At 71.4% G+C, this 56,176-nt stretch carries 57 protein-coding genes; 16 read left to right on the top strand and 41 right to left on the bottom strand.

Features of this window, described 5'->3' with window-relative positions; all coding sequences use genetic code 11:
• Positions 1 to 19: 19 nt before the first annotated feature.
• From ABC138_RS02770 to ABC138_RS02740, 7 genes are all read right to left on the bottom strand, one after another.
• A complete protein-coding gene (locus tag ABC138_RS02770; protein ID WP_345912697.1) occupies positions 20 to 964 on the bottom strand; it encodes a hypothetical protein in 945 nt (314 codons plus the stop codon).
• Entirely contained in the window at positions 961 to 1,884 is a 924-nt protein-coding gene (locus tag ABC138_RS02765; protein WP_218005542.1) for a diacylglycerol kinase family protein, read from the bottom strand. Before ABC138_RS02765 ends, ABC138_RS02770 begins: the two co-directional genes overlap by 4 nt.
• A 27-nt stretch (positions 1,885 to 1,911) precedes the next feature.
• A complete protein-coding gene (locus ABC138_RS02760; RefSeq protein ID WP_345912696.1) occupies positions 1,912 to 2,646 on the bottom strand; it encodes an ABC transporter permease in 735 nt (244 codons plus the stop codon).
• Complete coding sequence (locus tag ABC138_RS02755; protein WP_345912695.1) at positions 2,643 to 3,365, bottom strand: ABC transporter ATP-binding protein; 723 nt, start codon at positions 3,363 to 3,365, stop codon at positions 2,643 to 2,645. The genes ABC138_RS02760 and ABC138_RS02755 overlap by 4 nt, the downstream gene beginning before the upstream one ends.
• 144 nt (positions 3,366 to 3,509) lie before the next feature.
• Complete coding sequence (locus ABC138_RS02750) at positions 3,510 to 4,097, bottom strand: TetR family transcriptional regulator (RefSeq protein WP_345912694.1); 588 nt, start codon at positions 4,095 to 4,097, stop codon at positions 3,510 to 3,512.
• Positions 4,097 to 4,927 (bottom strand): sugar phosphate isomerase/epimerase, encoded by an 831-nt coding sequence (locus ABC138_RS02745; protein WP_345912693.1) that lies wholly within the window; start codon positions 4,925 to 4,927, stop codon positions 4,097 to 4,099. Before ABC138_RS02745 ends, ABC138_RS02750 begins: the two co-directional genes overlap by 1 nt.
• Before the next feature lie 27 nt (positions 4,928 to 4,954).
• Positions 4,955 to 5,881: a Ppx/GppA phosphatase family protein gene (locus tag ABC138_RS02740; RefSeq protein ID WP_345912692.1), complete on the bottom strand. Its 927-nt coding sequence runs from the start codon at positions 5,879 to 5,881 to the stop codon at positions 4,955 to 4,957.
• 61 nt (positions 5,882 to 5,942) lie between these two features.
• Between ABC138_RS02740 and ABC138_RS02735 the strand changes: the two genes are divergently transcribed.
• The 5 genes from ABC138_RS02735 to ABC138_RS02715 are packed head-to-tail and all read left to right on the top strand — an operon-like array spanning position 5,943 to position 11,629.
• Positions 5,943 to 6,779: a hypothetical protein gene (locus tag ABC138_RS02735; RefSeq protein ID WP_345912691.1), complete on the top strand. Its 837-nt coding sequence runs from the start codon at positions 5,943 to 5,945 to the stop codon at positions 6,777 to 6,779.
• Positions 6,780 to 6,781: 2 nt separating this feature from the next.
• Positions 6,782 to 8,200 carry an FAD-linked oxidase C-terminal domain-containing protein gene (locus ABC138_RS02730; RefSeq protein WP_345912690.1) on the top strand — a complete coding sequence of 473 codons (1,419 nt, stop codon included), beginning with the start codon at positions 6,782 to 6,784 and terminating at the stop codon, positions 8,198 to 8,200.
• Positions 8,201 to 8,238: 38 nt separating this feature from the next.
• Entirely contained in the window at positions 8,239 to 9,636 is a 1,398-nt protein-coding gene (gene radA, locus ABC138_RS02725) for a DNA repair protein RadA (protein ID WP_345912689.1), read from the top strand.
• A 10-nt stretch (positions 9,637 to 9,646) separates the two neighbouring features.
• Complete coding sequence (disA, locus tag ABC138_RS02720) at positions 9,647 to 10,723, top strand: DNA integrity scanning diadenylate cyclase DisA (RefSeq protein WP_345912688.1); 1,077 nt, start codon at positions 9,647 to 9,649, stop codon at positions 10,721 to 10,723.
• Between the two features lie 9 nt (positions 10,724 to 10,732).
• Positions 10,733 to 11,629, top strand: coding sequence for an A/G-specific adenine glycosylase (locus tag ABC138_RS02715; protein WP_345912687.1), 897 nt, complete (start codon positions 10,733 to 10,735; stop codon positions 11,627 to 11,629).
• 1 nt (position 11,630) lies between these two features.
• Here the strand turns inward: ABC138_RS02715 and ABC138_RS02710 are convergent, their stop codons facing one another.
• Complete coding sequence (locus ABC138_RS02710; protein WP_345912686.1) at positions 11,631 to 12,128, bottom strand: amino-acid N-acetyltransferase; 498 nt, start codon at positions 12,126 to 12,128, stop codon at positions 11,631 to 11,633.
• 88 nt (positions 12,129 to 12,216) lie between these two features.
• Positions 12,217 to 13,641: a hypothetical protein gene (locus ABC138_RS02705; protein WP_068321420.1), complete on the bottom strand. Its 1,425-nt coding sequence runs from the start codon at positions 13,639 to 13,641 to the stop codon at positions 12,217 to 12,219.
• A 183-nt stretch (positions 13,642 to 13,824) separates the two neighbouring features.
• Between ABC138_RS02705 and ABC138_RS02700 the strand changes: the two genes are divergently transcribed.
• From ABC138_RS02700 to ABC138_RS02685, 4 genes are all read left to right on the top strand, one after another.
• Positions 13,825 to 14,487 carry a DUF305 domain-containing protein gene (locus ABC138_RS02700; RefSeq protein WP_068321417.1) on the top strand — a complete coding sequence of 221 codons (663 nt, stop codon included), beginning with the start codon at positions 13,825 to 13,827 and terminating at the stop codon, positions 14,485 to 14,487.
• Positions 14,488 to 14,562: 75 nt separating this feature from the next.
• Entirely contained in the window at positions 14,563 to 14,925 is a 363-nt protein-coding gene (locus ABC138_RS02695; protein ID WP_345912685.1) for a metalloregulator ArsR/SmtB family transcription factor, read from the top strand.
• A gap of 11 nt (positions 14,926 to 14,936) precedes the next feature.
• Positions 14,937 to 15,449, top strand: coding sequence for an SRPBCC family protein (locus ABC138_RS02690; RefSeq protein WP_345912684.1), 513 nt, complete (start codon positions 14,937 to 14,939; stop codon positions 15,447 to 15,449).
• Positions 15,446 to 16,027: a TIGR03086 family metal-binding protein gene (locus ABC138_RS02685; RefSeq protein WP_082817285.1), complete on the top strand. Its 582-nt coding sequence runs from the start codon at positions 15,446 to 15,448 to the stop codon at positions 16,025 to 16,027. The genes ABC138_RS02690 and ABC138_RS02685 overlap by 4 nt, the downstream gene beginning before the upstream one ends.
• 68 nt (positions 16,028 to 16,095) lie before the next feature.
• Here ABC138_RS02685 and ABC138_RS02680 read toward each other — a convergent pair whose 3' ends face one another.
• Complete coding sequence (locus ABC138_RS02680) at positions 16,096 to 18,615, bottom strand: ATP-dependent Clp protease ATP-binding subunit (RefSeq protein ID WP_345912683.1); 2,520 nt, start codon at positions 18,613 to 18,615, stop codon at positions 16,096 to 16,098.
• 598 nt (positions 18,616 to 19,213) lie between these two features.
• On the opposite strand from ABC138_RS02680, the gene ABC138_RS02675 reads away from it, so the two are divergent.
• Entirely contained in the window at positions 19,214 to 20,281 is a 1,068-nt protein-coding gene (locus tag ABC138_RS02675) for an IS110 family transposase (protein WP_345912682.1), read from the top strand.
• Positions 20,282 to 20,295: 14 nt separating this feature from the next.
• Positions 20,296 to 20,883 carry a flavin reductase family protein gene (locus tag ABC138_RS02670; RefSeq protein ID WP_345912681.1) on the top strand — a complete coding sequence of 196 codons (588 nt, stop codon included), beginning with the start codon at positions 20,296 to 20,298 and terminating at the stop codon, positions 20,881 to 20,883.
• A 33-nt stretch (positions 20,884 to 20,916) separates the two neighbouring features.
• On the opposite strand, the gene ABC138_RS02665 is transcribed toward ABC138_RS02670, so the two are convergent.
• From ABC138_RS02665 to ABC138_RS02570, 20 genes are all read right to left on the bottom strand, one after another.
• Positions 20,917 to 21,612, bottom strand: coding sequence for an SRPBCC family protein (locus ABC138_RS02665; protein ID WP_345912680.1), 696 nt, complete (start codon positions 21,610 to 21,612; stop codon positions 20,917 to 20,919).
• A gap of 28 nt (positions 21,613 to 21,640) precedes the next feature.
• Positions 21,641 to 24,025: a xanthine dehydrogenase family protein molybdopterin-binding subunit gene (locus ABC138_RS02660; RefSeq protein ID WP_345912679.1), complete on the bottom strand. Its 2,385-nt coding sequence runs from the start codon at positions 24,023 to 24,025 to the stop codon at positions 21,641 to 21,643.
• Complete coding sequence (locus ABC138_RS02655; RefSeq protein ID WP_345912678.1) at positions 24,022 to 24,498, bottom strand: (2Fe-2S)-binding protein; 477 nt, start codon at positions 24,496 to 24,498, stop codon at positions 24,022 to 24,024. Before ABC138_RS02655 ends, ABC138_RS02660 begins: the two co-directional genes overlap by 4 nt.
• Positions 24,495 to 25,355 (bottom strand): xanthine dehydrogenase family protein subunit M, encoded by an 861-nt coding sequence (locus ABC138_RS02650; RefSeq protein WP_345912677.1) that lies wholly within the window; start codon positions 25,353 to 25,355, stop codon positions 24,495 to 24,497. Before ABC138_RS02650 ends, ABC138_RS02655 begins: the two co-directional genes overlap by 4 nt.
• 120 nt (positions 25,356 to 25,475) lie before the next feature.
• The gene (locus tag ABC138_RS02645) at positions 25,476 to 26,285 is read right to left on the bottom strand and encodes an SDR family oxidoreductase (RefSeq protein WP_345912676.1); all 810 of its coding nucleotides are present in this window, start codon (positions 26,283 to 26,285) and stop codon (positions 25,476 to 25,478) included.
• A gap of 44 nt (positions 26,286 to 26,329) precedes the next feature.
• Entirely contained in the window at positions 26,330 to 27,052 is a 723-nt protein-coding gene (locus tag ABC138_RS02640) for an Asp/Glu racemase (protein ID WP_345912675.1), read from the bottom strand.
• Between the two features lie 82 nt (positions 27,053 to 27,134).
• On the bottom strand, positions 27,135 to 27,956 hold the full coding sequence (locus ABC138_RS02635; protein ID WP_345912674.1) for a GntR family transcriptional regulator: 822 nt from the start codon (positions 27,954 to 27,956) through the stop codon (positions 27,135 to 27,137).
• Positions 27,949 to 28,263: a hypothetical protein gene (locus ABC138_RS02630; RefSeq protein ID WP_068321366.1), complete on the bottom strand. Its 315-nt coding sequence runs from the start codon at positions 28,261 to 28,263 to the stop codon at positions 27,949 to 27,951. The genes ABC138_RS02635 and ABC138_RS02630 overlap by 8 nt, the downstream gene beginning before the upstream one ends.
• On the bottom strand, positions 28,260 to 29,129 hold the full coding sequence (locus tag ABC138_RS02625) for a nitrilase-related carbon-nitrogen hydrolase (RefSeq protein ID WP_345912673.1): 870 nt from the start codon (positions 29,127 to 29,129) through the stop codon (positions 28,260 to 28,262). Before ABC138_RS02625 ends, ABC138_RS02630 begins: the two co-directional genes overlap by 4 nt.
• Complete coding sequence (locus ABC138_RS02620) at positions 29,126 to 30,226, bottom strand: protocatechuate 3,4-dioxygenase (protein ID WP_068321360.1); 1,101 nt, start codon at positions 30,224 to 30,226, stop codon at positions 29,126 to 29,128. The genes ABC138_RS02625 and ABC138_RS02620 overlap by 4 nt, the downstream gene beginning before the upstream one ends.
• A 1-nt stretch (position 30,227) precedes the next feature.
• Positions 30,228 to 31,232, bottom strand: a complete 1,005-nt coding sequence (locus ABC138_RS02615; RefSeq protein ID WP_068321357.1) for a hypothetical protein — start codon at positions 31,230 to 31,232, stop codon at positions 30,228 to 30,230.
• Positions 31,233 to 31,257: 25 nt separating this feature from the next.
• Positions 31,258 to 32,031, bottom strand: coding sequence for an SDR family oxidoreductase (locus ABC138_RS02610; protein ID WP_068321354.1), 774 nt, complete (start codon positions 32,029 to 32,031; stop codon positions 31,258 to 31,260).
• Positions 32,032 to 32,107: 76 nt separating this feature from the next.
• The gene (locus tag ABC138_RS02605; RefSeq protein ID WP_068321351.1) at positions 32,108 to 32,302 is read right to left on the bottom strand and encodes a ferredoxin; all 195 of its coding nucleotides are present in this window, start codon (positions 32,300 to 32,302) and stop codon (positions 32,108 to 32,110) included.
• Positions 32,299 to 33,603 (bottom strand): NADH-ubiquinone oxidoreductase-F iron-sulfur binding region domain-containing protein, encoded by a 1,305-nt coding sequence (locus ABC138_RS02600; RefSeq protein WP_068321348.1) that lies wholly within the window; start codon positions 33,601 to 33,603, stop codon positions 32,299 to 32,301. Before ABC138_RS02600 ends, ABC138_RS02605 begins: the two co-directional genes overlap by 4 nt.
• On the bottom strand, positions 33,600 to 34,244 hold the full coding sequence (locus ABC138_RS02595; protein WP_068322422.1) for an isochorismatase family protein: 645 nt from the start codon (positions 34,242 to 34,244) through the stop codon (positions 33,600 to 33,602). Before ABC138_RS02595 ends, ABC138_RS02600 begins: the two co-directional genes overlap by 4 nt.
• Before the next feature lie 5 nt (positions 34,245 to 34,249).
• Positions 34,250 to 35,653, bottom strand: a complete 1,404-nt coding sequence (locus ABC138_RS02590; RefSeq protein WP_068321345.1) for a Rieske 2Fe-2S domain-containing protein — start codon at positions 35,651 to 35,653, stop codon at positions 34,250 to 34,252.
• Between the two features lie 31 nt (positions 35,654 to 35,684).
• Positions 35,685 to 36,209 carry an aromatic-ring-hydroxylating dioxygenase subunit beta gene (locus ABC138_RS02585; RefSeq protein ID WP_068321342.1) on the bottom strand — a complete coding sequence of 175 codons (525 nt, stop codon included), beginning with the start codon at positions 36,207 to 36,209 and terminating at the stop codon, positions 35,685 to 35,687.
• A gap of 41 nt (positions 36,210 to 36,250) precedes the next feature.
• The gene (locus ABC138_RS02580; RefSeq protein WP_068321339.1) at positions 36,251 to 37,378 is read right to left on the bottom strand and encodes an FAD-dependent oxidoreductase; all 1,128 of its coding nucleotides are present in this window, start codon (positions 37,376 to 37,378) and stop codon (positions 36,251 to 36,253) included.
• A 150-nt stretch (positions 37,379 to 37,528) separates the two neighbouring features.
• Complete coding sequence (locus ABC138_RS02575) at positions 37,529 to 38,353, bottom strand: DNA-formamidopyrimidine glycosylase family protein (RefSeq protein WP_068321336.1); 825 nt, start codon at positions 38,351 to 38,353, stop codon at positions 37,529 to 37,531.
• A gap of 12 nt (positions 38,354 to 38,365) precedes the next feature.
• Positions 38,366 to 39,307, bottom strand: a complete 942-nt coding sequence (locus ABC138_RS02570; RefSeq protein ID WP_068321333.1) for a Ku protein — start codon at positions 39,305 to 39,307, stop codon at positions 38,366 to 38,368.
• A gap of 130 nt (positions 39,308 to 39,437) precedes the next feature.
• Between ABC138_RS02570 and ABC138_RS02565 the strand changes: the two genes are divergently transcribed.
• Entirely contained in the window at positions 39,438 to 40,286 is an 849-nt protein-coding gene (locus ABC138_RS02565; RefSeq protein ID WP_068321330.1) for a hypothetical protein, read from the top strand.
• Positions 40,287 to 40,292: 6 nt separating this feature from the next.
• On the opposite strand, the gene lhgO is transcribed toward ABC138_RS02565, so the two are convergent.
• The 5 genes from lhgO to ABC138_RS02540 all read right to left on the bottom strand — a co-directional run bounded on the left by lhgO (position 40,293) and on the right by ABC138_RS02540 (position 47,024).
• Positions 40,293 to 41,507, bottom strand: coding sequence for an L-2-hydroxyglutarate oxidase (lhgO, locus tag ABC138_RS02560; protein ID WP_068321327.1), 1,215 nt, complete (start codon positions 41,505 to 41,507; stop codon positions 40,293 to 40,295).
• A 12-nt stretch (positions 41,508 to 41,519) separates the two neighbouring features.
• On the bottom strand, positions 41,520 to 42,641 hold the full coding sequence (locus tag ABC138_RS02555; protein ID WP_255218215.1) for a CoA transferase: 1,122 nt from the start codon (positions 42,639 to 42,641) through the stop codon (positions 41,520 to 41,522).
• On the bottom strand, positions 42,638 to 43,798 hold the full coding sequence (locus ABC138_RS02550; RefSeq protein WP_068321323.1) for an acyl-CoA dehydrogenase family protein: 1,161 nt from the start codon (positions 43,796 to 43,798) through the stop codon (positions 42,638 to 42,640). The genes ABC138_RS02555 and ABC138_RS02550 overlap by 4 nt, the downstream gene beginning before the upstream one ends.
• Positions 43,795 to 44,787: a TAXI family TRAP transporter solute-binding subunit gene (locus ABC138_RS02545; RefSeq protein WP_068321320.1), complete on the bottom strand. Its 993-nt coding sequence runs from the start codon at positions 44,785 to 44,787 to the stop codon at positions 43,795 to 43,797. Before ABC138_RS02545 ends, ABC138_RS02550 begins: the two co-directional genes overlap by 4 nt.
• Positions 44,788 to 44,858: 71 nt before the next feature.
• A complete protein-coding gene (locus tag ABC138_RS02540; protein ID WP_068321316.1) occupies positions 44,859 to 47,024 on the bottom strand; it encodes a TRAP transporter fused permease subunit in 2,166 nt (721 codons plus the stop codon).
• 101 nt (positions 47,025 to 47,125) lie between these two features.
• On the opposite strand from ABC138_RS02540, the gene ABC138_RS02535 reads away from it, so the two are divergent.
• Together ABC138_RS02535 and ABC138_RS02530 are read left to right on the top strand one after the other, a co-directional pair.
• Complete coding sequence (locus ABC138_RS02535) at positions 47,126 to 47,785, top strand: response regulator transcription factor (protein ID WP_345912671.1); 660 nt, start codon at positions 47,126 to 47,128, stop codon at positions 47,783 to 47,785.
• A 3-nt stretch (positions 47,786 to 47,788) separates the two neighbouring features.
• Positions 47,789 to 49,147: a HAMP domain-containing sensor histidine kinase gene (locus ABC138_RS02530; protein WP_345912670.1), complete on the top strand. Its 1,359-nt coding sequence runs from the start codon at positions 47,789 to 47,791 to the stop codon at positions 49,145 to 49,147.
• On the opposite strand, the gene ABC138_RS02525 is transcribed toward ABC138_RS02530, so the two are convergent.
• Positions 49,144 to 50,109, bottom strand: coding sequence for a TAXI family TRAP transporter solute-binding subunit (locus ABC138_RS02525; RefSeq protein ID WP_345912669.1), 966 nt, complete (start codon positions 50,107 to 50,109; stop codon positions 49,144 to 49,146). The two genes, ABC138_RS02530 and ABC138_RS02525, sit on opposite strands and share 4 nt — an antisense overlap.
• Positions 50,110 to 50,163: 54 nt before the next feature.
• Here ABC138_RS02525 and ligD (ABC138_RS02520) point away from each other — a divergent pair, with 54 nt between their 5' ends.
• Positions 50,164 to 51,099: a non-homologous end-joining DNA ligase gene (ligD, locus tag ABC138_RS02520; protein WP_068426240.1), complete on the top strand. Its 936-nt coding sequence runs from the start codon at positions 50,164 to 50,166 to the stop codon at positions 51,097 to 51,099.
• The gene (ligD, locus tag ABC138_RS02515) at positions 51,092 to 51,970 is read left to right on the top strand and encodes a non-homologous end-joining DNA ligase (RefSeq protein WP_345912667.1); all 879 of its coding nucleotides are present in this window, start codon (positions 51,092 to 51,094) and stop codon (positions 51,968 to 51,970) included. The genes ligD (ABC138_RS02520) and ligD (ABC138_RS02515) overlap by 8 nt, the downstream gene beginning before the upstream one ends.
• A gap of 43 nt (positions 51,971 to 52,013) precedes the next feature.
• Here ligD (ABC138_RS02515) and ABC138_RS02510 read toward each other — a convergent pair whose 3' ends face one another.
• The 5 genes from ABC138_RS02510 to ABC138_RS02490 all read right to left on the bottom strand — a co-directional run.
• Positions 52,014 to 52,661, bottom strand: a complete 648-nt coding sequence (locus tag ABC138_RS02510) for a GntR family transcriptional regulator (RefSeq protein WP_345912666.1) — start codon at positions 52,659 to 52,661, stop codon at positions 52,014 to 52,016.
• A gap of 4 nt (positions 52,662 to 52,665) precedes the next feature.
• A complete protein-coding gene (locus ABC138_RS02505) occupies positions 52,666 to 53,592 on the bottom strand; it encodes a dihydrodipicolinate synthase family protein (RefSeq protein ID WP_345912665.1) in 927 nt (308 codons plus the stop codon).
• A gap of 25 nt (positions 53,593 to 53,617) precedes the next feature.
• A complete protein-coding gene (locus tag ABC138_RS02500; RefSeq protein WP_345912664.1) occupies positions 53,618 to 54,403 on the bottom strand; it encodes an SDR family oxidoreductase in 786 nt (261 codons plus the stop codon).
• A 1-nt stretch (position 54,404) separates the two neighbouring features.
• Positions 54,405 to 55,268, bottom strand: coding sequence for an NAD(P)-binding domain-containing protein (locus tag ABC138_RS02495; RefSeq protein ID WP_345912662.1), 864 nt, complete (start codon positions 55,266 to 55,268; stop codon positions 54,405 to 54,407).
• A gap of 200 nt (positions 55,269 to 55,468) precedes the next feature.
• Positions 55,469 to 56,176, bottom strand: a 708-nt coding sequence (locus ABC138_RS02490) for a hypothetical protein (RefSeq protein WP_345912661.1), incomplete at its 5' end; no start/stop codon positions are given.

The raw sequence follows: 56,176 nt of genomic DNA, 5'->3' as shown, positions 1-56,176 counted from the left end.
CGTGTACTCCTAGCGGTGGTCAGGTCCGGTTGGTGAGCGTCTCGACGAGCCGGCGCAGGCCGTAGGGCCGGCGCGCGAGGTCGTGCAGGTACTCCATCCACATCGGACCGTAGGGCACGAGCACGCGCACGCGGTGCCCGGCGTCGGCGGTGCGCAGCTGCAGGTCGGGGTCGGCGCCGAGGAAGAACTGGTACTCCAGCCCCTCAGGGCCCCGGCCGGACTGGTCGGCGAGCCCGTCGGCCAGGTCGAGCAGCACCGGCTCGTGGGTGGCCACGACGGTCGGCACACCGCTGCCGAGCAGCGTGGCGAGGCACCGGGCGAACGCGAGGTTGACCTCGTGCTGGTCCTGCCACGCGACGGCGCGGGGCTCGCCGGCGCCACCGCGCACGAGGCGGACCCGGGCCCCGGCGGTCGCGAGCGTCGCCGCGTCGCGCTCGGAGCGGTGCCGGCGCGCGACGAGCGAGGTGGTGAGGCGCGGGTGGGCCGGGCGGATGGCGGCGACGAGCTCGAGCAGGTCGTCGACGACGTCGTGCGGGCCGGACCGCAGCGTGATGTCGACCTTGCGGTCGTCGCCGACGGCGCAGATGCGGGCGAGGGCGGCGGCGGCACGGCCGGCGTCGAGCGCGAGGCCCAGCTGCTCGGGTGCGAGGTACAGCTCGGAGCGGTAGTCGCCGCCGGAGGTCGCCGGCGCCATCTGCTCGATCGCCGTGACCGCCTCGGCGACGGTCGCCTCGACCCCCGCCGGGTCGGTGGCCGCCGGCAGGAGCGGGTGGAGCGCAGCCATGCGGTTGGTGCGGCGCAACCACGACGCGACCCCCACGGCGTCGTCGACGCCCTCCCCCGCGACGAACCGGTCACGGGCGGAGTCGACGAGCCGCGAGCCGGCGACCCGGTCCCGGTGCCCCTCGGACAGCAGGGTGTCGAGGACCCGGGTACGCACCCGGTCGGGGTGCCAGGAGATCACTCGGTCTCCTCCGGGGTGTGCAGGCGGTAGGCGTCGGGGACGATGCGCCACGTGCGCGACCGGGCGGGGCCGAGGTGCTCGCCGTCGGAGTTGGCGGCGACCTGGTGGTTGACGCCGGTCACGGTCACCGTCTCGCGCGCCCGCACGTTGACGACGTCGTCGAGGCGGGTGTGCGTCCCGCTGCTGAGGTGCAAGGCGTAGCGCAGCCGCTTGAGGGGGGCGACGGCGTAGGAGATGACGACCTCGGCCGCCCCGTCCCCCGGGCGTGCGTCGGGGGCGATGCGGGTCCCACCGCCGACGCTCTGGCCGATGGTCACCGCGACCTGCAGCACCCGCCGGGACGGGTCACCGACGGTCTCCCCGTCGACGACGACCTCGAGGTGGCGTCCCTGCTGGCCGAACCCGGCGGCGATCCCCCCGACCACGTAGCCGAGGACACCGAGGTGCACCTTGCCGAGACGCTCCTTCCACGGGGCAGCGATGCGTCCGGCCTCCTCCCCCACGCCGATGTGCACGGCGTTGGCGACGAGCATCCCTTCGTCGTCGACGAGGACGTCGACGGGGCGGGCGGGCTGGTCCAGCACGACCCGGGCGGCGAGCGCCGGGTCGTTGGGCAGCTCGACCGTGCGGGCGAAGTCGTTGCCCGTCCCCATCGGCAGCAGGCCGACGGTCGGCGGGTCCTCCCCGAGGTCGCCGAGGCGGCAGAGGGCGGTGTTGAAGGCGTTGAGCGAGCCGTCGCCGCCGGCGATGACCACCTCGCGGCCGTCGCGCTCGGCGAGGGCGTCGACGAGGTCCTCGACGGACTCGGTCTCGACCACCCGCACGTCCGCCTCCTCGCGCAGCACCTCGAGCGCGGCGTCGCGGCGCTCGCGGTCCGAGGTCCCCGCTGCGGCATTGGCGATGAAGAGCAGGCGTCTCACGATCGCCAGCCTACGGTCAGGGGCGGCTCATGGTGTCCGTCGGCGCAGGGTGAGACTGCCGAGCACCAGCGCGACGACGATCCACACCCCGATGACGAGCAGCGGGACGACGAGGTCGTCGAACGGGGCGGCCTGACGGGCGACCGACGACGCGGCGTCGACGACATGGGACAGGGGCAGCACGTCGGAGAGCAGCTCGAGGGGCCGGGGCAGGCGGTCGCGCGGCACGAGCAGGCCGCACAGGAGGAACTGCGGCAGCACCGTGGCCGGCATGAGCTGCACCGCCTGGAACTCGGTCCGCGCGAAGGCCGAGGCCAGCAGCCCGAGGGAGGTGCCGAGCACCCCGCTGCCGACGACGACGAGGACGAGCCAGGCCGACGAGGCCGTGGTGTCGAGCCCGTACAGCCACACCGAGACGGACGTGACGACGACACCCTGCACGACGGCGAGCAGCCCGAAGGCCAGCGCGTAGCCCACGACGAGGTCGCCCTTGCCGAGCGGCGTGGTGAGGAGCCGCTCGAGGGTCCCGCTCGTGCGCTCCCGCAGGGTCGCGACGCTGGTGACGACGAACATGATGACGAAGGGGAAGACCGTCAGGAGCGCGGGTCCGACCCGCTGGAAGAGCGGTCCGTCGACGTAGACCCAGGCGAGCAGGCCCATGAGCACGACGGGCATGGCGAGGAGCAGGGCGAGCGTGCGGTGGTCGCGGGCCACCCGCCGCAGCACCCGGGCGGCGGTGAGGAGGGTGCGCCGGGGGTTCATGCCGCGTCAGCCTCCACGAGGGCGAGGAAGGCGCCCTCGATGTCGGCCGCACCGGTCAGCTCGAGGAGGTGGGTCGGGGTGTCGTCGGCGAGGACCTCCCCTTCGCGCAGCAGGACGAGGCGGTCGCAGCGGGAGGCCTCGTCCATGACGTGGCTCGACACGAGCAGGGTGACGCCGTCGGCGGCGAGGCGGCGGAAGAGGTCCCACAGGTCACGGCGCAGGACCGGGTCGAGGCCGACGGTCGGCTCGTCGAGGACGAGCACGTCGGGGCTCCCGACGAGCGCCGCGGCCAGGCTGGCACGGCTGAGCTGCCCACCGGAGAGCGTGTCGGCGCGCGAGTCCGCCTGGGGGGCGAGATCGACCCGCTCGATCACCGCGGCGCTCGCCGGACCGAGGTCCGGGACGCCGAGGAGGGCGCCGAGGTGCGCGACGTTCTCCCGCACGGTCAGGTCGCCGTAGATGCTCGGCGCCTGGGTGACGTAACCGACCCGGTGGCGCAGGTCGCGGTGCCCTGCCGGCAGCCCGAGGACCTCGATGCGGCCGGAGTCGACCTGCTGGACGCCGACGACAGCTCGCATGACCGTGGACTTGCCCCCACCACTCGGTCCGAGGAGCCCGACGACCTGCCCCTCCGGGACGTGCAGGTCGAGGCCGGGGATGACGAGGCGGCCGCCCCGCGTGACCCGGAGGTCGGTGATCTCGATCGCTGAATTCACCATGTGATGAATTGTGGACCTCGCCGCGAGCGGGCGGCAACCCCCTTCGCCCCGCTCTGCGCCGAACGGCCCCCGGACCCCGCATTCCCCTAGGGCAATGCAGACGAGCGGTCGCCCGAGCGCGCATTGCCCTAGGGGAATGCGGATTCAGGTCGGGGGTTCGAGGAGGCGCTGGACGGCGGGGCCGACGACGGCGACGAGGTCCTCCGGGTCGGCCTCGACCATCGCCGGCAGGCGGACGACGTAGCGCAGCATCCCGAGGCCGACCACCTGCGCACCGACGGCGGCGACCGCGAGCTCGTCGACCTCCTCCCCGTCGGCGAAGTGGGTGGCGATCCGGACGAAGACGGTGCGCACGACGAAGTCCTGCAGCAGCCGGGCCGCTCCCTCGTGCGTCGCGACCGCGCCGATCATCGCCTGGAAGTGGGCGCGCCCCTGGGGGCTGTCCCAGACCCCGAGGAAGGTGCGCACGATGCGTTCCCCCGCCCCCTCGCGCGGACCCTCGACGGCGGCGACGATCTCGTCCTCGAAGCCGGGCGGCACCCCGACGACCTCCGCGAAGAGGCTGGCCTTGCCGGCGAAGTAGTGGTGGACGAGTGCGGGGTCGACCTCCGCCTCGCGGGCCACGGCGCGCACGGAGGTGCCGTCGAACCCCTTCGTCGCGAAGAGACCGCGTGCGGCGGCGAGGATGTCGGCCCGGGTGTCGCGGTCGCCCGGGCGCCGGCCGCGAGCCATCAGGACGCCGGGTCGTCGGCGTCCGCGGCCGGTTCGTCGCCCGCCTGGCCGAGGTGACGACGCGCGAAGTCCAACGACTCCCGCAGGTCGGCCTCGCGCTCGCGCGGCCGCTTGCGGGTGCCGACCTCCAGCACGACCGACCCGGCGAAGCCGCTGGCTGCGACATGCGCGAGGACCTCCGCGCACGGCTGGGTCCCCCGGCCCGGGACGAGGTGGTCGTCCTTGTGCGTCGTGGGCAGCCCGTCGGCGAGGTGGACGTGCGAGAGCCGGTCGCCGAGGTCGGTGACCATCTGCATCGCGTCGCTGCCGGCCGTCGCGGTGTGCGACAGGTCGATCGTCACGTGGTCGTAGGGCTGGGCCACCGGGTCCCAGTGCGGCAGGTAGGCCTGCACCTGCCGGCCGCGGGCCGCCCAGGGGAACATGTTCTCCACCGCCAGGACGATGCCGCTGTCGTGCTCGCGCTCCGCGACGCCGTCGGCGAAGGTGCGGGCGTACTCCTTCTGCCAGCGGAAGGGCGGGTGGAGCACGACCGTCGGCGCGCCCACCTCGTGCGCGAGCTCGATCGACCCGTCGACCTTGCCCCACGGGTCCGGTCCGAGGACGCGCTGGGTGAGCAGCAGCGTCGGTGCGTGGATCGAGACGATGTCGAGGCCGTGGTGGTCGGCGAGGGCGCGCAGGGCACGGGAGTTCTGGGAGATCGGGTCGGTCCACACCATGATCTCGACGCCGTCGTAGCCGAGGGTCGCCGCGATCTCGAAGGCCGCCGCCGCCCCCTCGGGGTACACCGAGGCCGAGGACAGGGCCACGGGGACGTGGCGCAGAGCAGGCATGGATACGAGCGTAGACCCCGGCCGGGATCAGCTCATGAGGTCGAGGTAGCGCAGGAGCACGCCCTCGCGCAGCGCCCACGGGCAGATCTTCAGCTCCTGCACCCCGAGGAGGTCCATCGCGGCCTCGGCGACGATGCCACCGGCGAGCAGCTGGTGGGCGCGCGAGGAGGACACCCCGGGCAGCTCGACCCGCTCGTGGGCGGTCATCGGGGTGATCCGCGCGATGGTCGAGGTGACGTCGGCCAGCCGCAGCCGCCGGGGGACGTAGGGACCGTCGGCGCTCGGCGCGGCGCCGGCCACGCGCGCGAGCGAGCGCATCGTCTTGCTCGTGCCGAGCACCGTGTCGGGGGCACTCGCCTTGGCGTAGGGCCGGATCTCCTTGGCGAGCGTGGCCCGCACGTGGCGCCGCGCCTCCTTGATCTCCCTCGCCGTCGGGGGGTCGCCGGCGAGCAGCTCGCGGGTCACCCGGCCGGCGCCGAGCATCAGGGACTTGGCGATGTCGGGGTCCTCGTCGTCGCCGAGGGTCAGCTCGAGCGAGCCGCCGCCGATGTCGATGACGAGCAGCTTGCCCGCGGACCAGCCGGCCCAGCGGCGGGCGGCGAGGAAGGTCAGCCGCGCCTCGTCCTCACCGCTCAGGACGCGCAGGTCGACCCCGGTCTCCGCGCGGACCCGGGCGAGCACCTGCTCGCCGTTGGGGGCCTCGCGGACCGCGCTCGTGGCGAAGGCGAGGATCTCCTCGGCGCCCTGGTTCTCCGCGACCTCGAGGCACTCGGCGACGAAGCGCGCGAGGTCACGGGCGCCCGTCTCGTCGATGCAGCCCTCGTCGTCGACGTGCTCGGACAGCCGCAGCAGGATCTTGTGGGAGGTCGCCGGGATGGGCGCCGCACCGTGGTGGGCGTCCACGATCAGCAGGTGGACGGTGTTGGAACCGACGTCGACGACACCAAGGCGCACGGGGCAACAGTAGACGCACGCCGCCTCCCGGCCGCACGGGCGGCGACATAGGCTGGCGTGCGTGAGTGAGGAGACCCCGCGGCACGAGGGCGAGACCGGCCTGCAGGTGGCCCGCACGTGGGTCGAGTTCGAGGACCCGGCCGACGACGGCCAGCGCTTCCGGTGCGACCTGACCTGGCTCACGTCGAGCTGGACGTGCGTCTTCGGCTCCGGCTGCCACGGCATCGACGCGGACAAGCCGGACTTCGGCTGCTGCGTCCTCGGCGCGCACTTCACCGACAAGGACGACATCGCGCGCGTCAAGGCGGTCGTCGACGAGCTCGGCGAGGACGAGTGGGAGCTGCACCCGGGCTCCACCCGCAGGTCCGCGTGGACCGAGAAGGAGGACGGCGACCTCAAGACCAAGGTCGTCGACGGCGCCTGCATCTTCTTGAACCGCCCGGGCTTCCCCGCCGGCGCCGGCTGCGCCCTCCACCAGCACGCGGTGCTCACCGGCGTCGAGCCGCACACGGTCAAGCCCGACGTGTGCTGGCAGCTGCCGATCCGTCGCACCTACCGCACGGTCGAGCTGCCGGACCAGAGCAGCTACCTCGAGGTCAGCATCGGCGAGTACGACCGCCGCGGGTGGGGGCCGGGCGGGCACGAGCTGGACTGGTACTGCTCGGGCAGCCCCGACGCCCACGTCGCCGCCGACCCCGTCTACGTCACCGAGGGCCCCGGGCTCGTCGAGCTCATGGGCCAGGAGGGCTACGACGAGCTCGCCGCGCGCTGCGAGGCCCACCTCGCCCTCGTCGAGGCGGCCACGACGACGAAGGGGAGGTCCCGCCCTTCGCCCTCCGGCCGGGCGCTGCTGCCGCTCCTCGTCCACCCCGCCACGCTCGCCGCTCGAGAGGCCTGACCATGTCCCCCTTCGTCACGGCCGACACGGTGCGGGCCGAGCTGGGCCCGCTGCTCGGCGAGGGGGTCCTCGCCACCGACCCGGACGTCGTCGCCGGGCACTCGCGGGACCAGGCCCTGTGGTGCCCCGACGAGGGCGCCGTCGCGCTCGTGCGGGCCCGGACGGTGGCGGACGTGCAGGAGACGATGCGGTTCGCCACCCGCCACCGCGTGCCGGTCGTGCCGCAGGGCGCACGGACGGGGCTGTCCGGCGGCGCCAACGCCGTGCCCGGCTGCCTGCTGCTCTCGCTCGAGCGGATGACGCGGGTGCTCGACGTCGACACCTCCGAGCGCACGGTCACCGTGGAGCCGGGGATCATCAACCAGGACCTCAAGGACGCGCTCGCCCCCCACGGACTGTCCTACCCGCCGGACCCGGGGTCGGTCGCGATCTCGTCGATCGGCGGCAACGTCGCGACCAACGCCGGTGGCCTGTGCTGCGTCAAGTACGGGGTGACCCGTGACTACGTGCGGCAGCTGAGGGTCGTGCTCGCGGACGGCACCCTGACGACGATCGGCACGACGACGACGAAGGGGGTTGCCGGGCTCGACCTGCGCGGTCTCTTCGTCGGGTCGGAGGGGACGCTCGGCGTGGTCGTGGAGGTCACCCTGCGCCTCGTGCCGGCGCTGCCGGAACCGCTCACTGCGGTGGCGACCTTCGCGGACGTGCGGCACGCCGCGGCGACCGTCGCGGACCTCATGGCCTCGGGCGCCCAGCCCTCGCTCGTGGAGTCGATGGACCGCACGACGCTGCAGATGATCAACGCCTACCGCGACGTCGGGCTCGACGACCGGGCCGGGGCGATGCTGCTCGTGCAGTCCGACGGGAGCGGCAGCCCGGACGCGGCCCGGGCGGAGGTGGAGGCCCTCGCCCGCTTCGCCGAGGCGCACGAGGCGATCGACGTCGTCTTCTCCGAGGACCCCACGGACAGCGCGGCGCTCGTCGCCGCCCGCCGCATGGCGCAGCCCGCGTACGAGCACCACGCCCAGACCCACGGCGGCGGGCAGCTGCTCGACGACGTCTGCCTGCCGCGGCACCGGCTGCCCGAGTTCTACGACCGGCTGGACGAGATCGCCGCCGGGTCGGGCCTGACGATCGCCGTCGTCGCGCACGCGGGTGACGGCAACACCCACCCGTCGATCTTCTTCGACGCCTCCGACCCCGCGGACGTGGCGCGCGCCGACGCCGCCTTCGACCGGATCATGGAGGTCGGGCTCGCGCTCGGCGGCACGATCACCGGCGAGCACGGCGTCGGCTACCTCAAGCGGCAGTGGCTGGCGCGCGAGCTCGACGAGGGCAGCCGGCGGGTGCACCGCGCGGTCAAGGCGGCGCTCGACCCGCTGGGGATCCTCAACCCGGGCAAGATGCTCGACGCGCTGTGAGCTCGGGGCTGTCGGACCCGCCACGTAGGTTCTGACCCATGGCGACGAAGAAGGGCGGACCGAGCTACCGCTGCAGCGAGTGCGGCTGGACGAGCGTCAAGTGGGTCGGCCGCTGCGGCGAGTGCCAGGCCTGGGGCACCATCGAGGAGATCGGCGGGGTCACCGCCCGGACCACGGCGGCTCCCTTCGTCGAGCGACCGGCCGTCCCGATCCGTGAGGTCGACGGCGCGCAGGCGACCCACCGCAGCACGGGGGTCCCGGAGTTCGACCGGGTCCTCGGAGGCGGGCTCGTGCCCGGGTCGGTCGTCCTCGTCGCCGGCGAGCCCGGGATCGGCAAGTCGACGCTGCTCCTGGACGTGGCCGCCCGCGTCGGCGAGGCCTCGCGGGTGCTCTACGTCTCCGGCGAGGAGTCGGCCGCCCAGGTGCGCGGTCGGGCCGAGCGCATCGACGCCGTGACCGACGGCCTCTACCTCGCGGCCGAGACCGACCTCGCGAGCGTCCTCGCCCAGATCGCCCAGGTGAAGCCCGACCTCGTCGTCGTGGACTCCGTGCAGACCGTCGCCTCGAGCGAGATCGACGGCGCCCCGGGCAATGTCGGCCAGGTCCGCGAGGTCGCCGGTGCGCTCATCAAGGCCGCCAAGACCGGTGGGTTCGCGATGCTCCTCGTCGGCCACGTGACCAAGGACGGGTCGATCGCCGGCCCGCGCGTCCTCGAGCACCTCGTCGACGTCGTCGTCGCCTTCGACGGTGACCGCCACACGCGCCTGCGGATGGTGCGCGCGGTCAAGAACCGCTTCGGCCCGACCGACGAGGTCGGCTGCTTCGACCTCTCCGACGTGGGCATCGTCGGGCTGAGCGACCCGAGCGGCCTCTTCCTCTCCAGCCGCCACATCAACGTCCCGGGCACGTGCGCCACGGTGACGCTCGAAGGGAGGCGACCGCTCGTCGTCGAGGTCCAGGCGCTCGTCGCGCCGTCGGCGATCCCCACGCCGCGACGAGCCAACGTCGGCCTCGACAGCGGGCGCCTGGCGATGGTCATCGCCGTCCTGGACAAGCGTGCCGGCGCCCCGATCGGCAACCAGGACACCTACGTCTCGACGGTGGGCGGCGTGAAGATCACCGAGCCGTCGAGCGACCTCGCGGTCGCCGTCGCGATCGCGAGCGCCGTCCTGGACGAGCCGGTCCCCCACGACCTCCTCGCCCTCGGCGAGGTGGGCCTGAGCGGCGAGGTGCGTCCGGCCGTCGGGGTCTCCCGGCGGCTCACCGAGGCCGCGAGGTTGGGCTTCCGCACGGCGCTCGTGCCGAAGGGGGTGCTCGCGGACGCGGCCGCCCCGAGCGGCATGGACGTCGTCGAGGTGCCCGACGTGGCCTCGGCGATCGCGCAGATGCGACGTCGCCGCCCGGCACCGGGCCGTCACCTGCGCTCCACCACCTAGACTCACCCTCGTGTCAGAGCCCGACGACGAACTCTTCCGGACGACCCTCGCCGCGGTCGCGCCGGGCACGGTGCTGCGCGACGGGCTCGAGCGCATCCTGCGGGGCAACACCGGTGCCCTCGTGGTCCTCGGCCACGACAAGCTCGTCGAGTCGCTGAGCACCGGCGGGTTCGACATCAACATCGAGTTCTCCGCCACCCGCCTGCGCGAGCTGGCCAAGATGGACGGCGCCGTCGTCGTCGACGGCTCGGTCTCGCGGATCATCAAGGCCGCCGTGCAGCTCGTGCCCGACCCGAGCATCGAGACCCTCGAGAGCGGCACCCGGCACCGCACGGCCGAGCGGGTCGCGCGTCAGACCGGCTACCCCGTCGTCTCGGTCAGCCAGTCGATGCACATCATCGCGCTGTACGTCGACGGCCGCCGCCACGTGCTGCGGACCACGCCCGAGCTCGTCTCCCAGGCCAACCAGGCCATGCAGACCCTCGAGCGCTACACCAACCGGCTCAACGAGGTGACCGGGTCGCTCTCCGCCCTGGAGATCGAGGACCTCGTCACCGTGCGCGACGTGGCCGTCGTCCTGCAGCGGCTCGAGATGGTCCGCCGCATCCACGCCGAGATCGCCGAGTACGTGCTCGAGCTCGGCGTCGACGGGCGCCTGCTCACGCTCCAGCTCGAGGAGCTGACCGCCGGTCTCGACGACGACCTGCACGCGGTGATCCTCGACTACCTCGACCCCGAGGGGCCGGTCGCCTCGAGCCAGGGCGTCCTCGACAACCTCTCGGCCCTGGACGCCACCGAGCTGCTCGACCTCGGGCACGTCGCCAAGTCCCTCGGGTTCCCCATCGTCGGCGAGTCCCTCGACGCCTCGGTGAGCCCGCGCGGCCTGCGCATCCTCGGCAAGATCCCGCGCCTGCCGGGCGCGATCGTCGAGCGTCTCGTCGGGCAGTTCGGCTCGCTGCAGCGCCTGCTCGCCGCCGGCATCGACGACCTGATGACCGTCGACGGCGTCGGCGAGCTGCGCGCCCGCACCGTGCGGGAGGGGCTGTCGCGCCTGGCCGAGTCCTCGATCCTCGAGCGCTACGTCTGAGGTGCAGGGGTGAGTGCTGCCTCGTCCCCGGCCGCGAGCGCTCAGCTCCACGCGACGGTCCTCGCGTGGTTCGAGCGCGTGGGGCGCGACCTGCCGTGGCGTGACCCCGGCTGCTCGGCGTGGGGGGTCTACCTCTCCGAGGTGATGTCGCAGCAGACGCCCGTCGCCCGGGTGCAGCCGGTGTGGGAGCGGTGGCTCGAGCGCTGGCCCACCCCCGCCGACCTCGCCGCGGACTCCCCCGGCGAGGCGGTGCGCATGTGGGACCGGCTCGGCTACCCGCGCCGCGCGCTGCGGCTGTGGGAGTCGGCGCGCGTCATGGTCGAGCAGCACGAAGGGGAGGTCCCCCGCGACCACGAGGACCTCCTGGCGCTGCCGGGCGTCGGGCCGTACACCGCCGCGGCCGTGGCGTCCTTCGCCTTCGGTGACCCGCGCACGGTCGTCGACACCAACGTCCGGCGGGTGCTCGCCCGCACGGTGAGCGGCACCCAGTACCCGGCCCCGGCGCTCACCGCCGCCGAGATGCGCCTCGCCGAGGCGTCGATGCCCGCGGACCGTGACGACGCCAACGCCTGGAATGCCGCGTCGATGGAGCTCGGCGCGCTCGTGTGCACCGCGCGGGCGCCGCGCTGCGAGGAGTGCCCCGTCGCGCACCTGTGCGCGTGGCAGCTCGACGGCCGCCCCGACTACGCGGGACCGCCGCGACGCGGGCAGGCCTGGCACGGGACGGACCGCCAGGTGCGCGGACGGGTCGTGCAGCTGCTGCGGGAGTCGGCCGACCCCCTTCGCCGCTCCGATCTCGACGCGGCCTGGCCGCAGGACCCGGCCAAGGTCGAGCGCTGCCTCGCCGGGCTCGTCGACGACGGTCTCGTCGAGCCGGTCGAGGGCGGCTTCGCCCTGCCCCGCTAGCTCAGAGCTGGCGGAGCATCCGGGTGTTGCCGAGGGTGTTGGGCTTGACCCGCTCGAGGTCGAGGAACTCGGCGACGCCTTCGTCGTAGGAGCGCAGCAGCTCGACGTAGACGTCCGGGTCGACGGCCTGGCCCTCGATCTCGGTGAAGCCGTGGCGGGTGAAGAAGTCGACCTCGAAGGTCAGGCAGAACAGGCGCCGGACGCCGAGCTCGACGGCCTCCTCGGTGAGCGCCTCGAGCAGGCGACCGCCCACGCCACGGCCTAGCACGTCGTCCGCGACGGCGAGGGTGCGGATCTCCGCGAGGTCCTCCCACATGACGTGCAGGGCGCCGCACCCGACGACGCGGCCGTCGACCTCCGCGACGCGGAACTCCTGCAGTGCCTCGAAGTAGGCCACGGTGTCCTTGCTGACGAGGACCCGGCGCTCGGCGAGCGGCGTGACGAGGGCACGGATCTCCCGCACGTCGCTCGTGCGCGCGCGGCGGATGGTGAGGGTCACCGGACAAACCTACGCCCCCGCCGGGGAGGCGAGGGCGCAGGTCGGGGGTGCTGCTGGGGTGGTGCTGGGTCGTGCGGTGCGAAGGGGGTCAGCGCACCTGGTACTCCGGCTGCGACTGGACGTTGAGCTCGCCCATGCGGATCGTGTCCGCTCGCTTGACCGCCGGGTCGTGGAACTTCAGCGTGTCGAAGCCCCGCGCGATGTCCGACGAGTAGATGTGGCCGTTGTAGTAGTACGACGACCACGTGCCACCGATGCCCTCGTCCGCGGGCAGCGGACCGCGCTCGAAGTAGCCCAGCTCGCGCGGGCTGTCCGAGTCGGTGAAGTCCCACACGCTGACGCCGCCCTGGTACCAGGACTGGACCATGAGGTCGCGGCCCGCGACCGGGATGACCGAGCCGTTGTGCGCGACGCAGTTCTCCGTCGACGTCTGGTGCCGCGGGATCTTGTAGTACGAGCGGAAGGTGAGCTCGTGGTCGGAGGACAGGTCGTAGATCGCGTTGGCCCCGCGGTTTGGCCCGGTCTCGGCGTCGCAGGTCGCGGCGCCACCGCCACCGAGCTCGTCGGTGAAGACGACCTTGGTCGCGTCGGCGTTGAAGGTCGCCGAGTGCCAGAAGGCGAAGTTCTCGTCGTCCCGCACCCGCTCGATGACCTCCGGCGCTGCCGGGTCGGAGATGTCCATGATGATGCCGTCACCCATGCAGGCGCCGGCCGCGAGGTCCTGGTGCGGCAGGGCCGTGATGTCGTGGCAGCCGGTCGTCGCCGAGCGACCCGCGATCGGGGTCGGGCCGGGACCGCCGGGGTTGCCGCCGTCCGGGAAGAGGTTGGGCGTGGCGATGACCTCGGACGCGGTCGGGTCGGCCGTGTCGACCTTGACGATCGAGATCAGGTCGTGGGGGGTCTGGCAGTCCGGGTACTGCGCCCGGGGCGAGTAGCTCGAGACGTAGAGGTAGTCGGTGCCCTTGTCGGCGCCCCTGCCCGGGACGAGCGTGTGGGTGTGCGAACCGCAGGCGGTCTCGACGGACTGGATGTACTTCGGGTTCTCCAGGTCGGAGATGTCGAAGATCTTGATGCCTTCCCAGCTCTCCTTGACGGTCGCCGACTGCGGGGTGGAGGCGCACGAGTCGTCGCTGCGCGAGGAGTCGGTCGAGAGGTAGAGCAGGTCGCCGGAGACGGAGATGTCGTTCTGGCTGCCGGGGCACCTGACCTGGACGATGGTGCGCGGCGTGCGCGGGTTCTTCACGTCGATGATCGAGAACCCGTCGTAGTTGCCGACGAAGGCCTTGTCGTCCTGGAAGGCCATGTCGGTGCCGATGCCCTCGGCCAGCGCGCCCGAAGGAGCCAGGTTGGCGAGGTGCTTGAGGTTGGCGCTGCGGCCGATCTCGTCCGTCTGCAGGTCGGTGCCCGAGACGCCGATCCGGTCGCCCGGTCCGGAGGCGCTCGCCGTGCCGATACCGGCGCCGGAGATGGCCATCGCCGCGATCGCGGCCAGGGCCAGTGTGGGTCTACGCATGTGTCCTCCCAGGTGGCTTCCGGCGGGGACGGGTGTGCCCCGCGCGGGATCCGCCCAGCCTCCCGCGCCACGGGGACCTGGTGACCCCGGTCACTGCCCGGAGTTGGTCAGGTCTTGGTCAGCTCGCCGCGTCGTCACCCGTTCGCCCGTCGAGCACGGACGAAGAGGGATACCGTCGGGCAGATGATCCGCCGCCTCGCCCCCTTCGTCCTCGTGGCCACCCTGGGACTGGGAGCGTGCGCGTCGGACGGGTCACCGCAGGGCACGGCCACCTCCCCGGACGCGCCGGTGCTCCAGCCGGGCACCCCCGGTGAGCCCAATGCCTCGCTCTCCGGCACGTCGGCGGTGGCGACGCCCACGTCGGGCCACAACGCGGCGGACGTGGAGTTCCTGCAGGACATGGTCGTCCACCACGCGCAGGCGGTCGTCATGAGCGAGCTGGTGGGCGGCGACCTGCAGGACGCACGGGTGAAGAAGATGGCCGAGCGCATCAAGGCGGAGCAGAAGCCGGAGATGAAGGGCATGGCGACCACGCTGCGGGCCTGGGGCGAGAAGGTGCCGATCCAGGCGACCAACCCGGGCGCCCACACCGGTCACGGCCAGCACGCGGACATGCCGGGGATGGCGACGCAGGCACAGCTCGACGAGCTCGGCGAGGCGAAGGGGGCCGCCGCCGACCGCCTGTACCTCGACCTGATGATCAAGCACCACCAGGGCGCCCTGTCGATGTGCACGACCTTGGGGGAGAAGGGGGCCGACGAGCGGACCAGCGAGCTCGGCGATGACATCTCGGTCACCCAGAGCAAGCAGATCGACCAGATGAAGGCCATGCGCACCCGCCTCTGAGAGGCACCCTTGACGTCCGTCGGCCGACAGGCCTAACCTTCTATTCAACCAATTGGTTGATTAGAGGTGACCGTCGTGCCGGACCCGACGCAGGACCAGCTGTCCAAGGCCTTCGCGGCGCTCGCCGACCCGACCCGACGCGACATCGTCGCCCGGCTCACCGTCGGGGACGCCACCGTCTCCGACCTCGCCGCTCCCTACGACGTCAGCCTCCAGGCCGTGAGCAAGCACCTGAAGGTGCTGGAGGACGCCGGGCTCGTCACCCGGCGCAGGGAGGCCCAACGACGCCCGGTCCACCTCGAGCGAGGGGCCCTCGGCCTGATGACCGACTGGATCGAGCGCCACCGACGACGGGCCGAGGCACGCATGGCCCGCCTCGAGGAGGTCCTGGCGGACCTCCCTTCGTCCGGCACACAGGCCGGCACGCACGACACCTGAGGAGCAGGACCATGGACCAGACCACCGATCACACCACGACCGACCACATCACCACCGCCACCATCGAGGCCGACCCCGAGGTCCCCGTCATCCGCATCACGCGGGACTTCCGGGCCACCCCGGCGCAGCTCGTCACGGCCCACACCGACCCCGCGGTCTTCGCGAGGTGGGTCGGCCCCGACTCCGTGGGCACCGTCATCGACCACTGGGACGCCCGCACCGGCGGCAGCTACCGCTTCCTCAACACCCGCGGGGACGAGGAGTACGGCTTCCACGGCAGCTTCCACGAGGTCTCCCCCGAGCGGATCGTCCAGACCTTCACCTTCGAGGGGTTCCCGGAAGGGGTCTCGCTCGAGACGATGACCTTCGAGGACCTCGGCGACGGCTGGACGCGTCTGCACGGCCACTCGCTCGTCGCCACCTTCGAGGCCCGCGAGATGATGCTCGCCTCCGGCATGGAGGTCGGCGTCCACGAGGGCTACGCCGCGCTCGACCGCCTGCTCGAGGCCGGCGAGGTCGCGTGACCTCGCTGACCAGCATGTCCGTCGCGGACCGCTACCGGTCCGCGGCGGGCACCTTCTCCGAGCGGGTGGCCGGCACCCGTGACTGGGACGCCCCCACCCCGGTCGTCGAGTGGCAGGCCCGCGACATCGTCGGGCACCTCACGACGTGGCTGCCGGCGCTCGTGTCGTCGGGGAGCCCGGTCGTCCTCGACCCGGTGCCCTCGGCGGACGAGGACCCGGTCGGCGCGTGGTCGCGGACCGACGCCCAGGTCCGCGAGCTCCTGGTGGACCCGCGGAGCGCGTCGATCACCTTCTCCCACGAGCGCATCGGCGAGCTGGCGCTGCCGGTGATGCTCGACCAGCTCTTCACCAGTGACGTCGTCTTCCACACCTGGGACCTCGCCCGGGCCACGGGGCAGGACGACCGGCTCGACGAGGACTTCATCGCCGGCGCGCTCGCGGGGATGTCCGCGCAGGCCGAGATGATCCGGGGGTCCGGGCAGTTCGGGCAGGCTCAGCCGCTCCCGCCGGACGCCACGGTGCAGGAGCGCTTCTTCGCCTTCATCGGCCGCGACCCCAGGTGGTCGCCTCCGGCCTGACGACGCGACCGGGCACGACGAAGGGAGGGCCCCACCAGCTGGTGGGGCCCTCCCCTCGTCATCGTGGCTCAGTCGCCGGAGCCGTCGCCCGCCTGCACGAGGGGGACGTCGAGCTCGCCCGGCTTGTGGGCACCGGTGAAGGTGAAGACGGCTTCCTTGCCCTCGCCCTCGACGCCGACCGCGACGATGTCGCCGGAGACCAGCTCGCCGAAGAGGATCTTCTCCGAGAGCACGTCCTCGATCTCGCGCTGGATCGTGCGCTTGAGCGGACGGGCGCCGAGCACCGGGTCGTAGCCGCGCTTGGCGAGCAGCTCCTTGGCCTCGGTCGTGAGCTCCAGGCCCATGTCCTTGTCCTTGAGCCGCTTGTCGAGCTTGGCCAGCTCCAGGTCGACGATCTGGACGATCTCCTCCGGGCTCAGCTGCGGGAAGACGATGGTGTCGTCCACGCGGTTGAGGAACTCCGGGCGGAAGTGGTTCTTCAGCTCGTCGGTGACCTTGGCCTTCATCCGCTCGTAGCTGGACCGCTGGTCGTTGCCCGAGGTGAAGCCCAGCGAGCCCTTGGAGATGTCCCGGGTGCCGAGGTTGGTCGTCATGATGATGACCGTGTTCTTGAAGTCGACCATCCGACCCTGGGAGTCGGTGAGGCGGCCGTCCTCGAGCACCTGCAGCAGCGAGTTGAAGATCTCCGGGTGGGCCTTCTCGACCTCGTCGAAGAGGACCACCGAGAAGGGCTTGCGGCGCACCTTCTCCGTCAGCTGGCCACCCTCGTCGTAGCCGACGTAGCCGGGGGGCGAGCCGAAGAGACGGCTGACCGTGTGCTTCTCGGAGTACTCGGACATGTCGAGCGTGATGAGGCTGTCCTCGTCACCGAAGAGGAACTCCGCGAGGGCCTTGGCCAGCTCGGTCTTACCGACACCGGTCGGACCGGCGAAGATGAACGAGCCGCCCGGACGACGCGGGTCCTTCAGGCCGGCGCGGGTGCGACGGATGGCCTGCGAGAGCGCCTTGATCGCGTCGTCGTTGCCCACGACGCGCTTGTGCAGCTCGGCTTCCATGTTGAGCAGTCGGGTCGACTCCTCCTCGGAGAGCTTGAAGACGGGGATGCCGGTCGAGGCGGCGAGCACCTCGGCGATCAGCTCCTCGTCGACCTCGGCGACGACATCCATGTCGCCGGCCTTCCACTCCGCCTCGCGCTTGGCCTTCTCGTTGAGCAGGTTCTTCTCGTCGTCGCGCAGCCCGGCCGCCTTCTCGAAGTCCTGGCCGTCGATGGCCGACTCCTTCTCGAGGCGGACCTTGGCGATCTTCTCGTCGAACTCCTTCAGCTCCGGCGGCGCGGTCATCCGACGGATGCGCAGGCGTGCGCCGGCCTCGTCGATGAGGTCGATCGCCTTGTCCGGGAGGAAGCGGTCGTTGATGTAGCGGTCGGCCATCGTGACTGCGGCGACGATCGCCGGGTCGGTGATGGTGACCTTGTGGTGGGCCTCGTAGCGGTCGCGCAGGCCCTTGAGCATCTCGATGGCGTGGGCCAGCGACGGCTCGGCGACCTGGATCGGCTGGAAGCGACGCTCCAGGGCCGAGTCCTTCTCGATGTGCTTGCGGTACTCGTCGAGCGTCGTCGCACCGATGGTCTGCAGCTCACCACGGGCGAGCATCGGCTTGAGGATGCTCGCGGCGTCGATCGCGCCCTCGGCAGCACCCGCACCGACGAGGGTGTGGATCTCGTCGATGAAGAGGATGATGTCGCCGCGCGTCTTGATCTCCTTGAGCACCTTCTTCAGGCGCTCCTCGAAGTCACCGCGGTAACGGCTGCCGGCGACGAGGGAGCCGAGGTCGAGCGTGTAGAGCTGCTTGTCCTTCAGCGTCTCGGGCACGTTGTCGTCGACGATGTCCTGGGCCAGCCCCTCGACGACGGCCGACTTGCCGACGCCGGGCTCACCGATGAGGACCGGGTTGTTCTTGGTGCGTCGCGAAAGCACCTGCATGACGCGCTCGATCTCCTGCGAGCGCCCGATGACCGGGTCGAGCTGCCCCTCGCGGGCGGCCTGGGTCAGGTTGCGGCCGAACTGGTCGAGCACCAGGGAGCCCGCGGGCTGGCCCTCGGCGGGGCCTGCGCCGGCGCCGACGCCAGCCGCCTGCCCCTCCTTGCCACCCTGGTAGCCCGAGATGAGCTGGATGACGGTCTGGCGCACGCGGCCGAGGTCCGCACCGAGCTTGACGAGGACCTGGGTGGCGACACCCTCGCCCTCGCGGATCAGGCCGAGCAGGATGTGCTCGGTCCCGATGTAGTTGTGGCCGAGCTGCAGCGCCTCACGGAGGGAGAGCTCGAGGACCTTCTTGGCACGGGGGGTGAAGGGGATGTGCCCCGACGGTGCCTGCTGGCCGGGGCCGATGATGTCCTGGACCTGCTCACGGACGGCATCCAAGGAGATGCCGAGCGACTCGAGTGCCTTGCTGGCCACCCCTTCGCCCTCGTGGATCAGGCCGAGCAGGATGTGCTCGGTCCCGATGTAGTTGTGGTTGAGGAGGCGCGCCTCCTCCTGGGCGAGGACGACGACCCGGCGGGCCCGGTCGGTGAACCGTTCGAACATGGGATCTCCCCTTCACGTGGTGCTCTGACCTCGATGCTAACCGTGCCCGCTGCCTGAGCCGGGCGGCGAGCCTCTCATGGGGTCACAACGCAGGTACCCCCAACCCTGTTCCATGACACGGAGAGGGTCACCCCTTGTTCGCTCTCAGCGGATCGCGGCCGTCGTCGTGAACCCTCCGCCCCTGCCGCTGTAGCCCAGCGCACGGCCATGAGCCGGCCGAGCAGCGCGAGCGCCCTGACGAAGCCGGTCACGTGGTGACCGGTGGCCCAGTGCTCGACATCTTGGGCCGACATCAGGTCACCGCGCAGCGCCCGTCCCGGTGGCCGTCTCACCCGCGCTGCTCATGGTGCTCGATGCAGGCCCATGGAGACGTCATAGGCTCGCCCTCAGTGTCAGGGTGATGGCGCCGCTGTTGCGGTGGTTGGATCTTGAGCACTGGGTGTCTGGCTCTTAGCCTCTGTGTCGCCTTCGGGTTGATGAGCATGCGTTAGGCCGGCGCCTGGTGTGAAGGACCGGCCGCCGTGACGTGATAGGAGCGTGGCATCGCCCCCACTGAGATGTTTCCGCCGACCGGCCCAACCGTCCCATCACCTCGTCAGTGAAGGAGGCAACCACCATGGTTGTTGTTGGAGCCGATGTCCACAAGCGCACGCACACCTTCGTCGCGGTCGATGCGGTCGGCAAGCAGGTCGGACAGATCACCGTCGAAGCCGTCACCGCGGGTCACCACAAGGCATTGGCGTGGGCCCGCGAACGGTTCGGCGAGGAGATCGTCTGGGCCATCGAGGACTGCCGGCACCTGTCCGCTCGCCTGGAGCGGGACCTCCTCACCAGTGGCCAGAACGTGGTGCGAGTTCCACCGAAGATGATGGCCGAACAGCGTCGCGTGGCGCGCACCCGCGGCAAGTCCGACCCGATCGACGCGCTGGCCGTGGCCCGCGCATACCTGCGTGAGCCGAGCCTGCCGGTGGCCTCGCACGACGACGCCTCCCGTGAGCTGAAACTGTTGGTCGACCGCCGCGAAACGCTTGTCGCGCAACGCACCGCGACGATCAACTCGCTGCTGTGGCGGGTGCACGAGCTTGACCCGGCCCGCGCGCCGAAGGCGCGCTCGTTGGACCTGGCCAAGCACCAGCAGGCCCTGCGCGCATGGCTGACCACCCTCGAGGGCGTCGTGGCGGACCTCGCGCTGGACGAGCTCGACGAAATCATCGTCCTGACCGCCCGCGCCAAGACGTACGAGAAGCGCATCACCGCGCTGACCGAGCAGACCGCGCCCACACTGCTGGCAATGCCCGCCGTCGGGGCGTTGACCGCCGCCAAGCTCGTCGGCGAGTCCGCCGGAGCGGACCGGTTCCACTCCGAGGCCGCTTTCGCTCGCCACGCCGGCGTCGCTCCGATCCCGGTCTGGTCGGGCAACACCGCCGGGCGGGTGCGCATGACTCGCTCAGGCAAACGACAGCTCAACGCCGCGCTGCACCACATCGCGATCACCCAGGTCCGCCTCGAGGGCTCCTCGGGGCAGACGTACTACAAGAAGAAGGCCGAAGGCATGTCCAACCGCGAAGCCCTGCGCTGCCTCAAACGACGACTGGCCCGCGTCGTCTTCCACCACCTGACCACCGACCAAACCCCCGTAAGCACCGGCCTCCTCGCCGCGGCTTGACCTAGGAGAAACCCATGCGCACGGTCTTCGACCCCACCGACCCGGACACGAATGCCTACGACTTGCTGACGAGCATCGTCGTTCCCCGACCGATCGCATGGGTCACGAGCCTGGGCGCCGACGGGATCGGCAACCTCGCGCCGCACTCCTTCTTCAACGTCGCCTGCCAGCGCCCCGCAATGATCAGCTTCACCTCCGTCGGCCGCAAGGACACCCTGCGCAACGTCCTCGCCACGGAATTCTTCGTCGTCAACCTCGTGAGCGAGGAGCTCGCCGAGCTCGCCAACGCCAGCAGCGCCCCGTTCGGTCCGGAGGTCGACGAGGCGAGCAGCGTCGGCGTCCGGCTCGAGCCGAGCGAGGTCGTGCCCGTCCCCCGCGTCGCCGGCTCGCCCACCTCGATCGAGTGCCGGCTGCACTCGAGCATCAAGCTCGGCAACAGCCACCTCGTCATCGGCGAGGTCAAGGCGATCACAGTGCGCAGTGACGCCCTGACCGACGGCCGCCCGACGATGGAGGCGCTGCGGCCGGTGAGCCGTCTCGGTAGGGACGAGTGGGGACACTCGCCCGAGGTCTTCCGGCTGGAGCGACCTCGCCGTCCTTGAGGGGCCCGGGGACTGCGACAGCAGGGTCGTTCGTCAGGCGTCGCGACGGACCGATCGACGCAGCAGGACCAGCGCAAGGACGAGCGCCATCAGGGAACTCGCTACGGCGATGATGCGATCCGGGCTCGGCGCGATGACGCTCATCAGGTCGAGCGGCTCCGCCTCCTTGGCGCGCGACGCCGACCGCGTCGGCGAGGCAGTGCTGGCGGCAGCCGACGGGCTCGCCGCGTTCGCTGCCGACGACGCCTCGGGCTTGCTCGGCTCGTCCGCAGGGGCGGACTCGTCGGCCGCGGTCACCATCTCGGACAGGTTGTTGGCAAACTGACCGATAATCTTGGACCCGATGTCGTCAAGGGCACCGCGACCGAACTGAGCCGGCTTGCCGGTGATCGCCAGGTCGGTCTCGACCGCGACCTCGGTGCTCGACCCGGCGGGCTTCAGGCGAAGGGTGATCGTCGCCCTGACGTTGCCGCCGCCCCTGCTCTCCTTGCCAGAGCCCTCAATGACGGCGACCCGAGCGGCCTCGTCAGTCTCGACGAAGCGGCCTTGCATGCGGTAGGCCATCTGGATCGCTCCGGTCTTGACCTTGACCCGGCCTATGAAGTCGTCGCCGTCGATCGAGTCGAGGGTGGCACCGGGCATGCACGGGGCCACCCTCTCGACGTCGAGGAGGGTCCGCCACGTGGTGTCCTGGTCGGTCGGGACGGTGAAGGTGTGCTCGAGAATCACTGCAGCTGCTTTCGTCGGTCGGTCTTGGTCATCGGGTGAGCCCGGCGTCGTCCAGCAGACCCCAGACGCGGCCGGGGACGAGCGGGATGGTGGTCACGTGCTCGGCGATCTCCGGCACCGCGGCCGCGACGGCGTTGGCGACTGCCGCGGAGGCGGGGATCGTGCCGCCTTCACCGACACCCTTGAACCCACCGGGGGTGATCGGGCTGGGCGTCACGAGGTGGTCGACGACCACGTCGGGTACGTCCTCGGACATCGGCAGGGCGTAGTCGAGGTAGGTCGTGGCGGTCGGCTGACCCTCCGGGGAGTACGTAGCTTCCTCCAAGAGAGCGGCACCGATGCCCTGGACGGCGCCACCGATCATCTGCCCATCGACGATCATCGGGTTGACGAGCACACCCGCGTCGTGGGCGATCCAGTAGGCCTCGAGATCTACCTTGCCGGTGTCCAGGTTCACGGCGACGAGCGCCGCGTGAGTGGCATAGGCATAGGCAATGCTCGCGGGGTCGTACTCGCCGACTTCCTCCAAGGCGATGGCGTCCTGCTGGCCTCTTCCCCAGCCCATCCAGCCGTTGTGGGCCACCTCGGACCACGCGATCCGCTTCGCCCCGTCGGCCGTGGTGAACTCGTCGCCGTCGAGGACCACCTCCTCGGCCGGCACCTCGAGTGCGCTGCCCGCGAGCGTGTTCATCCGTTGCCGCAGGCGAGTGGCCGCGGAGAGCAATGCCGGGCCCGCCGTCGTCAGCCCGCGGCTGGCCTGGGATCCCATGTTGGAGTAGCCGGACGTATCCGTGTCGCCCAGCTGCACCGAGACCCAACTGGCGGGCACGCCGAGGGTCTGGGCGGCGATCTGGGTCAGGGAGGTCTCGATCCCTTGCCCGATCGTGGTCACACCGGAGAAGACAGTGACCGACCCGTCTTCATTGATCCTGACCTTCGCCGAGTCCCACGTGCTCCAGTGGATCTGGAGCATCTGAGCGAGCCCGGTCGGGGCGAACCCGGTAATCTCGGTCGAGGACGCGTAGCCCACGCCGCGGCGCACCCGGTCGGTGCTCGTGCTATCGAAGTCGCGGCCGCGGGTCACTGCGTCCTGCAGCGCCTTGGGGTAGTCGCCGCTGTCGTAGGGCATGGCCAATCGGGTGACCACCGGGAGCTCGTCCGACTGGTACATGTTGTGCAGCCGCAGTTCTGCGGGGGCGCGCCCGGTGATCCGGGCCGCCTCGTCGATGAGACGCTCGCGGATGAAGGTCGCCTCGGGCATGCCGTACCCGCGGAAGGCCCCCGTGGGAACTCGGTTGGTGTACCAACCGGTGACCGTGGCACCAGCGGCACGGCTGTACCGGTAGGGGCCCTCAACCATGAGGCCCGCGACCTGGAAGGGACCGCTGCCGCTGGTGGCGCTGGTGCCCTCCGCCCCTAGGTCGCCGTGCATGTCGACGTGGAGGGCCAAGAAGGTCCCGTCCTCGTCGAGGGCGATCCTGGCACGGCTCTCCTGCCCGCGGCCGTGGTGGCTCGCGACGAAGGACTCGGCCCGGTCCTCGATCCACTTGACCTTGCGACCGAGGCGACGCGCCGTGAGGCAGACGAGCGCCTCGTCAGGGAAGAGCCGGGTCTTCAAGCCGAAGGCCCCACCGACGTCCGTGGCGACGACGCACACCTGATCTACCCTCAGGTCGAGGGCTCGGGCGACCTCCTGCCGGACCATGTGGGGCACCTGGGTCGAGGAGTGGACATCGAGCCGCTCGAGACGGGAGTTCCAGTCCGCGATCAGGCCTCGGGGCTCCATCGAGTTGTGACCGATCCGGGGGAGGGTGAACGTCATGTCGACGACGACTGGGGCGCTGGAGATAACCGCCTCGAGGTCGTCGACCGGGTCACCGAAGTGGATCTGACCGATCTGGTTGGACCCGTACTCGGGACGCACCAGCGGCGCATCGGGTGCCCGGGCGGCCTCCAGAGAGGCCACGGCCGCCACCTCGTCGATGTCGATGTCGATGAGCTCGAGGGCATCCTCGGCGAGGGCACGACTGTCCGCGACGACGATCGCGAGCGGTTGGCCGACGTAGCGGACCTCACGGCTGTAGAAGCTGAGATCGACCTCCTGCTGGCCTGGCAGCAGCCACGGGCACGGGATCGTCCCGAATGCTCCGTCGAGCTGGTCAGGCCCGAGGACGAGGTGGACGCCGGGAAGGCTCTCGGCGTCTGCCGTGTCGGCCTCGGTGATGCGCCCGGCGGCGAAGGGACTGCGCAGGATCGCTGCATGCAGCATCCCGGCCTCGGGCACGTCGTCGACGTACCATCCCTGGCCGCGCAGCATGCGGTCGTCCTGGACGCGCGACAGGCTCTGGCCGATGAGCTCCTCGTCGCTCGTCTGGCTCGCGCAGGTCTCGGTCGTGCTGGTGTTCGTGCTCATTCGGTCCCCACCTCCCAGGCCTGCCGGATGGCGGCCCTGATCGACGTGTAGCCGGTGCAGCGGCAGATGTGTCCACCGAGGACTTCGGTCTCCGCCGTCTCTGCCGAGAGCCCGCGGCGCCGCGCGCCGCTGACGCTCATGAGGATGCCGGGCGTGCAGAAGCCGCACTGCAATCCATGCTGGTCCTTCATTGCCTGCTGGAAGTCGGAAAGGCCCTCCTCGTCGGCGAGCGACTCCACGGTCTCGACGCTGCGGCCATCGATCTGGACGGCAAGCATGAGGCACGAGCGGACAGCTTCGCCGTCGACCAAGACCGTGCACGCACCGCACACGCCCTGCTCGCAGCCGACGTGGGTGCCGGTCTGCGCGACCTGGTGGCGTAGAAAGTCGCTGAGCAACATGCGCACAGGTACGTCCATCGTGACCTCGGCGCCGTTGACGGTGGTCGAAAGTTCTCGGGTTGCTTCACTCATGCTGCGTCCACGTCCTCGAGTCGGGTCAGTTGGCGCCGGACCAGGGTGCGGAGCAGGCCACGGCGGAAGGCCGGGGTCCCGGCCGCGTCATCGGATGGGTCGACCTCGTCCGCCGCTGCCCGTGCTGCGGCCTCGACGTCGACAGAGGCCCCGCCGGCACGCAGCACGGCCTCCAGCTGGGACAGTCGCTGGGGCGTGTCAGAGACGCCGGCGGCAGCCGCCCGGGAATCGACGACGACCCCATCGCGGACCTGCACACCGAGGCACAACCCGGCGTAAGGGAAGTCACCATGGCGCTGGGCGATCTCCTCGTAGCAGAAGGTCCAGCCCTGCCACCGCGGAAACTCGACAGCGACGAGCAGCTCATCGGCGGCCTTGCTCGTCATAAAGACGGTGTCGAAGAAGTCCTCCGCGGCCACCGTACGTTTCCCGCGCACCGAGCGCAGCCGCATCGTGGCACCGAGCGCGACGGCGACGGTCGGCATCTCGGCGGCCGGGTCGGCGTGGCAGAGGGTTCCGCCGACGGTAGTCCGGCACCGGATCTGCGGATGCGCCACCAAGGAGGCCGCCTGTGGGAGCACCGGGAGCACCTGCTGTAGCTGCGCGTCGTGCTCGATGCTCGTCAGCCGGACGGTGGCGCCGAGGTGCACCGAGTCGTCGGAGATGGTGACTTCGTCGAGGCCGGCCACCCGGTTGATGTCCACGACCACCTCGGGCCGCGCGAGGCGCATGTTAAGCAACGGCACGAGGCTCTGCCCTCCGGCGAGGATCGACATGTCGTCCTCGTGCTGGCTGAGCAACTCCAGGACCTCGGCGAGCGTCTGCGGTGCCTCATAGGCGAAAGGGGGTGGTTTCACGTACTCCTCGATCCATCCATGGCGACTGACCCACGCTGCCCACGTGGCGGCGGGACATCACCTCGTATGTGCATGCGACTTTGCATACATTAATGCACCCTAGTACGGATTGGTTGTGCGTCAAGGGGTCTGGACCCGCCCGCCGGGCCGGCTCAAGCCGCGGATCGAGAGTCCGCTGTCGATGGTCAGCATCGACCCCGTCATGATCGCAGCCTCGTCGGAGGCCAGGAGGGTGAAGGCTCCGTCGAAGTCGGCGACGTTGGGCACCCGCTGCAGCGGCAGGATCGCCGCGGTGCCGTCGAGCACGGAGTCGCTGGCGGTCTGACCGAGTGCGGAGACGCCCTTCAGCCGGGTGGGCGCGACGCCCGGGGCGATGCCGTTGACCCGCACGTCGGGCGCCAGCTCGTAGGCGAGCTGGCGCACGAGACCGAGAACGGCGTGCTTGGACGCGGTGTAAAGTGCGCCGCCGCCGCCGGCGTTGGAGCTGGCGAAGGAACCGGTGAGGACGATCGAGCCGCGGCTCTCGACGAGCTCGGGCAGGGCTGCACGCGAGCCGAGGAGCAGGGCGAGCACGTTGACGTCGAAAAGCTCGCGGAAGGCGCCGGCGAGGTCCTCACCCGCGATGTCCTCGAGCGGGCGGGCGCCGTCGGTGATGCCGGCATTACCCACGAAGCAGTCAAGCCGCCCCCACTGCTGGACGGCCGCGGACACGGCCTCCCGGTTGCCCTCCCATGTAGCGACGTCGCTGACGACTGAGATGACTGCGTCACCGAGGTCGGCGGTCGCCTCGACGACACGATCGGAGATGTCGACCGCGACGACGCGGGCGCCCTCGGCGACGAAGCGGCGCACCGCCGAGAGCCCGATGCCGCCACCGGCTCCCGTGAAAACGACGATCTTGTCGGCCAGGCGTCCTTGGCTGCTGTTCACGCTGCTCTCCTTGTCGTCCTTCGGCGAGGGGTGGTTGTCTCGGCTCATCGCGCGGCCTGATCGCCCAGCGACTGCCCGAGCAGGGCCCCCGCCTCGGGGACGAGCGGGTCGAGGCCCAGCTCGTGCAGCATCTTCCAGACGGTTGCGGAGGCGGCGCTGACGACGGGGATGGGCGATCGTCGTTGCACCTCGGCGAGGGCACGCAGCGAGGGCATCTGGACGCATGCGCTGATCACCAGCGCGTCGGCGCCGGTGGTGTCGACCTCGCCGGCGAGGCGGATCAACTCATCCTGGTCGAGCTCGCCGACCTTGAGGTTGTCTGGCTCCTCGCGGCTGATCGAGTCGACGACCTCGATGCCCTCATGGTCGATGTAGCTGCAGACCGTGGCGGTGAGCGGCTTCATGTACGGGGTGAGCACGGCGACCTTGCGGGCGCCAAGGTGCTCCAGCGCCTGGACGAGGGCCCCAGCCGACGAGACGATCGGGAGGTCGGCGCCGGTCTCCTCCAGGGCCACCCGCCCGAGCGTGGTCTCGGAGGTCCGGTGGTAGCCGTGACCCTGGGACATGATCGCGACGAGGCAGGCATAGCCCATGACGTCGACCCGCGCGTCGGCGAGCTCGGCAGCGGCGCGCTCGGCCTCGGCGTCCATCGCGGCGAGCTCCTCAGGAGTGACCTGTTTCATCCGCATGCGGGCGGAGTGGAAGGTGAACCGCTCAGGCGCCACCTGCTCCCGGGCGCGCAGCATGGCCGGAATCTCGGTCTCCATCGTCACGTTGCTGCTAGGGACGATGAGGCCGACACGTATGGGGTTGTGCATGGGTGCTCCTGGGGTTGGGAAGGGAGGAACCTCAGCCGCAGTAGCCGCGGTCCGCCAAGGGGACGAGGTTGGAGGTCTCAATGAACTCGATGTCGTAGTGGTCGTGTAGCCACGCGACGTCGAACCGGCCGTCCGGCCGTTCGACGAGGTCGATGTCGAGCGCACCGCAGGTGACGAGCAGCGGGTCGAAGACGTAGTCGGGGTCGACCTCGCGGATCATTCCGACCGCCGCGTCGAGGAGGTGGAACTCCATAATCCGCGCCGCGGCGCCTCCCTCCCGGGTGGCGACGGCGTGAAGGAAGGCGCGGTCGACGTCGGTGAAGTTGCTCAGCGCCCTCGGCCTGGCGAAGTACAGCTGCTGGTGGCGCTGGATGAGCGACGTCTGAGCATCGACGAGGCGGGCGACCGCCTTGGGGTAGCGGCGGGTGATGATGTCGTGGAAGGCGAAGTGCGCGTTTTGGAAGTCGCGCGTGCTCAGGCGGTCCTGCTCCATGAAGGCCAATTGGTCCCCCATGTCGGCGAGCCCCTCGTCCTCGATCGTCGCGACGATGGCCCTGACCATGGGCGGCTCAGTGAGCAGGCGCAGGGCGTAGGCGTCCTCCACCTGGTGGAGCGGTGCCGGCGCGACCGACATGCCCCGGTTGGCCTGGGTGACCACGAGCCCCTCGGCCTGCAGCTTGTGCAGGGCCTCGCGAAGGGGGGTCCGCGACACGTCGAGCTGCCGCGCCACGTCGGCCTGGCTCAGGCGCATGCCCGGCGGCAGGGCCCCGGAGACGATCTGCTCCCGCAATGCCTCCGCGACCTCCTCGACGACATTGCCCGCCCGCCCCACGCTGCTCTCCTGCTCAGGCATCGGGCGCGTCCTGCGACACCGCGCCGAGCTCCTTCGCGTGCAGGTGGCTGAAGAACGCCGGGTCCTGCGCCGCGACGATCTCGAGCTGCATCGGGTCGAGGGTGACGCTGTGCCCCCGACGGGGGACGAAGAGCTGCAGCCGTTCGCCGTTGTTGGTGCGCACCTTGCGGAAGAGCACGCCGGTGAACTCGTTGCCGATCCCCTGCCACTCCTCCGTGCTGATGACACCGGGCACCGGGTCCGGCTCGTCCTTGACGTCCGGGCCGGGCTGCGCGTCGCCCAGGTCGGGGTGGATCTTGTCGCTCATGTCGTCACTCCTGTCGTCGTGAATCGTCGGGTCTCAGCACGGTAGGCGTCGGGGCGGACCCCGCGCAGCACCGGGAGCCTGTCCCGCGCGGCCGAGACCTCACCCAGGTCGAGGTCGAGCACGGTCGTCGCGAAGGGCTCCTCGCCGAGGTCGGCCAGCACCTCGCCCCACGGACCGACCGCGAGCGCGTGGCCCCACGTCTCGAAGGCGTCGGGCACCTCGCCGTCACCGTGGACCGTGGCGCTGGCGATGACGAAGGCGGCGGACTCGATCGCCCGGGAGCGCAGGAGCACCTCCCAGTGGGCGGCGCCGGTGACCCGGGTGAACGCCGCCGGGACGAGGATCACCTCGGCCCCTTCGAGGGCCAGGGTCCGGTACAGCTCGGGGAAGCGGACGTCGTAGCAGACGGTGATCCCCACGGCGACGCCGTCGACGTCGACGATGACGGGGGCCGCCCCGGCCTGCTCGACCGAGCTGGCCTCGAAGGACTGCCCACCGATGCGCGCATCGAAGAGGTGGATCTTGTCGTAGCGACCCACGACGGCGCCCGAGCGGTCGTAGACGAGGGCGGAGTTGAAGGTGCCCTCGTCGGTCCGGTTCTTCAACCCGCCGACGACCACTACGACGTCGTTTTCCCGTGCGGCCTCTGCGATGCGCTCGAGGTGGGGGTCGCCCCCTTCGCTGAAGGCCGCCTCCCGCATCTCGACGTTGGTCCCGAGCATCAGGCCGTTCTCGGGGAGGACGACGAGGTCGGCCTCCTCCGCCGCGCAGCCGCGGATGGCGCGCAGCGCCAGCTCGACGTTGGCCGCGACGTCCCGCGTGGCATGCCACTGGGTCAGGCCGACCCGCAGGGTGCGCTCGCTCATGCCGGCTCCTCCTCGAGGTCCATCCGCACGACGGTCCAGCCGCCGCCGGAGGCGTCCATGGGCTCGTAGGCGTACACCTCGCCGCGCACCCCGGGACCGACCAGGCCCAGCATGATCAGCCAGTTGGGGAACTCGTACTGCCCGTGGTCGAGCAGCGGGTACGGCTCGAGGTTGGCGATGTCCGTGCCGCGCCCGGCCTGGAGCATCTCCAGCAGGTAGGTGTCGAACTCGACGTCCACGCTGCCGAACTTGCCGGGGTCGAGCCAGTGACTCAGGCCCCCGGTGGCGACCATCGCGACCTTGAGCCCCGAGCGCTCGACCGCCGAGCGCATCGCGGCGCCGAAGGCCCGAGCGCCGTAGGGCGAGAAGCTGCGGTGGGGCTGGGTGATGATCGGCACGACGGGGACGTCCGGCCGCGGCAGCATGAGGCGAAGGGGGACGATGAGCCCGTGGTCGAGGTCGACCCGCGGGGCCTCCTCGACCTCGAGCCCGGCCAGTCGCACGGCGTCGGTGATGTGCTTGGCCATCTCGGGGCTGCCGGTGAGCTGCAGGTCCAGGTCCGGCCGCTTGAAGAACTCCATCGAGCCCCCGTGCGTCGCAGCGGTACCGACGACGTAGTGGTGGGTCTCGAAGCTCTGGAAGTGGCAGTCGGCCGTCACGAGGATGACGTCGGGGTCGGCCGCCCGCAGGTCGGTCGCCATCCGCTCGTAGCCCGCCAGCAGGCGCTGGACCCCGTCGTCAGGGTCGATCTCGGGGCGGGCGAGCAGGTCCGGCACGTGCGAGGCGCCGCCGGCGAAGACGAGTCCGCTCGGCAGGTCCTTGGGCGGCAGCGGGGTCTCCGTGTCGACGTGGAGCTTGCCCTGGCTCTGGCTGTCCGCGATGTCGTCCTGGAACCACCGGCTGACGAGGATCGTCACACCGTCGTTGACCCCGGCCGACCGCAGCCGGTCCCGGTCGCCGCGGATGATCGTCTCGACCCAGGCCTGGGTGATCCCGAGCTCGGCGGCCCCTCCCTCCGGGTCCTGCCGGACCCGCTCGAGGAGCGCGCCGTCCCGGGCCATGGCGAGGATGGCCTGCTCGAGGGAGCCGTCACTCATGTCAGACCAGCTTCCCGTCGCGCACGACGACCTGCTCGTCGACGCTCACCGTGCAGCTCCGCATCGGCACGTCGAGGTGGGCGGGGGTCTCCCGGTCGGCGAACCGGTTGGACCCGGTCGACCACATGAAGTTGCCGGCCGTCGAGCGCAGCTCCTGGCCGTAGAGGCTGCGCGGGTCGTAGACGTCGAAGGCGGACCAGCGGGCCTGCGGCAGCAGGCCCCAGCCCATGTGGCTGAGCGCCCACACCTCAGGGTCCTCCCACGACTCGAAGTAGTCGTTGAGCAGGTGGGCGTCCGCACCACCGGTGATCGAGGTGATGAAGCCGTCCTTGACCTCGATCGTCACCTCGTCGCGCACGTAGCGCTGCCACGGGATGAGCGCGTCGCCCGGCTGCAGGACGATCCGACCCTGGGCGCTGCGGTCCTTGGGGAAGCAGGCGGCGAAACCGCTCGGCCAGTGGTCCCAGCGGCCGGGCACGTCGACGTAGCCCCACTGCATGGTGATCGGCAGGTCCTCACCCGACACGTCGGCGGTGAGGTCGGTACCGGCGTCGCTCACCACGTGCAGGGTGCGGCCGTCGCGCAGGACGTCACCGGCCGCGGAGACGCTGGCCTTGAGCTCCTCGCCGCCCATGAGGCGCTCGAGGACGTCGTTGGGCTCGGCGACGAAGAGCATCCGTTTGCCGTTGCCCGTGATGCGCGTGCGCACGTCGGAGTGGATGAGCCCACCCACGGTGCAGTCGACGACGAAGTCGGCCTCCCCCGCGGCGGCGAGCAGGGCAGCGACCTCGCGACCATCGGCCTCGTAGGGCGGCAGCATCGGGCTGGACAGGCTCGAGGCGTGCAGCACGAGGGCGCTCGCACCCAGCTGTCGGGCGGCAGCGACGGACGCCGCGACGTACGCCTCCTTCTCGCCCAGCTCGGCGATGACGGCGACGACCTCGCCAGAGGTGACCTTGCACAGCTCGAACTGCTTGACGAAGTTCTCGGTGAGCGATCGGGACATGGTTGTTGTTCCTTATCGGTGGGGTTCAGTGGGCAGCGCGGATCGCGCCGCCGTCGATGACGAAGGAGGACCCGGTGGAGAAGCCGGGCAGGTCGGACGCGAGGAAGGCGATGAGGTCGCCGATCTCGTGCGCCTCGCCCCAGCGGCCGAGCGGGATGTCGGCGACGACGCGGTCGAGCTCGGTCTGACGGTCCGTACCGTTGACCTCGGCCTTGCCGCGCAGGATCTTCTCCATCCGCTCGGTGCCGGTGGCGCCCACGAGGACCTGGTTGACGCGGACCCCACGCGGAGCGATCTCGGCCGCGAGCGACTTGACGAAGGAGGACTGCGCCGAGCGGTAGGCGGCGGAGAGCACCCCGGCGGGCGACGGCTGGCGGACCCAGGACGAGGAGACGAGCACCATCGAGCCACGGCCCTGCTCGACCATGACCTTGCCGGCGGCGGTCATCATCTCGACGACCGGGCGCAGCAGGGCGTCGTGCGCCGCGGACCAGTCCTGCCAGGTGAGCTCGAGGGCCGGCGACAGCTTCGGGCCCGGGGTGTTGGCGACGAGGACGTCGACCGACCCGTGCTCGGCACGCACCCGCTCCACGAGGTCCGCCGCGGCTCCCGCCTCACCGAGGTCCACCGTCAGCGGGACGATGCGACCGGTGCCGAGCTCCTCGACCTCGCGCCCCTCGGTCCGGGCGGCCGCGATCACGGTCGCGCCCTCGCTCGCGAGCCGCTCGGCCGTGGCGCGGCCGATCCCGCGGGAGGCGGCGGTCACGAGCGCGACCTTGCCGTTCAGTGCCAGATCCACGTCAATCCCCTCAGTCGTTTTGCATTCATCTTTGCATACATTTCTCTGGTCGCCACAGCGTGGCCCACGCTGTGGGTCAGGTTGCGAGGTGCACGGCGTCCTCGGGGCAGGCCCGCTGGGCGGACCGTGCTGCCTCCTCGAGGGCCTCGGGGACGTCGCCGTCGCCGATGACGGCGGCGAAGCCCCATTCGTCGAGCTCGAAGAGCTCCGGACACCGGTCGACACAGGTGCCGTAGCCCTGGCACTTGATGGCGTCGATGCGTGCCTTCATGACTGCTCCTGGGAGGGGGTGGGGGCGCCGGCCCGGACGGCCTTGGCGCTGACGAACTCCTTGGCACTGATCACCGACACCGTCGTGCGCGCAAGGGTGGCGGCGCCGTCGAGGAAGCCGCACGCGCCACGTCCCGGCAGGGTCACGCCCCACCGAGAGAGGTCGGCGAGGTCGTCCTCGTCGGCCAGGCCGGCGGCATTCTTGGCCAGTACCTTGCCGATCGCCCGCGTGCCGTTGCGGCAGACACCGCACTGCTGGGCACTCTCGGAGGCGTACCAGGCTCCGAGCTGCCCCACGATGGCGGCGACGTCCTCGTCGGGCCCGATGACGGTGAGCGAGGCGCAGCCGAGACCGGTCCCCGCGACCCGCAGCGTCGTGTAGTCGCACTCGAGCCCGAGCACCTCGGAGGCGTGGACGCCTCCGAACCACCCCCCGAGCAGCAGCCGGGAGACGTCCTCCGGTTGCACGCCCACGAAGGACAGCAGCTCGTGGATCTCGATGCCGAGCGGCGCCTCGATGACCGCGCAGCCCTCCGGGCCGCCCATGATCGTGAAGAGGGCGCTGCCCGGCGAGGTGTGCGTCCCGAGCTCGCCGAACGCCGCCGGACCGTGGTGGTGGATCCACGCGACGTGCGCGAGGGTCTCGACGTTCTGGATCAGGGTCGGCTGCCCACCGACGCCCTCCTCGAAGGGACGGGGCGGCTTGAAGGTCGGGAGTGCGACCTTGCCGTTGATCCCCTGGACGAGCGCGCTCTCCTCCCCCGTGACGTACCGGTGGTCGAGGACGACGACCTCGATGCTCACGCCCTCGGGGACGAGCGCCGCGTCCACGAGGTCGGCGATCGCCGCCTCCACGGAGGCCCGGGTGTCCTCCCGGCTCACGCACACGATGGTGCGGGCAGCGCGAAGGGCTCTCCCGGCCAGGAGCAGGCCCTCGAGGACGAGGTGTGGCCGGTTGAGCAGCAACCAGCGGTCCTTCCCCGATGCCGGTTCGCCCTCGTGGCCGTTCGCCACGACGACGCGATCACCGTCCGCCGCGGCGACCGAGCGCCACTTGACGTGGGCTGGGAAGCCTGCGCCGCCGCGCCCCTGCAGCCGGGCCCGGGTGAGCACGTCGATGAGGCCGGAGGTCGAGTCCGTGCTCGGTGCCACCTGCAGGTGGCCCAGCTGCTGCTCGCCGACGAGCCCGAGGGGTGAGCCGTCGTCGCGCGTCTGCACGAGTCGTGGCTCCATGCACGGAGCCACCCGAGCCGTCGGCAGCTCATCGGGGACGCTGCGCAGGAGGGGGAACTGAGTGGTCATCGGTGCTCCTCGATGATGGACAGGGCCGTGTCGAGCGACACGACCTCTCCGTACTTGGCCTGGATGTCGACGAGGGCGGCGTCGTGCGGTGACCGCTCACGGTCACCGACGGCCGAGGCGACGACGAAGGGACGCAGCCCGAGCGAGATGGCGTCCACGACACTCGCGCGGACGCACCCTGAGGTCGTCGCGCCGCAGACGACGACGGTGTCGATGCCGTCGGCCGCCAACCGCTCGCCGAGGTCGGTCCCGCTGAAGGCGGAGGCGGCCTGCTTGACGACGACGTGGTCGGCGTCGACGATCCCCGACGCCGGGTCGATCTCGACCCAGGTCGAGCCCTCGCGCAGCTCGAGCATCGCCGGCATCTTCGTCAGCCACACGGGCTCCTCGTCGGCCGCGAAGGCGATCGTCGTGAAGACGACCGGCACTCCGGCGGCGTGCGCCGCGTCGACGAGTCGGGCGGTCTCGGCGACGACGTCCGGCATCTCGAAGCCGGGGCCGCACGCCGGGTCCGTGAACCCGCGCTGCAGGTCGACGACGAGCAGCGCCGGGCGGCCGCCGGGCTCGAGGGCGCCGGCCAGCCCCCCTTCGGCATACCGGTCGAGGACCGAGACGTGGTCGGTGGAGGTGGGAGTGGTCATCGTCATCACTCCAGCGGGGTGACGGGCCACTCCCCGTCCTCGGCACGCATCAGCGCGGAGTAGTAGCGGTAGAGGTTGCGCTGGACGCCCTCCTCGTAGCGCGACCAGTAGGCCTTGCCGGGCCCGGGCCAGTCGTCGACCTCGCGGGCGATGCCGACGCCGGGCAGGCCCATCTTGTAGTTGAGCTGCAGGTCCATGAGCTCCGCGGCCACCGAGCGGCCCGTGCGACCCACGGTGATCCACGGCTCGGTGTCGTCCATCTCGAAGGAACCACCGACGGAGAAGGTGCCCAGGCCCGCCTTGTACGTGCGCTCCTTCTGCTCGTCGCTGAGGTTCTTGTAGGCGAGGAACCAGTTCCAGATCTCGATCTTGCCCGGCCCCTTCGGCTGCCAGGTGCGCATCGTGAGGATGCCGGTGGGCGCGTGCTTCTCGCCGTCCTCGCTCATCGGCAGGGCCAGCACGGAGAAGTTCGGGAAGACGTTGCCGACGAAGACCCGCGCTCGCCGAGCGATCTCCAGCTGGTGCTCGGAGATGTTGGTCGTGTCGAAGTGCTCGGCCAGCGACTCGGGGAACCCGAAGAAGTTGGGTCCGGGCTCGTCCGGGTCCTCGGCCATCGAGAAGGACAGGGAGTGACCGGGCGCCGCCTGGACGTGGTACCCCATCATGTTGTCCTGGAAGGCCACCGGGAAGGCGCCGATGTCCCACACCGAGCGGTGGAGGGTGCCGAGGTGGTAGTCGTCGCCGGAGAAGTTGTCCGCGCCGGACTTCCAGTTGGCCTCGACGACGAACCGCTGCGGCGGGCCGAGCACCTCGACCCCGTCCTCGTCCAGACCGAAGAGGAGCGACAGGTACCAGCCCATGCCGCCGAGGTACTCCTTCAGTGGTGGCGCGGTGTCGTCGAGGCTGGCGAAGACGAGACCGAGGAAGCTCTCGACCTTGGGTGCCTTGAGCAGTCCGTTGGCCTCCTTGTCCATGCCCTCGAGCGCGTGCTTCCACAGCGGCGCACCGATGAGCTTGCCGTCGGAGGCGTAGGTCCAACCGTGGTACGGGCACCGGAAGTGGCTCGAGTTGCCCGCGTCGGAGCGGCAGACCTGCACCCCGCGGTGCCGGCAGGCGTCGAGCAGCACGTTGATCTCGCCCTGCTCGTCGCGCGAGACGATGAAGTTGTCCTCACCGATGGCACGGACGACGTAGTCACCGTTCGCGGCGATCTCGGACTCGTGTGCCAGGAAGACCCAGGCGCGGCCGAAGATCCGGCGCAGCTCCGCCTGATAGATCCCCGGGTCGCCGAAGATCGACGCGGGCACGTAGCCCTCGGGCAGGTTGGCGTCGAGCTGGTCGAGGAGCTCGGTGGCCCGGTTCGTGAGCGGAGGCCGCACGCGGACAGGCTCGTTGGTGTCCTGGGTCATGACAGTTCTCTTTTCTCTCGTCCGGCGCGGGTCAGAAGAAGATCGACAGGTTGTGGGTGCCGATCACGGTCAGGTCGAGGACGGTGGAGCGCTTCAGCAGGCGCAGGCCCTCCCCTTCGTCCCGCAGGAGGTCGTGCCGCTCGCCGGCGAGCAGCTGTGGGGTCGTCTGGTCCTGGCGGGTGCGGTAGATGAGGACGTTGGACCGCACGTCGAGGTCACCGTCCCGCTCGCCGGGCCGCACGCGGACATTCGTCACGAAGTGGCGCACCCGGGAGGGCGGGTCCTCGGCCCACGCGTAGGCGGTCTCGTTGCGCTTGACCTTCGAGCCCAGCGACCCGTAGTCCTCGTTGAGGTGGTACATGCCTTCCGCGACGCCGTTGCCGCGCGACCGCTCGACGGTCTGCCGCAGGGGGAGCTGGTAGACGACGTCACGGCTGACCATCTCGACGAGCCAGCGACGTTCCTGGAGGTCATCGAGCAGCTCGGCCTCGTACATGAGGAAGTCGACCGCGGCGGCGTGCTCGGGACTGGTGATGCTCAGGGGGCGGGTGGTCATCTCGGCTCTCTCTCGGGGTGGGGAGGTCAGGGCGGGGGCGGTCACAGCTGCCTCCCCGCGAAGAAGGCGGTGTGGATGGCGTCGAAGACGCGGCCGGGTCGGTCCGCGGACCCGACGACGACGACCTGCTGGCCGCGGTCCTCGAGGACGGGACGAAGGGGGTTGTCCGCGCGTCGTCGACCGAGCGCCAGGACGACGGTGTCAGCGGTGAGGGTGCTGCCGGCGGCGAGCTCGACGCCGGTGGCCGTGACCACGGTCGCCCGCGTGCCGGTGCGCACGTCGACCCCCGCCTCGACCAGGAGTCGGGGCAGCGCCATGAGGTCGGTGAAGACCTCGTCGCCCTGCTGGAGCGCGTCGCCCTGCTCGACGAGCGTCACCGACGCACCTGGCAGCTCGCGGGCGATGCGCAGCGCGCACTCGCAGCCCTGGAACCCGCCGCCGACGACCACCACGGAGGACCCGACGTCCTCGGGCCGCACGCTGGCCGGGGTCGTCGTCGTGACCCCCGGCGCGACCTCCGGACCGGCCTCCCGGTCCTGCGCCCCGGTCGCCAGCACGACGGTCTCGAAGCTCTCGAGCTCGTCGACGCCGGCGCGCTGGGTAACCACCGGGATGCCCCGACGGACCACCTCGTGCTCGAGGTGGTCGACAAGCGCCCGCAGGTCGACCTTGCTCTCCCAGTGGCGGGTGAAGCGCAGGACGCCCCCGAGGCCCTCGGGCTCGAAGAGCGTGACCCGGTGACCGCGGTCGTGCAGCAGGGCTGCGCTGCGCATGCCGGCCACACCACCGCCGACGACGGCCACCTCGCGCGGTCGCCGGGTGAGCTCGAGCGGGAAGCTGCGGTCCTCGTTGAGCACCGGGGAGAAGACCGCGGTGCCGACCGAGTAGGTGACCACGGCGAGCACCATCGCGATGATCGCGTTGACGCTGCCGAAGAGGCTGGAGGCCAGGGCTCCGTAGAAGAGCCAGACCATGGCGGAGAGCAGCGACCAGAAGGACATGGCCAGCTGCCACTTGCCCAGACGCATCGTGATGGGAACGACGTGGTTGGCGTAGTCGTCGTGACGTTGGTCGTCGATGACGCGTGGGTCGTCCGAACCGGACAGCTCCAGCTGACGCACGGACAGCGGCAGGACATCGGCCTGCGGCTCCCCGGGGGCAACACCCATCTGAGGACCTTTCTCCATGTGCACGCACCTTTGCATACACTTTGGTAGAGGATGCGACGTGGATCACGAAGTGTCAAGAGACGGTCAGGAATGGGTCCGGGATGTGGACCAAGCCGACCCTTGCCGTTCCGGCTCGCCGGCGCGCGTGGATCAGCTGCGCCGCTGGCAGTTGCCGCACCAGTAGAGCGTGCGGCCCGCGATGTCCTTGGCACGCACGGTCGACCCGCACACGACGCACGCCTGGTCGGTGCGCTTGTAGACATAGCTCGTCCGCTCGGTCAGGTGCACGTCCTCCCCCTTCGCCAGGGCGGACTCGACCTCCTCGACCTGGTCGTCGACGGTGACGATGCGGCTCGTCGCGACGCCGAGCGGGAGCAGGCGGCGCAGGTCCGCCCAGACGAGCTCCCACGACGCGCGCTTGAGTCGCTCCCCCGGCGTCATCGGGTTGATCCGGTGCCGGAAGAGCACCTCGCAGCGGTAGACGTTGCCCACGCCGGCGAGCACGTCCTGCTCCATCAGGAGCGCGGCGATCGACTTGCGGGAGCGGTGGATCCGCTCCCAGGCGAGCCCACCGTCGGTGTCCCGCAGAGGGTCCGGGCCGAGCTTGGCGTGGACGGCGTCCTCCTGCTCCGGGGTGATGACCGCGCACGTCATCGGGCCGCGCAGGTCGGCGACGTGCTCTTCGGTCGCGATGCGGCAGCGCACCTGGCCGATGACCGGGCGCTCGCCGACGTACGCGGCGGCGTCGATGGTGAAGGTCCCGATGAGCCCCAGGTGCACGTGCAGCACCCGCTCACCCTCGAGCTCGACGAAGAGGTGCTTGCCGTGGGCGCGGGCCTCGAGGAGCTCGTGGCCGGTGAGCAGCGCTGCGCCCGCGGCGAACCGGCCCTGCGGGGAGGTCACCTCGACGACCTGGCCGGCAAAGGTGGCGTGCAGGTCGCGGGCGATGCGGTGGAGCGTGTGGCCTTCAGGCATGGCGAAGGGGGCTCAACTCGCCTTCTTCTTCGCGGCAGACTTCTTCGCGGTCGACTTCGTGGCCGCGGCCTGCTTGGCCGCGGTCTTCTTGGCCGCCGTCTTCTTCGTCGTGGACTTCGCCACCGCCTTCTTGGCCGGGGCCTTCTTCGCGCTCGCCTTCGCCGGGGCGGGTGCCTCGCCACGCGAGGCCTTGGCCTTCTCGACCGAGCGGGCGAGCGCGGCCAGCAGGTCGACGACCTCGCCGGACTCCTCCTCGTCCTCCTCGACCGCCTGGACCTCTCCCCCTTCGACCTTGGCGCGGACGAGGGCCTCGACGGCCTGCGCGTAGTCGTCCTCGTACTCGTCGGGGTCGTAGTCGCCGGCGAGCTCGTCGATGAGCATGCGCGCCATCGACATCTCGCGCTCGGAGAGGTCCTGGTCCTCGATGTCGGCGAAGTCCGCCGCCCGGATCTCGTCGGGCCACAGCATCGTCTGCATGACGATGACACCCTCGCGCACGCGCAGCACCGCCATCGTCATGCGCGTGCGGATCGAGACGGTGACGATCGCCATGCGCCCCTGCGCCTCGAGGGCCTCGCGGAGCAGGACGTAGGGCTTGGTCGCGGCCTTGTCCGGCTCGAGGTAGTAGCTCTTGTCGAGGAGCATCGGGTCGATTTGGTCCTCGGGGACGAACTTCTCGACGCTGATCTCCTTGCTGGAGCGCGTCGGCAGCTCGGCCATGTCCTCGTCCGTGAGGACGATCATCGCGCCGTCCTCGGTCTCGTAGCCCTTGGCGATGTCGTCGTAGGCGACCTCTTCGCCGTCCTTGGTGCAGAACCGCTTGTACTTGATCCGGCCGCCGTCGGTGCGGTGCACCTGCCGGAACTGGACGTCGTGGTTCTCCGTCGCCGAGTACAGGCGGACCGGGACGTTGACCAGGCCGAAGGAGACGGCACCCTTCCAGATTGCACGCATGGGTCCAGCATGCCCGTTCGGGTCGACGACGTCACGGTCGAGACCGCCGACGGGTCTGGCGGTCTCGCGGCGCCGGGAGTAGCGTCGTCACACGCTCGTCGGGCGCACCCCCTCGTGCACGGAGGACACCATGATCGGTCGACGCCTCGCCACCCTCGCCGCAGCCATCGCGACGACCGCTCTCGGACCCGGGCCGGCCCTCGCCGGGGCCGCTGCGCCGGCCACCGAACCCCCGCACGGGATCCCGGTCAACTGCGCGGCGAGGTCCTACTCCGTCAGCTCCGCCGGACGCCTCTACAGGGTGGTCATGCGCTCCGGCTACCTGCGCACGTGGGACATCGAGCAACGACCGCTGTCCGTCTGGCCCCGGCATGTCGCGCAGTCCTCGGCGACGTGGACCGGCGACGGCACGACGACCAAGCAGCTCGCCGTCGACGACCGAGGTCGCGTCTTCGTGTGGACCCAGTGGCTCAGCGACCAGGACGACACCGGCCGCTACGCGATGCGACGGGTCCCGGGCGACTGGTCGAGCACCCGTGCCCTCACCGCGAGCCGGACGTACTACTACCGCCTCGCCGGGCGGCACCTGGTCCGCTACGAGATCGCTCCCGGAGGTGCCCCTGTCAGGGGCCGGGTCATCAGGTGGTCGACCCTCGCCGACGTCAAGACGATGAGCCTGGACCGCAGCACGCCCTGGGCCGACACGGTCATCGCGACGACGACGAAGGGAGAGCTCCTCCAGGTCAAGGTCCGCCGGGACAGCACGGCGACGGTGACGCGCACGACCCTGCGCCGCACCGGCTACCAGAACTTCGTGACCTTCGCGTCAGGGCGCTGCATCGAACGACCGCGGGCGGGCGCGTACCTGGGGGTGACGCGGATCGGAGGGGTCTACGGCTACTACGACCCCGACCGCACCGACGCGAGGGCATCGTTCAGCGGCGGTCGGATCGGCTCCTGGCGCCACCGGACCTACTGACCGTCCTCAGCGCCCCGAGCGACGGGCCATGGCCTCGGCCACGACGTGCTCGGCGATCGCGAGCGCCGAGGTCGCGCCGGGCGAGGGCGCGTTGCGCACGAGGACGACCCGGTCGGTCCCGGTGATGACGAAGTCGTCGACGAGGTGTCCGTCCTCGCCCATCGCCTGCGCACGCACACCCCTCGTGCCGCGGACGGCACCCGAGGTGTCGAGCCCGGGCACGTACTTGCGCGCCTCGGCGACGAACTGTCGCGAGCTGAGCGCGGTGCGCGACTCCCGCACTGCCGCAGGCAGGTTCGCCGCGGCGAAGCGCCAGAACCCCGAGAACCCCACGACGTCGAGGACGTCCGCGGGCACCGGCGCGCGCCGCCCGTAGGACTCGCGCCCGAGCGAGAGGAAGGCATTGGGGCCGAGCGTCAGCACACCGTCGACGCGCGGAGTGACGTGCACGCCGAGGAAGGGGTAGCGCGGGTCCGGCACCGGGTAGACCATCCCCCGCACAGCCGCGCGCTGCTCGCGCGGCAGCACGAAGTAGTCCCCGTAGAAGGGCACGATCCGCGGGCTGCGGGACTCGCCGAGCATCGCGGCGAGCCGGTCGCTCTGCAGACCGCCGCACGCGATGACGAGGTCGTACTCGGCGCCGTCGGCTGCCCCCTTCGTCACCGTCTCGACCCGCACCCCGGTGCCGCGGTCGACGAGGCCGGTCACCTCGTGGCCGAGCCGCACCTCTCCCCCGGCGTCCGTGAGCTGCGCGCCGAGCGCCCGCGTCACGGCCGGGTAGTCGACGATCGCCGTCGTGGGCGAGTGCAGGGCGCGCACCCCCGTGGCGCCGGGCTCGATCTCGCGCAGACCGTCGCCGTCGACGAGCCGCGCCCCGGGCACGCCGTTGGCGACTGCGCGGGCGTGGAGCGCGTCGAGGCGCCCGGCCTGGACCTCGTCGAGCGCGACGACGACCTTGCCGCACTCGTCGTAGGCGATGTCGTGCTCGTCGACGAACTCCCGCAGCAGCCCGACACCCCTGCGGCACAACGTCGCCTTGAGGCTGCCGGGCTCGTAGTACAGGCCCGCGTGGACGACCCCGCTGTTGTGCCCGGTCTGGTGGGCTGCGAGGTGCCCCTCCTTGTCGAGCAGGGTCACCGTGGCGCCGTGCTCGCGGGCGAGCAGGCGCGCCACGGCCGTACCGATGATGCCGCCGCCGATGACGGCCACGCGCAGGGTCATGGTCGGGTCTCCTCAGGGGACGAAGGGGGGTGGCGCCGTGCGGTAGGTCGCCGGCGTCCGCGACATCGAGATCGGGTGGGACACGGTGGGCACGGGTGCCCGACCGTCCTCCCCCGGCACCTCGTGGACCGGGTCGAGGCCCAGCGTACGGGCCAGCTCGAAGGCCTGGTCGAGGTCGTTGATCGGGCCGCAGGGCACGCCCTTGGACGAGAGCAGGTCGAACCAGTGGTCCGCGCCGTGACCGGCCAGCGCGTCCTCGAGCTCCGCCGTGAGCACGGCCCGGTGGGCCACGCGCTCGGCATTGCTCGCGAAGCGCGGGTCGTCGACCAGCTCCGGCCGCCCGATGCCCTCGGCGAGGAGCCGGAAGAGCTTGTCGTTGGCCGCGGCGATCGCCACGGGGCGGTCGGCCGTGGCGAAGACCTCGTAGGGCGCGATGCTCGGGTGGAGGTTGCCCATGGCCTGCGGGACCGCTCCCGTGACGACGTGGGTCGACGCCTGGTTGGCGAGCGCCGAGAGCAGCGAGGAGAGCAGGTTGACCTCGACCCGCTGCCCCTCGCCGGTGCGCTCCCGGTGCCGCAGCGCGGCGAGGATGCCGATGGTCGCGTGCAGGCCGGTGATGATGTCGACGAGCGCGACCCCGGACTTGAGCGGGCCGGACTCCGGCGAGCCGGTGACCGACATGAGCCCGCCGACGGCCTGCGCGACGAGGTCGTAGCCGGGCAGGTCGGCGCCGGCCCCCGAGCCGAACCCCGTGATCGAGCAGTAGACGAGCCCCGGGTCCCTCGCGGACAGCTCCTCCCAGCCGAGACCGAGACGCTCCATGGTCCCGGCGCGGAAGTTCTCGACGACGACGTCGCACCCGGCGACGAGGTCGAGCGCCTCCGCCCGGTCGACCTCGGAGCGCAGGTCGAGCACCCGCGACTCCTTGTTGCGGTTGACCGAGAGGAAGTACGTCGACTCCCCGTCGTCGGACCAGGGCGGACCCCAGGCGCGCGTCTCGTCACCCCCGTCGGGGCGCTCGACCTTGATCACCTCCGCGCCGAGGTCGGCCATGAGCATGGTCGCGTACGGAGCGGCGAGGACGCGGCTGAAGTCCGCGACCCGCACGCCCGCGAGGGCACCGGGGGCGATCACCGGAAGGCGGCCTCTCCGGTGAGCGCCCGCCCGATGACGAGCTGGTGCACCTCGCTGGTGCCCTCGTAGGTGAGGACCGACTCGAGGTTGTTGGCGTGCCGCATGATCGGGTACTCGAGCGTAATGCCCGCGGCCCCGAGGATCGTGCGGCACTCGCGCGCGATGGCGATCGCCTCTCGCACGTTGTTGAGCTTGCCGAGCGAGACCTGCTCGGGCACCAGGCTCCCTTCGTCCTTGAGCCGGGAGATCTGCAGCGCGAGCAGCATCCCCTTGCCCAGCTCGAGCGACATGTCAGCGAGCTTGGCCTGCGTCAGCTGGTAGCCCGCGAGCGGCTTGTCGAAGATCTCCCGCTCCCGGCTGTACGTGATCGCCGTCTCCAGGCAGTCGCGTGCCGCGCCGAGCGCACCGAAGACGATCCCGAAGCGCGCCTCGTTGAGGCAGGACAGCGGGCCGGAGAGGCCCGCGACCTCGGGCAGCACGGCGTCGGCGGGCAGCCGCACGTCCTCGAGCACGAGCTCGCTCGTCACGGAGGCGCGCAGCGAGACCTTGCGCTTGATGAGCGGCGCGGAGAACCCGGGGGTGTCGGTCGGCACGACGAACCCGCGCACCTTGTCCTCGGTCTGCGCCCACACGACGGCCACGTCGGCGACGGAGCCGTTGGTGATCCACATCTTGTTGCCGGTGAGGACCCAGTCGTCGCCGTCCCGGCGGGCACGCGTGCGCATGCCCGCCGGGTTGGAGCCGAAGTCCGGCTCGGTCAGCCCGAAGCAGCCGATCGCCTCACCGGCGGCCATGCGCGGCAGCCACTGCTGCTTCTGCTCCTCCGACCCGTGCTTCCAGATGGCGAACATCGCAAGCGACCCCTGGACGCTGACGAGGGAGCGCAGGCCGGAGTCACCGGCCTCCAGCTCCATGCACGCCAGGCCGTAGGCCGTCGCCGACGTCCCCGCGCACCCGTAGCCCTCGAGGTGCATCCCGAGGACGCCGAGCGAGCCGAGCTCGCGCGCCAGCTCCCGGGCGGGGACCTGGCCGCTCTCGTACCAATCGGCGACCTGGGGCTTGATCTTGGACTCGACGTACTTGCGGACGGTGTCGCGGATCGCGCGGTCCTCCTCCCCGATCAGGGAGTCGGTCGCGAAGAGCTCGAGCGGCGTCACTTGGTCTCCTCCAGGGCCCGCTCCGAGCCGGGGTGCAGCGGGATGGGGCCGGTCTCCTTCATCGTCTCGGGCTCGATCTCCTTGGCCGCCGGGTGGACCTGCGCGAGCGCGTCCTTCTCGTCGATCATGAGCTTGGTGATCGCGCAGGCGACGTTGTCGGGCATGTCGTTGCGGACGACGATGACATTGGGCACGGCGATGGTCTTGACGTCGGCGTCGAGGTCGTAGGTGGCCTTGGGGATCGTCGACTCCTCGTAGACCTCGTTCAGCTCCTGCATCTTGCCCAGCTGGGGCGTGACGTCGACGAACTCGACGTCGTCACCCATCGAGGTGAAGAGGTCGGTGATCGCCGGGGTCGGCAGGCCGCCGGACCACACGAGCCCGTCGATCGAGCCGTCCTTCATCCCGTCGACGGTCTTGGTGAGGTCGAGGCGCTGGCGCTTGACGTCCTTGAGGTCCAGGCCGCTCGTCTCGATGAGGCGGTTGGCGATGACCTCGGTGCCGGACTTCGGCGAACCGGTCGAGATCGTCTTGCCCTTGAAGTCCTTGACCGAGTTGATCCCGGACTTCTTGCTGACGACGACGTGCGTGTAGTTGGAGTAGATCCGGCCGAGGGTCGAGACGTCGGCCTTCTTGTCCTTGAAGTCGCCCTTGCCGGCCACCGCGTCAGAGGCGGTGTCGGCGAGCGAGAAGCCGGCGTCGTAGTCGCCGCTCACGACCTGCTGGATGTTCTGCACGGACGCGCCGGTCTCGGCGGAGGTGGCCTGCAGGTCGGTCTTGTCGTTGACGAGCTTGGCGAGGCCTCCGCCGACGACGTAGTAGACGCCGGTGGAGTTGCCGGTGGCGATGTTGAGGCGGCCCTGACCGGCGTCACAGCTGCTCTCGTCGGCCCCGCTCTCGCCTCCGCTGCGGTCCTGCTGGCCGCCGCAGGCGGACAGGGCGAGTGCTGCGGCGAGGGAGAGTCCGGTGATGGTTGTGGTGCGGCGCATCGTCGAGCCTTTCGGTTGCGGTGTGGGTGGTGCGGTGCCCGGGCGGGCGAAGGGGGTGGAGCTCGGGTGGGTCAGGTGGTCGCCTCGACCGGGGTCGCGTCGCGGCGAACCCGGCGTCGGACGAGGTGGAGGACCACCGCGACGGCCAGCACGGCGAAGCCGATGGCGATCGAGGTGGGCACCAGGTAGAGGAGCAGGAGCGCGGCCGGGACGCAGAGCGCCCGCTCGAGCAGGGAGGTCGGGCCGAACATCCAGCCGGTGGTGGCGACGGCCAGCGCGCCGACGGCGAAGCCGGCGACGACGAAGGCCCACGCGACGTCGCGGAAGGAGCCCTCCGCGATGAGCAGCGCACCGTTGTCGGTGACGACGAAGGCGAGCGGCGCGAGGAAGGCCGGCAGCGTGTACTTGCAGGCCTGGATCATCGTCGGGATGACCCGGCCGCCGGTGATGGCGGCCGAGGCCACGGCGGCCAGGGCCGTCGGTGGCGAGACCTCCGAGAGCACGGCGTAGTAGAAGATGAACATCGCGACCTGCGGGGCCTCGACGCCGAGCGCGATGAGCGCCGGCCCGATGATCACCCAGCTGAGGATGAAGGACGCGGTGACGGGCACCGCGAGGCCGAGGATGAGGATCGCGATCGCGGAGAAGAGCGCCGACAGCACGATGAGCGAGGCGTCGTTGAAGGCCAGCGCGTCGGCGGCCTGGATGAGCACGTCCGAGAGGATCTGCCCGAGGCCGGTCTTGGCGATAACCGAGGTGATGACGCCGGCCGCGGCGCAGACCGCGATGACCGGCAGCGCCGAGCGGATGCCCGAGCTCAGCGCCGAGTACAGGCGCGTGCCGTAGTCCTTGAGCGAGTCGCCGAGCTCCATGCGCTCGAGGTCGACGTCGTGGTCGTCGAACCCGCTCACGACGCGGCGCCGGGAGAGCACCGCCTCGGCGAGCCCGAAGACCGCGGCGGTGGCCGTGGCGTAGACGACCGCCTTGAAGGGCGGCACGTCGATCGCGAGGAAGAAGACGATGACGCCGAGGCTGATGAAGTGGTAGCCCGAGCGGGCCAGCAGGCGAAGGGGGTTGCCGATGGCCAGCTCGACGCGGCGGGCACCGAAGCGCCGGGCGTCGATCTCGACGGCGAGGAAGATGCCGAGGTAGTACAGCAGCGTCGGGACGATGGCCCAGATGAGCACCTCGATGTAGGAGACGCTCAGGTACTCGGCGATGATGAAGGCCGCGGCACCCATCGTCGGCGGGGAGAGGATCGCGCCGATGCCGGCCGCGGCGAGCATGCCACCGGCGGCCTCCTTGGGGTAGCCGGCCCGCTTGAGGATCGGCCAGGCGAAGGACCCGAGCGTCACCGCGGTCGCGGTGCCCGACCCGGAGACCGTGCCGAGCAGGAAGCCCGAGGTCGCGGCGGTGCGGCCGGGGGCCGAGGCGGACTTGCGGAAGAGCGAGAAGCTGAACTCGACGAAGAAGCGCCCCGCGCCCATCCGGTCGAGGACGGCGCCGTACATCGTGAAGAGCACGATGTACGTCGCGGCGACGTCGAGCGGCACGCCGAAGAACCCGGAGGCCTCGTTGTAGAGCGCGTTGATGATCTGCTCGAGGTTGAGCCCGATGTGGCTGATCGACCAGCCGACGGGGAGGAACCCGCCGTAGTAGGCGTAGGCGAAGAAGATCAGGCAGACGATCGGCAGGACGAGGCCCGTCGTGCGCCGGGTCGCCTCGAGCACGAGCACCATGAGGACCAGGCCGGCGACGACGTCGAGCGTGAGCAGCGAGCCCTGCCGGTCCAGGAAGCCCTCGTAGCCGCCGAAACCGATGTCGCTGAGCGGGACCGGCAGCACCGGGTAGAGGCCGACGAGGAGCGCGACGAGCGCGAGGACCCAGTCGATGATCCCCGGGTTGTCCGATCGCGCGGGACGACCGGCGGTGTCGGTGACGGGGTCGATGTCGGCGGCTGCCTCCCTTCGCCCCCACATGCGGTAGGTGAGGAAGACGAGCGGGAGGGTCGTGGCGAGGAAGAAGACGAGGTAGTACTGGCTGCCCAGCTCGAGCGGGTCGAAGACCTGCCGGAGCACGAAGAGGGCGACCAGGAAGCACCAGACCCCGACGAAGAGGTCGAGGCGCGGTGAGAGCTGGCGCGAGGGCCGCTCCTCGTCGTAGTCGGCAACAAGGTTGTCGACGTCGACGGGCTCGGGGGTGAGCTTGTGCTCACGGGCGACGCTGTCCGTTGGCATGCGGGTAACGTAGGTGCGATCCACCTCCCATCCGGGCGGATCGCGTCGGACTTTACATACATCTGACGCTCGACCCACCCCCAGCTGCCACGAGGGAGACCGTGCGAGTCCTGCTCGTCGAGGACGATGACCGGGTCGTCGCGGCCCTGGAACCCGCGCTGCGCCGGGCCCAGCTGATCGTCACGCGAGCGGCGACCGCGGCCGAGGCGATCGGCCGCTACGAGGACGTCGACCTCGTGCTCCTCGACATGGGTCTGCCCGACCAGGACGGCCTGGCGCTGGCCCGCCAGATCCGCCAGCTCACCGGGGTGCCGATCATCGCCGTGACCGCCCGCCGGGACGAGGCCTCCGTCGTCTCCGCGCTGCGCGCCGGCGTCGACGACTACGTCACCAAGCCCTACCGCCTCGCCGAGCTCATGGCGCGCATCGACGCGGTGATGCGCCGCTCCGGCCATGCCGTCCCGGTGCCCGTCGAGCAGGTCGGCGACGTGCGGCTCGACCACGGCGCACGCCGCGTGTGGGCCGGGGAGGTCGAGGTCTCGTTGACCCGCAAGGAGTTCGACCTGCTGGCGGCCCTCGTGCAGGCCGGCGGTGACGCCATCACCCGCGAGGCCCTCATGGAGTCGATCTGGGACACCTCGTGGATCGGTGCCTCGCGCACCCTCGACGTGCACGTCTCCGCCCTGCGCACCAAGCTCGGCCGGCCGGGCCTCATCGAGACCGTGCGCGGCATCGGCTACCGGATCCGGGACCGGGGCTGATCCGTGCGCCGTCGCATGCTCGCCATCGCCCTGCCCCTCCTGGCGATGCTCCTCATGGCGCTCATGGTCCCGCTCCTCGCCGCCTACGCCGCGGACCGCACGCAGGACCAGTTCGTCGGTCGGCTCGGTGACGTCGCCCGCTTCGCCGTGCTCGCCGAGGACGCCATCGAGGACGACGACGTCGTCAGCCTCGAGAGCGAGCTGCGGCGCTACACCGAGGTGTACGGCGGCTCGGTCGTCGTCACCGACGCCAACCGTGAGGTCGTGACGAGTGCCGGGACCGACCCCGCCGGCCCGCGCACCGAGGCGGCGATCACCCGGGCCCTGACCGGCGCCACCACGCACCCGCCGGAGACCGCCTGGCCCTGGCACGAGGAGCAGATGCTCATCGGCTCGCCGGTCGGCCGCGACGCCCAGGTGCTCGGAGCGGTCGTCGTCGTGGCCCCGACCGACGAGGTGCGCTCCGACGTCCTCGTGCGGCTGCTCGTGCTCGGTGGGCTCGGCGCCGCGACCGTGCTGCTCGCCGCCTACGGTGTCGTCGTGCCCGCCGTCGGCTGGGTCCTGCGGCCGGTCCACGCCCTCGACGTCACCGCCAGGCGGCTGAGCTCCGGGGACATGGACGCCCGCGCCAACGAGACCGGCCCGGCCGAGCTGCGCGAGCTGGCGCACTCCTTCAACGGGATGGCCGACAGCGTGCAGGCCTCCCAGGCCCAGCAGCGCGAGCTCGTCGCCGACGCGGCCCACCAGCTCGGCAACCCACTCACCGCGCTGCGCCTGCGGGTGGAGAACCTCGCCTCCGAGGGCGTCGACCGGGACGACGTCGAGCCGGTCCTCGAGGAGACCGACCGGCTCAGCGCGACCGTCGAGTCGCTGCTCCACCTCTCCCAGGTCGGTGCCGCGACCGTCGCCCGCACCCGCGTCGACGTCGCCGTGGTCGTGCGCCATCGCTGCGAGATGTGGGCACCGGTCTTCGACCGGCTCACGGTCCACGCCCCGCCCGAGGCGCCCGCCCTCGCGACCGTCGAGGTCCTCGACACCGCCCTCGACGCGCTGCTCGACAATGCCGCGAAGTTCGCGCCCGGCTCACCGGTCGAGGTGACGGTGACGCAGGCGGGGGGATCCCCCTTCGCCGGACCGGTGCGGGTGCGGGTCGTCGACCACGGGCCGGGGCTCCACCCCGACGACCTGGCCAGGGTGGGGGCGCGGTTCTTCCGCGGACGCGCCCACCAGAACGTGCAGGGCACCGGCCTCGGGCTGGCCATCGTGCGCGCTCGGCTCACCGAGTGCGGCGGTGACGTCGAGGTCTCGCAGACCCCGGGGGGCGGGCTCACCGTGGACCTCACCCTGCCCGGCGCCGACTAGCGCTGCTCGCGGTAGTACCGCAGCGCGCCGGGGTGCAGCGGCAGCGGGCTGGTGTAGATCGCCGTGCCGACGTTGGGCTGGCGCAGGCCGGGCGCGAGCTCCTCGATCGCCGGCTGCTCCTCGAACATCACCCGGGTGAGCGCGTAGACGAGGTCGTCGTCGAGGTCCGGCCGCACGAGCACGTGGTTCTGCACGCTCACCGTGTCGACGGCGCGCTCGAGCCCGTAGGTCGACGCGGGGATGGAGGACCGGGAGAACTCGGCGCCGTGGTCGCGGGCCAGGCGCGGTGCCATCGTGCCGAGCGGGACGAGCCGGATCGGTACCTGCTCGGACAGCCGCAGGACCGCGGTGTTCGGCAGCCCGCTCACGAAGAAGAAGGCGTCGAGGGTGTCCTGGGCGACCGCGTCCGCGGACTCCTGCAGGGTCTCGGCGATCTGCTCGATGTCCTCGTCGTCGAGACCCGCCGCGCGCACGACCCGCCAGGCGATGCCGCGCGTACCCGAGCCGGTCGCACCGAGGCTCACGCGGCGGCCGCGCAGGTCCTCGAGCGAGCGGATGCCGGAGTCTGCGCGCACGACGAGGTGGACGAAGCTGTCGTACGCGCGGGCCATCGCGACGATGTCGACCGGCTCACGGAACTCACCGCGCCCGCGGCGGGCGTCAGCCGCGACGTCGGCGAGGGTGAAGCCGATGTCGCTCACCCGCTGCGACACCTCGCGGACGTTGTCGATGCTCGCATTGGTCCCGCGGGTGCGGACGGTGAGGCCCAGCCGCTCGGCGAAGACCTCCGCGAGCGCCTCGCCGTAGCGGTGGAAGACCCCGCCGGGGTTGCCGGTCGCGATCGTCAGCCGGGCGTCGGGCAGGTCGTCCCAGGAGCGTCCTCCGCACGCCGTGAGCGCGGGCGTGCCGAGCAGCGGGGCGGCGAGGCCCGCGCCGAGCACGGCGCGACGGGCGGGGGGCATACGCGCCAGCATCCCACGCGCCCGGGGTGGGTATCCCCACGGCAGGATGGGGCCATGCGCCCGATGCTCGCCACCGCGACCGAGTCCGTCCCCGCGGGTCCCGGCTGGGCGCACGAGGTCAAGTGGGACGGGATGCGGGTCATCGCCGAGGCGAAGGGCGGCGGCCTCACGCTGACGAGCCGCACCGGCCGGGACGTCACGGTCTCCTTCCCCGAGCTCGTCCCCCTCGCCGACCTCTACGACGACATGGTCCTCGACGGCGAGGTCGTCGCGCTCGAGGACGGGCGGCCCTCCTTCGGCGCGCTCGCCGAGCGCATGCACGTGACCGACGCGCGCCGGGCCGCGCGGGCGGCGGTCGCCCGGCCGGTGACGTACATGGTCTTCGACGTCCTGCGCCTGCTCGGCCAGGACCTCACGGGGCAGCCGTGGACCGCGCGGCGGGCGCTCCTGGAGCAGCTCGAGCTCGAGGGCACGCGCTGGCAGACGCCGCCGGTCCACGACGACGGGGCCGGCCTGCTCGCCGCCACCGCCGAGCAGGGCCTCGAGGGCATCGTCTCCAAGCGCCGCACCTCGCTCTACCACCCTGGCCGCCGCTCCACGGACTGGCTCAAGCTGCCCCACCGCGCCAGCGAGTCCGTCGTCGTCTGCGGCTGGCGCCCCGAGACCGGCGGCGTCGCCCTGGGGTCCGTGCTCGTCGGCGAGCCCGGCGGCTCCGGGTGGGAGTTCGCCGGCCGGGTCGGCTCCGGGCTCGCTGGACGTGCGGGGGCGAGTCTCCTCACGCGGCTGCGTCCGCTGGAGCGAGCGGGGCCCCCCTTCGTCACCGAGGTGCCGCGCGAGGACGCGCGCGGGACCACGTGGGTGGAGCCGGAGGTCGTCATCGACGTGGCGAGCCTGGGCCGCAGCAGCGGTGGCCGGCTGCGCCAGCCGTCCTACCTGCGCGTGCGGTCGGACCTGACCGCCGCCGACCTGAGGGAGACGAGCGGTGCCTGAGACGTCGGCGACGCGGGTCCAGGTCGCGGGGCGCACCCTGCGCCTGACCTCGCTGGACAAGGTCATGTACCCCGCGACCGAGACGACGAAGGGGGAGATCCTCGACTACTACGCCCGCGCCGGAGAGACCCTCCTCGCGCACCTCGCCGAGCGGCCGGTGACGCGGGTGCGGTGGCCGCACGGTGTGGGCGGGGAGAGCTTCTTCGAGAAGAACCTGCCCTCCGGCGCGCCCTCGTGGCTGCCGAGGGTGACGATCGACGACGTGACGTACCCGCTCGTGCAGGATCTCGCGCAGCTGACCTACCTCGTCAACCTCAACAGCGTCGAGCTGCACGTGCCGCAGTGGCGCGTGGACGCCGACGGGCAGCGGATCAACCCCGACCGCCTCGTCATCGACCTCGACCCCGGCAAGCCGGCCGGCCTGCACGAGTGCGCCCGCGTGGCGCTGCTGCTGCGCGAGCGGCTCGGCTCCCTCGGGCTCGACCTCCACCCCGTCACCTCGGGCAGCAAGGGGATGCAGCTCTACGCGGCGCTCGGTGGCGACCTCACGAGCGACCAGGTCCGCGACCTCGCGCAGCAGCTCGCCCAGGAGATGACCAAGAAGCACCCCGACCTCGTGCTGTGGAAGATGACCAAGACCCTGCGCCCGGGCAAGGTCTTCCTCGACTGGAGCCAGAACGTCGCGGCGAAGACGACGATCTGCCCCTACTCGATGCGTGGACGTGACGACCCCTGGGTCGCGGCGCCCCGCACGTGGGACGAGGTCGAGGCCGGCGCCGAGGACCCGGACGCGCTCGTCCAGCTCGACGGTGAGCAGGTCCTCGACCGGCTCGCCGAGCACGGCGACCTCCTCGCCCCCCTCCTCCCCTGACGCCCCGTCCCCCGAACCTGCATTCCCCTAGGGCAATGCAGCCTCAGGGGGCCGCGAAGCGGCGCCCGACCAAGGACCGGTGGGCCATGCCGATGTGCGCGGCCATGAGGTCGCCGGCCAGCTCGGCCTGCCCGTCGGCGACGGCGCGGGAGATCATCCGGTGGAACTGCACGCTGCGGTCGATGTCCTCGTCCTCGTAGTCGAAGAAGCTGCCCGGGGTGAGCGAGGTGCGCGCGAGGGCCGTCGTGATCCTGAACTGGCGCGGCGACTCGGCGGCCGCGAGGACGAGCTCGTGGAAGTCCCGGTTGTTGTGGTGCAGGTCGTCGAGCCGGCTGCTGCCCCCCTGGGCCGCAAGGGCGCTCATCTCCTCGACGAGCTCGGACAGCCGCGCGACGTGGTCGGCGCTGCGGTGCACCGCCGCCCGGGCGGCCGCGCGGCGCTCGAGCAGCCCCCGCAGCTCGAAGACCTCGTCCACGTCCGCCCGGGTGAACTCCGCGACGAAGGCGCCCCGTCGTGGCTCGAGGGTCACCAGCCCCTCGTCGGCGAGGCGGTGCAAGGCCGAGCGCACGGGGGTGCGGCTCACCCCGAGCGCCTCGCTCAGGGCCTCCTCGGGCAGGCGGCTGCCCGGCGGGTGCTCGCCGGAGAGGATCCGGCTGCGCAGGCTCTCGTAGACGCCGTCGGCGCGGGCCACCGGCTCAGAAGGCCGCGCGCGCGTCGTGCCGCGCGAGCCGCTGCAGCAGGTGGTCGACCTCGGCGCGGGCGGTCGGCGTCAGGCCGCGCGAGGGCGAGCGCTGCGCGTCGGAGGCGAGGACCCCGCGGCGCTGCAGGACGTACTTGCGCACCGCGAGACCGACGCCCGGCTGCTGCTCGTAGCGCATCAGCGGCAGGTGCGCGTCGAAGAGGTCGTGCGCCGCCTCCCGCTCCCCCGCCCGCGACATCCGCACGACGTCGACGAGCAGGTCGGGGAAGCAGTAGCCGGTCATCGCCCCGTCCGCGCCGCGCTCCATCTCGTAGTCGAGGAAGAGCCCGCCGTTGCCCGTCAGGACGGACAGGCGCGGCATCTCCCCCTTCGCCTCGAGGTCACGCAGGGCGGTGATCTTCTCCAGCCCCGGCCAGTCCTCGTGCTTGAGCATCACGGCACCCGGGTTGTCGCGGGCGATGCGCGCGATGGTGCCCGGCGACATCTGCACGCTGAAGGTGAGCGGGTAGTCCTGGATGACGAAGGGGGTCCCCTCCCCGATCGCGTCCGCCGCGCCGGCGTAGTACCCGACGACCTGGTCGTCGGTCCGCAGGGTGTTGGGCGGGGCGATCATCACGCCGACGGCACCGGCGTCCATGACCGCGGCGGTGAGCGAGCGCATCGCGGCGAAGCCGGGTGCGGAGACCCCGACGACGACCGGCACGTCGGTCCGCTCGATGACCCGGCGCGCGATCTCGACGGCCTCGTCCTGGTCGAGCTTGGGCGCCTCGCCGAGCTGGCCGAGGACGGTGAGCCCGTCGACGCCGACCTCGCCGTAGAAGTCGACGAGCCGGTCGAGGGAGGCGTGGTCGACGCTGCCGTCGGGGGCGAAGGGGGTCGGCGCGATCGCGTAGACGCCGGCCGTGGTGCGGGAGAGGGTCATCGTGGCTCCTGGTGTGGTGGGTGGTTCAGATCGCCGGGACGTAGCCGCCGTCGACGCGGACGACCGACCCGGTGATGTAGCCGGCGGGCACGCCGGCGAGGAAGGCGACGGTCTGGGCGTACTCGCGGGGATCGCCGTAGCGGCCGGCGGGGATCGTCGCGAGGCTCGCGGCGGTGACCTGCTCGGCGGTGCGGCCCTCGCGCTCGGCCTTGGCCGCGTCGAGGAAGGCGACGCGGTCGGTCGCGATCCGGCCCGGCACGACGACATTGGCCGTGATGCCGTCGGCGGCGACCTCGCCGGCGAGGGTCTTGGACCAGCCGAGCAGCGTGCTGCGCAGGGCGTTGGACAGCCCGAGCCCGGGGATGGGCGCGACGACACCCGAGCTCGTCGAGGTGATGACCCGCCCCCACCCGCGCTCGCGCATGCCGGGCAGCACGCGGTTGGTGATGGTGATGACGGAGAGGACCATCGAGCGGAACTGGGTCTCCCACACCGACGCGTCGGCGGCGGTGACGGCCCCCGGCGGCGGCCCGCCGGTGTTGCCCACGAGGATGTCGACACCGCCGACGGTCTCCTCGATCCAGCCGATGCGGGCGTCGACGACGTCGAGCTCGCCGAGGTCCCAGACGAGCGCATGAGCCCGGCCGCCGGCGGCGGTGATGTCGGCGACGGTCGCGTCGAGGCGCTCGCGGCTGCGGCCCGCGACGACGACGGTCGCGCCCTCCGCGGCGAGCTCGCGGGCGATGGCCCCGCCGAGCCCACCACCTCCGCCGAGGACGAGTGCGGTCCTGCCGGTGATCCCGAGATCCATGTCAGCTCCTGTCGGTCGTGCGGGTGGTCGTCGCGAGCCAGGCGAGTGCGTCGTCGAGGCTCGTGGTCGTGGGCGGGTCGCCGGCGGCGGCCTCCGCCGTGCCGGCGAAGCGCGCCTCCACCTCCCGGAGCAGCGGTGACGGACGACCGCTGTCGGCGAGCTGGAGGGCCGCGCGGGCGACCTCGTGGCGACGTCGTGCGGCGTGCTGCGGGTGGGAGCGCACGACCGCCTCGACGAAGGGGGTCAGACCACCCTCGTCGATGTCGGCCAAGACAGAGGCGAGCTCGTGGCGGACCCCGAGCTCCTCGGCCGCGAGGAGGCACTCGACACCGAGCGCCTCGAGCCCCTTGGTGAGGACGCTGCGCAGCAGCTTGAGCGCCGCCGCGTCCCCAGGCCCCGCGGCGGGGAGGTGCCGCACGGGCGCGCCGAGGTCCTCGAGCCCCTCGAGGCCGGCGGGTGGGCCGGCGACGAGGAGCGGGGTCGCGGCGCCGGTCAGGCCCACGGCTCCCATGATGACGGCATCGGCGTAGCCGGTCCGGCCCGCCGCCGCGTCGGCGGAGCGGCGCTTGTCGGCCGGGGAGGCGGTCGTGAGGTCGACGACGACGGCCCCGACGGGCAGGTGGTCGACGAGTCCGCGGACGACGTCGTGGGCGAGGTCGCCGGCGACGCAGACCCAGGCGCGCTGGACCTGCGCGAGCCACGGCCCGAGGGACTCGTGGAGCGGGACGTGGTGCTCGCGGGCCCACTTCGCGAGGGCCTCTCCCGGCGCCGGGTCGCACAGCACGAGCTCGTGGGCGCCCCCGTCGACCAGAGCGCGGGCATAGGTCGTCCCGACCTCCCCGCACCCGACGACGGCGATGCGCACGGCTCCTCCTCGATACAAGATCAAGACAATCGGAGCGAGATCATCGCTGATCGTGCCCGCTGACCAACGAACCGTATCCCATGCGGTCTCCCCTCCCCCTTCCCGCCCGTCGGCCACTCGTCTGCATTGCCCTAGGGCAATGCAGACGAACGGTCGGAAGAGGTCGCATTGCCCTAGGGCAATGCGGGGGGGGCAGCGGGTCAGGCCCCGGCGGTCCGCGGGCAGCCGGCGCAGGGCAGGCAGCCCGGGAGGGCGTACATCAGGCAGCACGAGAGCCGGCGCGGTGGGGTGCGGCCGATGGTGCGGGCGAGCGCCTGCTCCCACATGTCCTCGACCATGCCGAGGCGCTGGCGGCTGCTCATCTTCGTCGGGGTCGGCAGGCCGGTCGCGAGCCCGGTCGCGGCGGCGCGGTAGGACCGCCACGCGGCCTCGTGGCGCTCCAAGTCGTCGGCGATGCGCCGGTGACCGCCGGCACGCACCTGCACCGCCACCGGGTAGGCGTACACCGGGTCCAGGTCGAGGGACCACAGCCGGGTCTCGGCGGACAGCGCGAAGGGGGTGCGCATCGCCGCCGTCGCGACGACCGTCGCGAGCGGGTCGAGCAGGTACTGCAGGACGAAGGCTGCCGGCATGCCGGGCGGCGCGACCCCGGACTGCGCGACCGTCAGCCGCTCGTAGCGCGCGATCCACTCCGGGGCGATCTCGAGCGCCTCGGCGAGGGGGACGCCGAGGTCCGGGTCACCGACGTCGGCGACCCGGACCGTGAGGAAGGCGAGGTGTCGGTCGAGCTGCGCGAGGCCCTCGCGCAGCTCGACGACCGTGGGTGACCCGCTCAGCCGTTGGCCTTGGCGTAGGCGTCGCGGACCTTCTGGCTGATCCGGCCGCGGTCGGACACGTCGTGGCCGTTG

The organism is Janibacter sp. LM (assembly GCF_039631275.1).
Lineage (GTDB): Bacteria > Actinomycetota > Actinomycetes > Actinomycetales > Dermatophilaceae > Janibacter > Janibacter terrae.
This window is presented reverse-complemented; position numbering and strand designations above follow the sequence as displayed.

Coding starts and splice junctions, on each gene's coding strand:
- ABC138_RS02760 (WP_345912696.1), bottom strand. CDS start 2,646: ATGAACCCCCGGCGCACCCTCCTCACCGCCGCCCGGGTGCTGCGGCGG.
- ABC138_RS02755 (WP_345912695.1), bottom strand. CDS start 3,365: ATGGTGAATTCAGCGATCGAGATCACCGACCTCCGGGTCACGCGGGGC.
- ABC138_RS02750 (WP_345912694.1), bottom strand. CDS start 4,097: ATGGCTCGCGGCCGGCGCCCGGGCGACCGCGACACCCGGGCCGACATC.
- ABC138_RS02745 (WP_345912693.1), bottom strand. CDS start 4,927: ATGCCTGCTCTGCGCCACGTCCCCGTGGCCCTGTCCTCGGCCTCGGTG.
- ABC138_RS02730 (WP_345912690.1), top strand. CDS start 6,782: ATGTCCCCCTTCGTCACGGCCGACACGGTGCGGGCCGAGCTGGGCCCG.
- radA (WP_345912689.1), top strand. CDS start 8,239: ATGGCGACGAAGAAGGGCGGACCGAGCTACCGCTGCAGCGAGTGCGGC.
- ABC138_RS02705 (WP_068321420.1), bottom strand. CDS start 13,641: ATGCGTAGACCCACACTGGCCCTGGCCGCGATCGCGGCGATGGCCATC.
- ABC138_RS02700 (WP_068321417.1), top strand. CDS start 13,825: ATGATCCGCCGCCTCGCCCCCTTCGTCCTCGTGGCCACCCTGGGACTG.
- ABC138_RS02690 (WP_345912684.1), top strand. CDS start 14,937: ATGGACCAGACCACCGATCACACCACGACCGACCACATCACCACCGCC.
- ABC138_RS02680 (WP_345912683.1), bottom strand. CDS start 18,615: ATGTTCGAACGGTTCACCGACCGGGCCCGCCGGGTCGTCGTCCTCGCC.
- ABC138_RS02670 (WP_345912681.1), top strand. CDS start 20,296: ATGCGCACGGTCTTCGACCCCACCGACCCGGACACGAATGCCTACGAC.
- ABC138_RS02660 (WP_345912679.1), bottom strand. CDS start 24,025: ATGAGCACGAACACCAGCACGACCGAGACCTGCGCGAGCCAGACGAGC.
- ABC138_RS02655 (WP_345912678.1), bottom strand. CDS start 24,498: ATGAGTGAAGCAACCCGAGAACTTTCGACCACCGTCAACGGCGCCGAG.
- ABC138_RS02640 (WP_345912675.1), bottom strand. CDS start 27,052: ATGGAGACCGAGATTCCGGCCATGCTGCGCGCCCGGGAGCAGGTGGCG.
- ABC138_RS02635 (WP_345912674.1), bottom strand. CDS start 27,956: ATGCCTGAGCAGGAGAGCAGCGTGGGGCGGGCGGGCAATGTCGTCGAG.
- ABC138_RS02630 (WP_068321366.1), bottom strand. CDS start 28,263: ATGAGCGACAAGATCCACCCCGACCTGGGCGACGCGCAGCCCGGCCCG.
- ABC138_RS02625 (WP_345912673.1), bottom strand. CDS start 29,129: ATGAGCGAGCGCACCCTGCGGGTCGGCCTGACCCAGTGGCATGCCACG.
- ABC138_RS02620 (WP_068321360.1), bottom strand. CDS start 30,226: ATGAGTGACGGCTCCCTCGAGCAGGCCATCCTCGCCATGGCCCGGGAC.
- ABC138_RS02615 (WP_068321357.1), bottom strand. CDS start 31,232: ATGTCCCGATCGCTCACCGAGAACTTCGTCAAGCAGTTCGAGCTGTGC.
- ABC138_RS02605 (WP_068321351.1), bottom strand. CDS start 32,302: ATGAAGGCACGCATCGACGCCATCAAGTGCCAGGGCTACGGCACCTGT.
- ABC138_RS02600 (WP_068321348.1), bottom strand. CDS start 33,603: ATGACCACTCAGTTCCCCCTCCTGCGCAGCGTCCCCGATGAGCTGCCG.
- ABC138_RS02595 (WP_068322422.1), bottom strand. CDS start 34,244: ATGACCACTCCCACCTCCACCGACCACGTCTCGGTCCTCGACCGGTAT.
- ABC138_RS02590 (WP_068321345.1), bottom strand. CDS start 35,653: ATGACCCAGGACACCAACGAGCCTGTCCGCGTGCGGCCTCCGCTCACG.
- ABC138_RS02585 (WP_068321342.1), bottom strand. CDS start 36,209: ATGACCACCCGCCCCCTGAGCATCACCAGTCCCGAGCACGCCGCCGCG.
- ABC138_RS02580 (WP_068321339.1), bottom strand. CDS start 37,378: ATGGGTGTTGCCCCCGGGGAGCCGCAGGCCGATGTCCTGCCGCTGTCC.
- ABC138_RS02575 (WP_068321336.1), bottom strand. CDS start 38,353: ATGCCTGAAGGCCACACGCTCCACCGCATCGCCCGCGACCTGCACGCC.
- ABC138_RS02570 (WP_068321333.1), bottom strand. CDS start 39,307: ATGCGTGCAATCTGGAAGGGTGCCGTCTCCTTCGGCCTGGTCAACGTC.
- ABC138_RS02565 (WP_068321330.1), top strand. CDS start 39,438: ATGATCGGTCGACGCCTCGCCACCCTCGCCGCAGCCATCGCGACGACC.
- lhgO (WP_068321327.1), bottom strand. CDS start 41,507: ATGACCCTGCGCGTGGCCGTCATCGGCGGCGGCATCATCGGTACGGCC.
- ABC138_RS02545 (WP_068321320.1), bottom strand. CDS start 44,787: ATGCGCCGCACCACAACCATCACCGGACTCTCCCTCGCCGCAGCACTC.
- ABC138_RS02540 (WP_068321316.1), bottom strand. CDS start 47,024: ATGCCAACGGACAGCGTCGCCCGTGAGCACAAGCTCACCCCCGAGCCC.
- ABC138_RS02525 (WP_345912669.1), bottom strand. CDS start 50,109: ATGCCCCCCGCCCGTCGCGCCGTGCTCGGCGCGGGCCTCGCCGCCCCG.
- ligD (WP_068426240.1), top strand. CDS start 50,164: ATGCGCCCGATGCTCGCCACCGCGACCGAGTCCGTCCCCGCGGGTCCC.
- ABC138_RS02505 (WP_345912665.1), bottom strand. CDS start 53,592: ATGACCCTCTCCCGCACCACGGCCGGCGTCTACGCGATCGCGCCGACC.
- ABC138_RS02500 (WP_345912664.1), bottom strand. CDS start 54,403: ATGGATCTCGGGATCACCGGCAGGACCGCACTCGTCCTCGGCGGAGGT.